The sequence below is a fragment of the Acetobacter musti genome (assembly GCF_011516835.1).
GTDB lineage: Bacteria > Pseudomonadota > Alphaproteobacteria > Acetobacterales > Acetobacteraceae > Acetobacter > Acetobacter musti.
This window is the reverse complement of sequence record NZ_WOTB01000016.1, coordinates 1-57,671: the sequence shown is the minus strand read 5'-3', so window position 1 is coordinate 57,671 and position 57,671 is coordinate 1. Positions and strand designations below refer to the sequence as shown.

Annotated in this window: 47 protein-coding genes and 3 pseudogenes (1 of these 50 running past the window's edge); 30 read left to right on the top strand and 20 right to left on the bottom strand. The window is 61.8% G+C overall.

Annotated elements, in window-relative coordinates; all coding sequences use genetic code 11:
- The 12 genes and pseudogenes from nuoC to GOB93_RS12490 form a co-directional block, all read left to right on the top strand.
- Positions 1-1,017 carry the 3' portion of an NADH-quinone oxidoreductase subunit C/D gene (gene nuoC, locus GOB93_RS12545; protein WP_173583849.1) on the top strand. The gene continues 765 nt to the left of window position 1, outside the view, so the window shows 1,017 of its 1,782 coding nt (coding positions 766-1,782); the start codon falls outside the window, past its left edge; the stop codon is at positions 1,015-1,017.
- The gene (gene nuoE, locus GOB93_RS12540; RefSeq protein ID WP_173583848.1) at positions 1,004-1,498 is read left to right on the top strand and encodes an NADH-quinone oxidoreductase subunit NuoE; all 495 of its coding nucleotides are present in this window, start codon (positions 1,004-1,006) and stop codon (positions 1,496-1,498) included. The genes nuoC and nuoE overlap by 14 nt, the downstream gene beginning before the upstream one ends.
- On the top strand, positions 1,495-2,790 hold the full coding sequence (gene nuoF, locus GOB93_RS12535) for an NADH-quinone oxidoreductase subunit NuoF (protein WP_173583847.1): 1,296 nt from the start codon (positions 1,495-1,497) through the stop codon (positions 2,788-2,790). The genes nuoE and nuoF overlap by 4 nt, the downstream gene beginning before the upstream one ends.
- Before the next feature lie 21 nt (positions 2,791-2,811).
- The gene (gene nuoG, locus GOB93_RS12530; protein ID WP_173583846.1) at positions 2,812-5,628 is read left to right on the top strand and encodes an NADH-quinone oxidoreductase subunit NuoG; all 2,817 of its coding nucleotides are present in this window, start codon (positions 2,812-2,814) and stop codon (positions 5,626-5,628) included.
- On the top strand, positions 5,625-6,581 hold the full coding sequence (gene nuoH / locus GOB93_RS12525; RefSeq protein ID WP_173583845.1) for an NADH-quinone oxidoreductase subunit NuoH: 957 nt from the start codon (positions 5,625-5,627) through the stop codon (positions 6,579-6,581). The genes nuoG and nuoH overlap by 4 nt, the downstream gene beginning before the upstream one ends.
- Positions 6,582-6,606: 25 nt before the next feature.
- Positions 6,607-7,119: an NADH-quinone oxidoreductase subunit NuoI gene (gene nuoI, locus GOB93_RS12520; protein WP_173583844.1), complete on the top strand. Its 513-nt coding sequence runs from the start codon at positions 6,607-6,609 to the stop codon at positions 7,117-7,119.
- Between the two features lie 6 nt (positions 7,120-7,125).
- Positions 7,126-7,626, top strand: a complete 501-nt coding sequence (gene nuoJ / locus GOB93_RS12515; protein ID WP_173583843.1) for an NADH-quinone oxidoreductase subunit J — start codon at positions 7,126-7,128, stop codon at positions 7,624-7,626.
- Between the two features lies 1 nt (position 7,627).
- Positions 7,628-7,936 (top strand): annotated as a pseudogene (gene nuoK, locus GOB93_RS12510) (NADH-quinone oxidoreductase subunit NuoK); the annotation flags it as partial.
- Positions 7,937-8,003: 67 nt separating this feature from the next.
- Positions 8,004-10,019: an NADH-quinone oxidoreductase subunit L gene (gene nuoL / locus GOB93_RS12505; RefSeq protein WP_173583841.1), complete on the top strand. Its 2,016-nt coding sequence runs from the start codon at positions 8,004-8,006 to the stop codon at positions 10,017-10,019.
- Positions 10,016-11,524, top strand: coding sequence for a complex I subunit 4 family protein (locus GOB93_RS12500; protein ID WP_173583840.1), 1,509 nt, complete (start codon positions 10,016-10,018; stop codon positions 11,522-11,524). Before nuoL ends, GOB93_RS12500 begins: the two co-directional genes overlap by 4 nt.
- Positions 11,521-12,978, top strand: a complete 1,458-nt coding sequence (locus GOB93_RS12495) for an NADH-quinone oxidoreductase subunit N (RefSeq protein WP_173583839.1) — start codon at positions 11,521-11,523, stop codon at positions 12,976-12,978. Before GOB93_RS12500 ends, GOB93_RS12495 begins: the two co-directional genes overlap by 4 nt.
- A gap of 135 nt (positions 12,979-13,113) precedes the next feature.
- Positions 13,114-13,650, top strand: coding sequence for a CBS domain-containing protein (locus GOB93_RS12490; RefSeq protein ID WP_173583838.1), 537 nt, complete (start codon positions 13,114-13,116; stop codon positions 13,648-13,650).
- Between the two features lie 139 nt (positions 13,651-13,789).
- Here the strand turns inward: GOB93_RS12490 and GOB93_RS12485 are convergent, their stop codons facing one another.
- Positions 13,790-15,121, bottom strand: a complete 1,332-nt coding sequence (locus GOB93_RS12485) for a serine hydrolase domain-containing protein (RefSeq protein WP_173583837.1) — start codon at positions 15,119-15,121, stop codon at positions 13,790-13,792.
- 9 nt (positions 15,122-15,130) lie between these two features.
- Positions 15,131-17,608 carry a TonB-dependent receptor gene (locus GOB93_RS12480; protein ID WP_173583836.1) on the bottom strand — a complete coding sequence of 826 codons (2,478 nt, stop codon included), beginning with the start codon at positions 17,606-17,608 and terminating at the stop codon, positions 15,131-15,133.
- Positions 17,609-18,250: 642 nt separating this feature from the next.
- On the opposite strand from GOB93_RS12480, the gene GOB93_RS12475 reads away from it, so the two are divergent.
- The 3 genes from GOB93_RS12475 (at position 18,251) to GOB93_RS12465 (ending at position 22,016) form a co-directional block, all read left to right on the top strand.
- Entirely contained in the window at positions 18,251-19,015 is a 765-nt protein-coding gene (locus GOB93_RS12475) for a GntR family transcriptional regulator (RefSeq protein WP_242010751.1), read from the top strand.
- Positions 19,012-20,136, top strand: a complete 1,125-nt coding sequence (locus GOB93_RS12470; protein WP_173583835.1) for an anhydro-N-acetylmuramic acid kinase — start codon at positions 19,012-19,014, stop codon at positions 20,134-20,136. Before GOB93_RS12475 ends, GOB93_RS12470 begins: the two co-directional genes overlap by 4 nt.
- Positions 20,137-20,474: 338 nt before the next feature.
- Positions 20,475-22,016 carry an adenosine deaminase family protein gene (locus GOB93_RS12465; protein ID WP_173583834.1) on the top strand — a complete coding sequence of 514 codons (1,542 nt, stop codon included), beginning with the start codon at positions 20,475-20,477 and terminating at the stop codon, positions 22,014-22,016.
- Positions 22,017-22,154: 138 nt separating this feature from the next.
- Here GOB93_RS12465 and GOB93_RS12460 read toward each other — a convergent pair whose 3' ends face one another.
- The gene (locus GOB93_RS12460; protein WP_173583833.1) at positions 22,155-23,462 is read right to left on the bottom strand and encodes a replication-associated recombination protein A; all 1,308 of its coding nucleotides are present in this window, start codon (positions 23,460-23,462) and stop codon (positions 22,155-22,157) included.
- Between the two features lie 147 nt (positions 23,463-23,609).
- On the opposite strand from GOB93_RS12460, the gene GOB93_RS12455 reads away from it, so the two are divergent.
- Complete coding sequence (locus GOB93_RS12455; protein WP_173583832.1) at positions 23,610-24,524, top strand: peptidylprolyl isomerase; 915 nt, start codon at positions 23,610-23,612, stop codon at positions 24,522-24,524.
- Between the two features lie 116 nt (positions 24,525-24,640).
- Here the strand turns inward: GOB93_RS12455 and GOB93_RS22025 are convergent, their stop codons facing one another.
- Positions 24,641-24,775, bottom strand: a complete 135-nt coding sequence (locus tag GOB93_RS22025) for a hypothetical protein (RefSeq protein WP_277877264.1) — start codon at positions 24,773-24,775, stop codon at positions 24,641-24,643.
- Positions 24,776-24,974: 199 nt separating this feature from the next.
- On the opposite strand from GOB93_RS22025, the gene GOB93_RS12450 reads away from it, so the two are divergent.
- From GOB93_RS12450 to GOB93_RS12440, 3 genes are all read left to right on the top strand, one after another.
- Entirely contained in the window at positions 24,975-26,159 is a 1,185-nt protein-coding gene (locus tag GOB93_RS12450) for a purine-nucleoside phosphorylase (protein WP_173583831.1), read from the top strand.
- Positions 26,160-26,281: 122 nt separating this feature from the next.
- Positions 26,282-27,727: a glycosyltransferase family 2 protein gene (locus GOB93_RS12445; protein WP_173583830.1), complete on the top strand. Its 1,446-nt coding sequence runs from the start codon at positions 26,282-26,284 to the stop codon at positions 27,725-27,727.
- Positions 27,728-28,210: 483 nt separating this feature from the next.
- Positions 28,211-28,846 carry an FMN-binding negative transcriptional regulator gene (locus GOB93_RS12440; protein WP_173583829.1) on the top strand — a complete coding sequence of 212 codons (636 nt, stop codon included), beginning with the start codon at positions 28,211-28,213 and terminating at the stop codon, positions 28,844-28,846.
- A gap of 358 nt (positions 28,847-29,204) precedes the next feature.
- Here the strand turns inward: GOB93_RS12440 and pstS are convergent, their stop codons facing one another.
- The 6 genes from pstS to GOB93_RS12415 form a co-directional block, all read right to left on the bottom strand.
- Entirely contained in the window at positions 29,205-30,233 is a 1,029-nt protein-coding gene (gene pstS, locus GOB93_RS12435) for a phosphate ABC transporter substrate-binding protein PstS (protein WP_173583828.1), read from the bottom strand.
- Between the two features lie 211 nt (positions 30,234-30,444).
- Positions 30,445-30,573 (bottom strand): hypothetical protein, encoded by a 129-nt coding sequence (locus GOB93_RS22020; protein ID WP_277877263.1) that lies wholly within the window; start codon positions 30,571-30,573, stop codon positions 30,445-30,447.
- A gap of 9 nt (positions 30,574-30,582) precedes the next feature.
- Positions 30,583-30,801, bottom strand: coding sequence for a hypothetical protein (locus GOB93_RS12430; protein ID WP_173583827.1), 219 nt, complete (start codon positions 30,799-30,801; stop codon positions 30,583-30,585).
- Between the two features lie 307 nt (positions 30,802-31,108).
- A complete protein-coding gene (gene aqpZ / locus GOB93_RS12425) occupies positions 31,109-31,849 on the bottom strand; it encodes an aquaporin Z (protein ID WP_173583826.1) in 741 nt (246 codons plus the stop codon).
- Positions 31,850-32,018: 169 nt separating this feature from the next.
- Complete coding sequence (locus tag GOB93_RS12420) at positions 32,019-33,056, bottom strand: sulfate ABC transporter substrate-binding protein (RefSeq protein ID WP_173583825.1); 1,038 nt, start codon at positions 33,054-33,056, stop codon at positions 32,019-32,021.
- Between the two features lie 29 nt (positions 33,057-33,085).
- Positions 33,086-34,759 (bottom strand): porin, encoded by a 1,674-nt coding sequence (locus GOB93_RS12415; protein ID WP_173583824.1) that lies wholly within the window; start codon positions 34,757-34,759, stop codon positions 33,086-33,088.
- 309 nt (positions 34,760-35,068) lie between these two features.
- On the opposite strand from GOB93_RS12415, the gene GOB93_RS12410 reads away from it, so the two are divergent.
- Both GOB93_RS12410 and GOB93_RS12405 read left to right on the top strand, forming a co-directional pair.
- Positions 35,069-35,716: a hypothetical protein gene (locus GOB93_RS12410; RefSeq protein ID WP_173583823.1), complete on the top strand. Its 648-nt coding sequence runs from the start codon at positions 35,069-35,071 to the stop codon at positions 35,714-35,716.
- 164 nt (positions 35,717-35,880) lie between these two features.
- The gene (locus GOB93_RS12405) at positions 35,881-36,864 is read left to right on the top strand and encodes a cytochrome-c peroxidase (protein ID WP_173583822.1); all 984 of its coding nucleotides are present in this window, start codon (positions 35,881-35,883) and stop codon (positions 36,862-36,864) included.
- Positions 36,865-37,055: 191 nt separating this feature from the next.
- Here the strand turns inward: GOB93_RS12405 and GOB93_RS12400 are convergent, their stop codons facing one another.
- Positions 37,056-37,955, bottom strand: coding sequence for a DMT family transporter (locus GOB93_RS12400; RefSeq protein WP_173583821.1), 900 nt, complete (start codon positions 37,953-37,955; stop codon positions 37,056-37,058).
- Between the two features lie 144 nt (positions 37,956-38,099).
- Positions 38,100-38,462 carry a winged helix-turn-helix transcriptional regulator gene (locus GOB93_RS12395; protein WP_173583820.1) on the bottom strand — a complete coding sequence of 121 codons (363 nt, stop codon included), beginning with the start codon at positions 38,460-38,462 and terminating at the stop codon, positions 38,100-38,102.
- A gap of 113 nt (positions 38,463-38,575) precedes the next feature.
- On the opposite strand from GOB93_RS12395, the gene GOB93_RS12390 reads away from it, so the two are divergent.
- Positions 38,576-39,712: an alkene reductase gene (locus GOB93_RS12390; protein WP_173583819.1), complete on the top strand. Its 1,137-nt coding sequence runs from the start codon at positions 38,576-38,578 to the stop codon at positions 39,710-39,712.
- Positions 39,709-41,079, top strand: coding sequence for an NAD-dependent succinate-semialdehyde dehydrogenase (locus GOB93_RS12385; protein ID WP_173583818.1), 1,371 nt, complete (start codon positions 39,709-39,711; stop codon positions 41,077-41,079). The genes GOB93_RS12390 and GOB93_RS12385 overlap by 4 nt, the downstream gene beginning before the upstream one ends.
- Positions 41,080-41,296: 217 nt before the next feature.
- On the opposite strand, the gene GOB93_RS12380 is transcribed toward GOB93_RS12385, so the two are convergent.
- The 7 genes from GOB93_RS12380 to GOB93_RS12350 form a co-directional block, all read right to left on the bottom strand.
- A complete protein-coding gene (locus GOB93_RS12380) occupies positions 41,297-42,502 on the bottom strand; it encodes a sensor histidine kinase (RefSeq protein ID WP_173583817.1) in 1,206 nt (401 codons plus the stop codon).
- Between the two features lie 69 nt (positions 42,503-42,571).
- A complete protein-coding gene (locus tag GOB93_RS12375) occupies positions 42,572-43,285 on the bottom strand; it encodes a response regulator (RefSeq protein ID WP_408742402.1) in 714 nt (237 codons plus the stop codon).
- Positions 43,282-44,004, bottom strand: coding sequence for a phosphate signaling complex protein PhoU (gene phoU, locus GOB93_RS12370; protein ID WP_173583815.1), 723 nt, complete (start codon positions 44,002-44,004; stop codon positions 43,282-43,284). The genes GOB93_RS12375 and phoU overlap by 4 nt, the downstream gene beginning before the upstream one ends.
- Positions 44,005-44,020: 16 nt before the next feature.
- Positions 44,021-44,857 (bottom strand): phosphate ABC transporter ATP-binding protein PstB, encoded by an 837-nt coding sequence (gene pstB, locus GOB93_RS12365; protein WP_194300055.1) that lies wholly within the window; start codon positions 44,855-44,857, stop codon positions 44,021-44,023.
- 4 nt (positions 44,858-44,861) lie between these two features.
- Entirely contained in the window at positions 44,862-45,683 is an 822-nt protein-coding gene (pstA, locus tag GOB93_RS12360) for a phosphate ABC transporter permease PstA (protein WP_242010756.1), read from the bottom strand.
- 89 nt (positions 45,684-45,772) lie between these two features.
- On the bottom strand, positions 45,773-46,756 hold the full coding sequence (gene pstC, locus GOB93_RS12355) for a phosphate ABC transporter permease subunit PstC (RefSeq protein WP_173583890.1): 984 nt from the start codon (positions 46,754-46,756) through the stop codon (positions 45,773-45,775).
- 505 nt (positions 46,757-47,261) lie between these two features.
- Positions 47,262-47,408 (bottom strand): hypothetical protein, encoded by a 147-nt coding sequence (locus tag GOB93_RS12350; protein WP_173583813.1) that lies wholly within the window; start codon positions 47,406-47,408, stop codon positions 47,262-47,264.
- Between the two features lie 161 nt (positions 47,409-47,569).
- Here GOB93_RS12350 and GOB93_RS22390 point away from each other — a divergent pair.
- Positions 47,570-47,698 (top strand): annotated as a pseudogene (locus GOB93_RS22390) (2Fe-2S iron-sulfur cluster-binding protein); the annotation flags it as partial.
- On the opposite strand, the gene GOB93_RS22385 reads toward GOB93_RS22390, so the two are convergent.
- Positions 47,683-47,739: a hypothetical protein gene (locus tag GOB93_RS22385; protein ID WP_338422371.1), complete on the bottom strand. Its 57-nt coding sequence runs from the start codon at positions 47,737-47,739 to the stop codon at positions 47,683-47,685. The pseudogene GOB93_RS22390 and the gene GOB93_RS22385 sit on opposite strands and share 16 nt — an antisense overlap.
- 282 nt (positions 47,740-48,021) lie before the next feature.
- Between GOB93_RS22385 and GOB93_RS12335 the strand changes: the two are divergent.
- The 6 genes and pseudogenes from GOB93_RS12335 to GOB93_RS12310 all read left to right on the top strand — a co-directional run.
- Positions 48,022-48,836, top strand: a pseudogene (locus GOB93_RS12335) (IS5 family transposase).
- A gap of 666 nt (positions 48,837-49,502) precedes the next feature.
- A complete protein-coding gene (locus GOB93_RS12330; RefSeq protein ID WP_338422369.1) occupies positions 49,503-50,237 on the top strand; it encodes a response regulator transcription factor in 735 nt (244 codons plus the stop codon).
- Positions 50,234-51,601 carry an ATP-binding protein gene (locus GOB93_RS12325; RefSeq protein WP_173583810.1) on the top strand — a complete coding sequence of 456 codons (1,368 nt, stop codon included), beginning with the start codon at positions 50,234-50,236 and terminating at the stop codon, positions 51,599-51,601. The genes GOB93_RS12330 and GOB93_RS12325 overlap by 4 nt, the downstream gene beginning before the upstream one ends.
- A gap of 118 nt (positions 51,602-51,719) precedes the next feature.
- Complete coding sequence (locus GOB93_RS12320; RefSeq protein ID WP_338422368.1) at positions 51,720-52,841, top strand: efflux RND transporter periplasmic adaptor subunit; 1,122 nt, start codon at positions 51,720-51,722, stop codon at positions 52,839-52,841.
- Positions 52,838-55,990, top strand: coding sequence for an efflux RND transporter permease subunit (locus tag GOB93_RS12315; protein ID WP_173583808.1), 3,153 nt, complete (start codon positions 52,838-52,840; stop codon positions 55,988-55,990). The genes GOB93_RS12320 and GOB93_RS12315 overlap by 4 nt, the downstream gene beginning before the upstream one ends.
- Positions 55,990-57,671 (top strand): efflux RND transporter permease subunit (locus GOB93_RS12310; protein WP_242010748.1); only part of this gene is annotated, 1,682 nt, incomplete at its 3' end. The genes GOB93_RS12315 and GOB93_RS12310, both read left to right, overlap by 1 nt.

Below are 57,671 nucleotides of genomic sequence, written 5' to 3'. Positions count from 1 at the left end.
CGCCAGTCCTGGCATACCTATATCCCGTATACCGACCGTGTGGACTATCTCGGCGGGGTCATGAACAATTTCCCCTATGTGATGGCGGTCGAAACCCTGGCCGGCATCACCGTCCCGCCCCGCGCGCAGATGATCCGGGTTATGCTGGCCGAACTGTTCCGCATCGCCAGCCATCTCGTCTTCTACGGCACGATGGCCCAGGATGTCGGACAACTCTCTCCTGTGTTCTACATGTTTACCGACCGGGAGCGTGTCTTCGGGATCATCGAGGCCATCTGCGGCTTTCGCATGCACCCGGCCTGGTTCCGTATCGGCGGGGTGGCGATGGACCTGCCCGCCGGCTGGGACGGGCTGATCCGGGCCTTTCTCGACGATCTGCCGAAGCGTCTCGATGAATACGACGCGATGGTGATGCGTAATCCCTTCTTCCGCGCCCGCACGAAAGGCATCGGCGCCTACACCGCCGCGGAAGCCGTGGAATGGGGCGTCACCGGACCGGGGCTGCGCGCCTGCGGACCCGCCTGGGATTACCGCAGGCACGCGCCCTATGCCTGCTACGATCAGCTCGAATTCGATATCCCCACCGGCACGAACGGCGACTGTTACGACCGGATCGCCGTGCATGTCGAGGAGATCCGCCAGAGCCTGCGGATCATCCGCCAGTGTGTCGACAACATGCCGGCCGGCCCGGTGAAAGCGGATCATCCGCTCACAGCGCCGCCGCCGAAAGCCCGGACGATGCAGGATATCGAGACCCTGATTCATCATTTTCTCAGTGTCAGCTGGGGACCGGTCATTCCGCCCGGAGAAGCCCGCGCCTGTGTCGAGGCCACGAAAGGACTCAACAGCTACACCCTGATCAGCGACGGCGGCACCACCTCCTGGCGGACCCGCATCCGCACACCCTCCTTCGCCCATCTGCAGATGATCCCGCTCCTCAGCCGCGGCGTGATGATCGCCGACCTGATCGCGATCATCGGCAGCATCGATTTCGTGATGGCCGATGTCGACCGCTGACCACCCGCTCCCCGTCCCGATGCAGACGGAAATCCTCGCTCTCGCAAAAGCGGAACTGCGGCCGCGCGGCGCCGCGATCGCCGCCCTGCGCCTGGTCCAGGCCCGTTTCCGATGGATCAGCACACCGCATCTGCGGGAGGTGGCGCGGCTCCTCGACATGTCGCCCGACGATCTCGACGGCATCGCGACATATTACAATCTGCTGTTCCGCAAACCGGTCGGGCATCATGTCATCCTGCTCTGCGACAGCGTCTCCTGCTGGATCATGGGACGGGAGCGTCTCTGCGCGCATCTCCGCGAAACACTGGGCATCCGGCCGGGAGAAACCACGCCGGACGGCGCCATCACCCTTCTGCCGACCGTCTGCATCGGGCACTGCGACCACGCGCCGGCCATGCTCGTCGATGAAAGCCTGCACGGCGATGTCGATGTGAAACATCTCGACCGGATCACGGACAGTCTGAGGGAGTCGCACCGATGAACCTGGCCGTCCGTCCGCTGACCGCGATGATCGACCCCGAGGCCGGCCCTCCGGACTGCGCGACCTACGAACAGCGCGGAGGCTGGCAGGCCACGCGCCGGACGCTGAACGGCCTCGCCCCGGGCGAGGTGATCGACATCGTCACGCGCTCCAGGCTGCGCGGCCGGGGCGGCGCCGGGTTCGGGACCGGCCAGAAATGGAGCTTCGTTCCGAAAGAACCGGCTTCGGAGCGCCGGAAATATCTCATCGCCAACGCCGACGAGATGGAACCGGGCACCTTCAAGGACCGGTGGCTGCTGGAAGGAAACCCGCTGCAGCTCATCGAAGGCATGCTGCTGGCGGCATACGCCATCCAGGCCGGGCATGGCGTCGTCTTTCTGCGCGGCGAATATCATCTTGCCTGTCAGCGTCTGGAACGGGCCATTTCCGAAGCGCGGAGCCGCGGCTGGCTCGGCGAGAATATCCTTGGCTCCGGCTTCAGTTTCGACATCCACGTACATTCCGGCGCCGGGCGCTATATCTGCGGCGAGGAAACCGCCCTTCTGACCGCGCTGGAAGGACGGCGCGCGACACCGCGCAGCAAGCCGCCCTTTCCGCAGACAGGCGGCCTGTGGGGCGCGCCCAGTGTCGTGAACAATGTCGAGACACTCTGCAATCTTCCGCATATTCTCGTCAACGGGCCGGAATGGTTCGTCGGTCTCGGCACGGGCGGCGACGGCGGAACCAAGCTGTACGGGGTCAGCGGCCGCGTGCGTCGTCCGGGCGCATGGGAACTGCCGATCGGCACCCCGCTGCGCCAGATCATCGAAGACCATGCGGGCGGCATGCGGCCCGGCTACGAACTGCGCGCGCTGCTGCCGGGCGGCGCATCGACCGCGTTTCTCGATGTCACATCGCTCGATATCGCGATGGATTACGGCTCCGTGGAGAAAGCCGGAAGCCGTCTCGGAACCGGGACGGCCATCATTCTCGACGACCGCACCTGTCCCGTCGGCATGATCCTCAATCTCGAGCATTTTTTCGCTCAGGAATCCTGCGGCTGGTGCACGCCGTGCCGCGAGGGCCTGCCCTGGGTGGAACGTCTGCTGGCCGCGATCGAGGAGGGCACGGGCGAACATGACGATCTCGACCAGCTCGCCCGCCATGGCCGGATGCTCGGCATGCCGGGGCGAACCTTCTGCGCGCACGCGCCGGGGGCCATGGCGCCCCTCGCCAGCGGCCTGAAGCTCTTCGCCGAGGATTTCGCGGCCCATATAACCCGGCGCGGCTGCCCGCTGCGCCACGCCGCCTGACGCCGGAAAGGGAGCGGGATCATGATCACCATCCGGATCGACGGACGAGACTGCCCCAGCCGGCCCGACATCAATCTGCTGCACGCCTGCCTGGAAGCCGGGGCGAACCTGCCCTATTTCTGCTGGCATCCCGAGCTTGGTTCTGTGGGCGCCTGCCGCCAGTGCGCGGTCACACAGTTCAGCGGGCCGGAGGACAAAACCGGCCGGATCGTGATGGCCTGCATGACCCCGGTGAGCGACGGCGCCATCGTTTCGATCGACGATGCCGGCGCAAAGGAATTTCGGGAAGGCGTCATCGAATGGATGATGGTCAGCCACCCTCATGACTGCCCGGTCTGCGAGGAAGGCGGCGAGTGCCATCTTCAGGACATGACCGTCATGACCGGTCACAACACCCGCCGCTACCGGTTCACGAAACGCACCCATCGCAGCCAGAATCTAGGCCCTTTCGTAAAGCACGAGATGAATCGCTGCATCGCCTGCTATCGCTGCGTGCGGTTCTATCGCGATTACGCGGGAGGCGACGATCTCGCCGTGTTCGGCTCCCATGACAATGTCTGGTTCGGCCGCGCGGAGGACGGGACGCTGGAGAACCCCTTCAGCGGCAATCTGGCCGAAATCTGCCCGACCGGCGTGTTCACCGACAAGCCGTTCTCAGGCGTCTACAGCCGCAAATGGGACCTGCGCGGCGCGCCGTCCGTCTGCGTGCACTGCGCTGTGGGCTGCAACACCATTGTTAACGCACGTGAAGAAACCGTCAGGCGGATTCTCAATCGATACAATGAGGACGTCAACCGCTACGTGCTGTGCGACCGTGGCCGGTTCGGCCATGGCTTCGTCAGCGCATCGTCCCGTATCCGCGCGCCGCTGCGGATCATCGACGGGCAGCGGATCGCCGTTCCCACCCAGGACGCGATGACGCAGTTCGCGCGCATGGCCGCGAATGGCGCGGTGGTGGGCATCGCCTCGTCGCGCGCCTCTCTCGAAACCTGTTTCAGCCTGCGCATGCTGGTCGGCGCCGACTGTTTTTCGACCGGCCAGACGGAGCAGGAGCAGAGCTGCGCGGAACTGGCCCACACCCTTCTCGGGCAGCATCCGGGCCGTCTCCCGACCCTGCATGAGATGGAAAGCGCGGACGCGGTCCTGATTCTCGGCGAGGATGTCTGCGCCACTGCGCCCCGGCTCGGGCTGTCGCTGCGCCAGTCCGTCCGGCAGCCCGCTTTCCACGCCGCCGACGCCACGAAAGTGCCGCGATGGATGGACGCCGCCGTCCGCACCCTGGGAACGGAATGCGCCTCCGGCCTGTTCGTCCTCACCCCCGCCCCCACCGACCTGGACAGCATCGCCGGAGAAACGCGGCGCGCGGCCCCCGACGACATCGCCCGCCTCGGCTTCGCCATCGCTCACCGGATCGACGCGGGAGCCCCCGATGTCCCGGATCTGACGGAAGAAGACGCCCTGCTGGCCGACCGGATCGCCACCGCGCTGATGGCAGCGAAAGAGCCGCTGATCGTCTCGGGCATGCAGTATGGCTCGCCCGCGCTGATGCGGGCCGCTTCCGGGATCGCTGCTGCTCTGGCCGGAAGAACGCCCATGGCCGGCCTGTCCCTGGTCCTGCCCGACTGCAACAGCATGGGCCTGGCCATGCTCGGCGGCCTGACGCTTGAATCCGTGATGATGAAGGCCAGATCAGGCGGGATCGGCACGCTCGTCGTGGTGGAAAACGATCTTACCCGCCGGCTCGACCCCGCATCCCTGGCGGAGCTGATGGAAGCAGTGCGCTCCGTCGTCATCATCGACCACAGCATGACGCCGCTCTGTCAGGACGCCACCCTCGTCCTTCCCGCCGCCGCTTTTTCCGAATACAGCGGCACGCTTGTCAGCCAGGAAGGCAGGGCGCAGCGCTTCTTCCAGGCCGTCTACGCCGCAGCCCCCGTTCAGGCGAGCTGGCGCTGGATTCAGGCCCTCGCCCGCAGCCGGAACGGGCAGGAGACGGGAGAGAAACCGGATACCGGAACACGCCCCGCCGCAACAGGACTGACCGGCTGGCGCACCCTGGATGATGTGCTCGCAGCGCTGGCGTGGGAATTCCCGGCCCTGGCCGGCGCGGTGAAGACGGCTCCCGATGCGGCGTATCGTCTTGAGAACCAGAAACTGCGCAGCCAGACATACCGCGCCAGCGGGCGGACCGTCATCCGGTCCCATATCAGCGTGCGCGATCAGCCGCCGCCCGCCAGCCCGGACACGCCCTTCAGCAGTTCGATGGAAGGCGCCTACACCACGGACATGCCCTCGCCTCTCGTGCCGGGCTTCCAGGTGCCGTCATGGAACTCCGTCCAGGCCCTCAACCGGTTTCAGCAGGAAATCGGAGGCAGTATGCGCGGCGGACCGTCGGGCGTCCGGCTGTTCGCCGACCGGACTCATGAAAACGGCAATCCCACACAGTATTCTTACAGCGCCGACATTCCGGAACCGTTCACGCCACGGAACGACGCCGTTCTCGTGCTTCCCGAAACGCGGCTGTTCGGCAGCGAGGAACTGAGCATGCTGTCCCCGCCTGTCGCCGCCCGCGCCGCGCCCGCCAGTCTGCGCGTCTCCGCCCGTAATTCAGCCAGTGCCGATGCAGGTGCTGCCTCTGCCAGCGCCGGTGCGGACGCCACCCCGCGCGCATCCGTCACGCTGCACCTGACGGACGGTCCGCACGTGCTGCCCGCGGAACCGCTGCCCGGCCTGCCGGACGGGATCGTTCTCTGTCCGTCCCATATGGTGGCGCCCGGTTTCGTCTTTCCCCGCCTCGCGCATCTGACCTTCGCCGCTCCCGAAGGAGACCGGTCATGACACCGCTTCCCCTGCTGTCCATCCTTCTCACGCCGCTGATCATCCTCGCCCTCGCCACCCTGCTGACCTGGGTGGAACGACGCCTCCTCGGATTATGGCAGGACCGCTACGGCCCCAACCGCGTCGGGCCGGGAGGCCTGTTTCAGGCCGTGGCCGACGGCATCAAGCTGCTTTTCAAGCAGGACTGGATTCCGCCATTCGCCGACAGAGGCGTATTCGTGCTCGCTCCGGTCATCGGCATGATGACGGTCCTGATGTCATTCGCCGTCATCCCCGTCACCGCCCTGAGCGGCATCGCCGGAAACCTGAATGTCGGGCTGCTGTTCGTCCTCGCCATGATGGGGCTCGGCGTCTATGCGGTCGTCCTCGCGGGCTGGGCCTCGAACAGTAAATACGCCCTGCTCGGCGGCATGCGGGCCGCCGCGCAGATGATCAGCTATGAAGTCTTCATGGGAATTTCCCTGCTCGGCGTCGTCATGACCGCCGGCTCGTTCAGTCTGTACGACATCGTCACGGCGCAGACCCGCATGTGGTTCGTCATCCCCCAGTGCGTGGGTCTCATCGTGTTCCTTCTGGCGGGCATTGCCGAAACACACAGGCTCCCGTTTGATCTTCCCGAAGGCGAGAACGAGCTCGGCGCCGGGTTCCATACAGAATATTCCGGCATGAAGTTCGGGATGTTCTTCATTGCCGAATATGCCGGGATCGTCCTCATCTCCGCTCTCGTGACCACGCTCTGGCTCGGAGGCTGGCAGGGGCCGGTCCTTCCCGGAATCGTCTGGTTCGCGCTCAAGACCGGCGCGGTCGTCGTGCTGTTCATCCTGCTGCGGGCCGCCCTCCCGCGTCTGCGTTACGATCAGCTTATGGCGCTGGGCTGGAAAGTTCTGCTGCCCCTCTCCCTTCTCAATGTCACGGCCACCGGAACCGTCCTGATGCTGCGCTCAGCCGGATAAGGCTCCGAACGGAAAGGCATGTCCCATGCTCGATACCCTGCGCACCCTGATGCTGACTTTCCTGCACGCCTTCCAACGCCGCGTGACCGTGCAGTATCCGGAGGAACAGCCTTACCTGCCGCCGCGCTATCGTGGCCGGATCATCCTCTCACGCGACCCTGACGGCGAGGAACGATGCGTCTCCTGCAATCTCTGCGCCGTTGCCTGCCCGGTGGACTGCATCAGCCTGCAGAAGGCCGAACAGGACGGACGCTGGTATCCGGAATATTTCCGGATCAATTTTTCCCGCTGCATTTTCTGCGGATTTTGCGAGGAAGCCTGCCCGACCTATGCGATCCAGCTCACGCCCGACTTCGAGATGAGCGAATATGCGCGGCCGAATCTCGTCTATGAAAAGGACGATCTGCTGATCAGCGGGACCGGGAAATACCCCGATTACAGCTTCTGGCGCGTCGCGGGCGTCCCCATTCCCGGCAAGGAGCGGGGTGAGTCCGCGCATGAACGGCCCCCCGTCGATCTCCACAGCCTGCTGCCGTGACGCGCCATGCAGTTTCTCGCTCTCCTCTCCGCAGCCATCACGCTCATCGGGGCCATCATGGTCATCACGCGCCGGGTGGCCGTGCATGCCGTGCTCTGGCTGGTCGTCACCCTGCTGGCGCTCGCGGTGGTGTTCGCCCTGCTCGGCGCGCCGTTCGCCGCCGCGCTGGAAGTCATCATCTATGCCGGCGCCGTCATGGTGCTTTTTGTCTTCGTCATCATGATGCTCAATCTGGGACGACCGGACAGCGACCGGGAAAAGGAGTGGCTCAGACCCCGCGCATGGCTCGGCCCCGCTTTGCTCGCAACCCTTCTGTGCGGCGAACTTCTGTACACCCTCCCCTTCCGTCCTGACGACACCGCCGCGCCGGACCTGCTGACAGCGCGGGACGTGGGCCTGAGTCTGTTCGGCCCCTACGTGCTGATGGTCGAGCTGGCCTCGTTCCTGCTTCTCTCCGGTCTCGTCACGTCCTTTCACATCGGACGCCACCGGCTGAGGGAGCGCTGACATGTCCGTTCTTTCTCTCAGTGACGCATTACTGCTGGCCGCGCTGCTTTTCGCGACCGGTCTCGCCGGTGTGCTGGTGCGCCGCGATCTCCTGTTCATGCTGATGTCGCTCGACATCATGCTGAATGCAGCGGCGCTCGTTTTCGTGGCCGCCGGCGCGCGATGGCACGACGCATCCGGGCAGGTGATGTTCCTGATGATCCTCGCTCTCGCGGCCTCCGAAACGGCGGCCGGGCTTGCGATCATCCTGTGCCTGCACGCCAGAGGACGGCCATCGCTCGACGCCGATACCGGCAACCTGCTGCCCGGTAATCTGCGGTCTGGCAATCCGCTGTCTGGTAATCCGCAGCCCGGCAATCTGCAGCGAGGATAGGATCATGCCCGGATTTCTCCTGCCCCTGCTTATTCTCAGCCCGCTCGCGGCGTCGGTCATCCTGTTCCTCTTCGCGAAACGGATCTCCGCGCGGGGCGCCGGTCTGCTGGCGGCGGGGTCCGTCGGGTTCTCCGCCGTGATCAGCATGGTTCTTGCGTTTCTGCTTCTGTCCCGGACAAACGCTGATCCCTTTCAGATCACATTATGGGAATGGATGCGGACAGCGGACATCTCGGCCCACATGTCCTTCCTGCTCGATCCGGTCTCTCTCGTGATGATTCTTGTCGTCACAGTCGTCGGGTTTCTGATCCATCTTTATGCGGCCCGGTATATGGCCGACGATCCCGGCATAGCCCGGTTCTTTGGCTGCATGACTCTCTTCGTGGCCGCGATGCTCGTGCTGGTCCTCGCCTCGGATCTGTTCTGTCTGTTCATCGGCTGGGAAGGCGTGGGGCTCTGCTCCTATCTTCTCATCGGGTTCTGGTATGAAAATCCCGCCAATACCGCCGCCGCGCGCAAGGCGTTCTACATCACCCGGATCGGCGACACCGCCATGCTGTGCGGCCTGCTCCTGCTCATGACCTCCGCCGGCGGCTCCCTTCAGATCAGCCATATCCTGTCCGCCGTCACGACAGGCCAGCTTTCATCCTCCGTGGTTTCCGGAGCCGCGCTGTTCCTGCTCATCGGGGCTCTCGCCAAATCGGCGCAGATCCCGTTCCAGACCTGGCTGCCCGACGCCATGGCCGGCCCCACCCCGACCTCCGCCCTCATCCACGCCGCCACCATGGTGACAGCCGGCGTCTACCTCATCGCGCGTCTGCATATGCTGTTCACGGCGGCGCCGCTCGTCATGACTCTGATGGCCGTGACCGGCACGCTGACCCTTCTGATGGCGGCCTGCACCGCGCTCGTGCAGACCGACCTCAAACGGATTCTGGCCTGGTCCACTATCAGCCAGCTCGGCTACATGTTTCTGGCCCTTGGAACCGGGATATGGCAGGCGGCGCTCTTTCATCTGGTGACACACGCCTTCTTCAAGGCGCTGCTCTTTCTCACGGCTGGCGCCATCATCGCGCGCGTGCATCATGAGCAGAACATCTTCCGTATGGGCGGCCTGTTCCGCGCCATGCCGGGTGTCGCGGCCGCGTTTCTGGCCGGAGCGTCCGCGCTGGCCGGCCTGCCTCTGATCACAGCCGGTTTTTACAGCAAGGAAATGATTCTCTCCTCCGTCTGGCCCGCCTCGTTCGCCCTGGCACCGGGTCTCGCCCTGTCCGGACATCTGTTATGGGGCGCGGCCCTCGCAGGCGCTTTTCTGACTGCGCTCTATATCTTCCGTTGCGTGTTCATCATCTTCCCCGGACAGCCGCAAACCGCGATCTCCGGCCGGACACCGCGCCTCATGGCGATTCCGCTCGCCTGCCTCGCTTTTCTCTCCCTGGCCGGAGGCTTCGTGGAAATGCCGGACGCACTCGTCCCGGTCCACCTCTTCACCCATATGCTCGCCCCCGCCGCCGCTGGCTCCTCTGCCGCTATCTCTCCTGACGCCGTCTCCCATATAGCCATCTCCGGGGCTGAAGCGCCGCGCTGGCTTCTGCTCGCGGGCGGCATCGCACCCGTTGCCGGCCTCGCCGTCGCATGGGTTCTCTGGGGACGCACCAGACCCGTCATGCGGGAAGTCCCCGGACAGGCGGCCATCGTGAGTCTGGCCAGAGCCGGATCGGGAACCGACAGACTGTATGACGTCTTTTTTGTACAGCCCTTCCGTTTTCTCGCCTGGCTCACCCGGCACGATATCATCGACGGGCTGATAACCGGCGCCGGCAGAATGACCCGTCGCCTGAGCCTGTTTTTCCTTCAGGTAAGAGCCGGCTCGCTCGGCCTGGCGTCCGCGGGAACCATCACCATGACCAGAGAAGGCGATCTTCTGCTGACCCGTCTGCAGAATGGCCGGGTCCGCTGGTACGCGGCCTGGATCGTGGCCGGGCTGTGCGCCGCTCTCGCCTCGGCGCTGCTGGCATGAGCCCGCTTCCCGCCCTGGTGCTCCTGCCCTTTCTGGGCGGTATCGCCGCCTGGCTCGCCGACCGCCCCCGCGCCGCGACGGTCCTGCGAAACCGCGAGGCTCCGTGGCGGATCAGCCTCATGGTCCTCGTGATCGAAACGCTCCTGCTTCTGGCAGCCACCTTACGACCTTCCATCCATAACGGACCCTGGACCGATCATTTCTCCGTCCCATGGATTCCCGCCATGGGGATCGCGTTCCGGCTCGACATGGACGGACTTTCCCTGTCCCTGATCTGGCTCACCCTCATCCTGTCACTGCCCGCCGTCCTGCTGGCGACACGTCAGGTCAAAACGAATGCCGGAGCTTTCCATTTTCTGTTCCTGTCGACCATTACCGGAATCATCGGCACATTTCTCGCCACCGACCTGTTCCTGTTCTTCTTTTTCTGGGAACTGATGCTGGTTCCCATGTTCGTCCTGATTTCCGCATGGGGCCATGAGGACCGCCAGCGCGCCGCCATTAAATTCTTTCTCTTCACCCAGGGCAGCGGCCTGCTCATGCTGCTCTCCATCCTCGGTCTGGTCATCGCCCATTATCGCGCGACGAACGTTCTCACATTCGATTATTTCATCCTTGCCGCCACACCTCTGTCGCCTTCTTTATCTCTGCTGCTCATGTCCGGATTTTTCATCGCTTTCGCGGTCAAGCTTCCCGTCGTCCCGGTGCATGTCTGGCTGCCGGACGCCCATACCCAGGCCCCGACCGCCTGCAGCGTCCTTCTCGCCGGCGTGCTGCTCAAGACCGGCGGATATGGCATGATCCGTTTCAATGTCATGCTGTTTCCCGAAGCCGCCTCCCGCTTCGCGCCCGTGGCGATGGCGCTGGGCGTGGCCGGCATTCTCTACGGCGCGTGGCTGTCCTGCGCGCAGAACGACATCAAGCGCCTGATCGCCTACAGCAGCATCAGCCATCTCGGCTTCGTGCTGCTCGGAATCTTCACCGGATCACAGACCGGCATGCAGGGCGCGATCATTCAGATGCTGGCCCATGGCCTGAGCACAGGCGCGCTTTTCCTGATCGCCGGATCGATCCAGGACCGTCTGCACACGCGGGACATGCGGCAGATCGGCGGTCTCTGGGCCGCCATGCCCCGCCTGTCCGGCGCCGGCCTGTTTTTCGCCGTGGCGTCTCTCGGCATGCCCGGCCTCGGAAATTTCGCCGGCGAATTTCTGGTCCTGTTCGCCACCTGGCATGTCAGCCCGCCAATGGCGGTGCTGGCGGCCACCGGCCTGGTTCTCGCCGCGATCTATTCGCTGCGGATGGTGAACGGGATCTTTCTTGCGGCCCCTCTGGCGAGCCCGAAACCCGTGACGGATTTTCCGGCCGGACAGATGGCGGTTCTTGGCTGCGTCATGGCTTTTCTGCTCGTGCTCGGTCTGTATCCGCAGCCCTTCGTGACGTTTTCGGCGCCGTCTCCGCCTGCCGTCACGGCCGCGACCGGTGAAGGGGTCAGCCCCCCATGATTGTCCATGATCTTTTCCTGCCCTCACCGCTGCTCGCCCTCTCGGCTGGAACGATGGTTCTTCTCGCCTCCATCGCCTGGCGACGCTCGGCGGCGCGCAGTCTCTCCATCGGCCTGATCACATTTCTGGCGGCCCTGGCGCTGACGGGCCGCCATGTGGGTTCAGCACCCCCCGGCACGGTCACGCTCTTCATTCAGGACCGGTGGGCGGACTATAACGGCATTCTGATCGTTCTTTCCTCCATCAGTATTCTTCTTATGTCCTGGCGCGATCTGGCACGCGATCCGGCTCATCCGGCGGATGAAAGCGCGCTCCTGCTGCTGACGGGAACGCTGGGCGCCGTGGCCATGGTCTTCAGCGCAAACTATATCCCCTTCTTTCTCGGCCTTGAAATCCTCGGAATATCCCTGCTGGGTCTTGTCGCTTCCCGTCGTCTCCGCTTTCCGGAAGGCTGTGAAGCAGCAATGAAATATTTGATTCTGTCCGGACTGTCCTCGGCCATTCTTCTCTTCGGCGCCGGTCTCGCCTACGCCGTGACCGGCTCCCTGCATTTTACCCTGCCGGTCGCAGCCGGTTCCCCCGGCATTCAGACAGCCGCCACGATCATGATTCTGATCGGAATTTTCTTCAAACTCTCAGCCGTGCCCTTTCATCTGTGGCTTCCCGATGTCATGGAAGGCGCCCCCGTGCCGGTCGCGGCATTCATCGCCATGGTTTCAAAAATCGCGATATTTTCATCTCTTGTCCGGTTTTTCGGCACCGGACATCTGCCGTTTTACATGCAGAGCCTCATGCCGGCCGTCATTATTCTGACCATTCTCGGCGGAAATCTCCAGGCCTTACAGCAGACCAGCTTCACGCGGCTTCTCGCATGTTCCTCAATCGCGCATGTCGGGTATCTTCTCATCGCCGTCCTCTCACCAGGCCAGTTGCAGTCCGGCGTCATCACGATCTATCTCGCGGCCTATACGGCCAGCACCCTCGGCGTATTCGCCATCATCAGCGCCTTCGGATCACCGGGACATCCGGATGGCACCGAAATCGCCGACTGGAAAGGCCTGTTTTCAACCCGTCCTTTTCTCGCCGTCACACTGTCTCTGATGCTTCTTTCGCTTGCGGGCATTCCTCCCGGAATCGGGTTTTTCGCCAAGTTCGGGATCATCGCGACAGGCGTCGAACGGCAGCATGACCTGCTCCTGGCCGTTCTGGTGACCGGAAGCATCATCGGACTGTATTATTACCTGAACATCATCCGCGTCATGACCGGCGCAGCGACACCCCTGATGGTTCCGCCGCGAACCCGTCAGCCGGAACTTACTGTCCTCGTCACCGTTCTTACCATCATCGTGATTATCGGGGGACTGTTCCCCGCGCGTCTGCTTCGCCCGCTTCTGCCAGCACCCGCTATGACCCCGCCATATCAGGACGTGATGAAAGCATCCCGGTCCGGGTAGCAACCGGGCCACGCCTCCCCGATACAGCCACAGAATATGACATGCGTATTTTATACCACTGAAACAGCATAACGGGCTCTCACCGCCTGGAATACAGGGCCGGAACACAGCCGGAACATGAAAGGAATTACCCTCATGTCCTCAAATGTCTTTCATATCCTGGCCCGCAAGGGCCGCGTGGTCATCACGGTCAGGGAGGACGATCCGGTTCTCTCCGTCGCGGAAACGCTGATACGCCACAATATCGGCGGCACGCCCGTCGTCGGTCCGGATGGCGGCCTCGTCGGCCTGGTCTCTGAAAGGATGATCGTCAGAGCGCTCGCAGAACGCGGGCAGGGGATTTCTTCCCTGTCCGCAAAAGACATCATGCTGAGAGATGTTCCCACAGCGAGTCCGGATGACAGCATTTACGATGTTGCCTGCCGGATGACCGTGTCGCGCAACCGGCATATGCCTGTCATTGAAGACGGCAAACTGAGCGGTCTGGTCAGCATCGGCGATCTCGTCAAACTGAGAGCCGAGAACGCCGAATATGAGGCGCGGGAACTTCAGGATTACGTCACGGGAAGCGATCACGGCGCCGTCCAGCCTCCGGGGGCCTCCCCTTTCGCCGGATGCGAGCCTCCCGGAGCATCTCATCCGGACAAGGTCACGCCTGAAACAGCGTCCTGATAAAACGATTTTCTGAATCCGGACGGACAGACATGACCGGTCCGACAACCGGAAACGGGCAGGCAGATGCTGAAAACCCTCAGATCAGGACAGGCGCTTCCGGAGACCCATGACCCGGCCTGCCATCAGGAAGCCATCCTCAGGGCTTTTCTCCCGACTGCGTCGTTGCCGCGACCGCGTCGCGTATCACCTGATTCCACAGATCGGAGAGCACAGGGTAGCTCTCCGACGGCGTATCGGGCCGGTGCAGCCGGTTGGTCAGCAGCACAACGGACAGATTCAGCTCCGGAGCAAACGCAAACTGCGTTCCGGTAAAACCGGGATGACCGAAAACCGGTGTCGTGACGCCGTCGATCTGCATCTTCCGGAATCCCAGCGCCTGTTTCGCATCAGACGGCGTCTGCTCAAAACGGGCCACAATCTCCGGTGACGCCAGCCGCCAGTTTCCGTAACATCCGCCATTCAGCAGCGTCTGGGCATAACGCCCGACATCGAGCGCCGTCGAGAATACCCCCGCATGTCCCGCAACGCCGCCCCAGCCGAACCAGCTGTTGGCGTCATTGGCCTGACCGACCAGAAACCCCGTACGATAGGAAACATGCACATCAGGAGAGGGCGGATACAGAACGGGATAGGGCTTCCCCGTCTCCACCATGCGCCGCTGATAAGCGTCGCCCTGAGAAGTCGCGGCGATGCGCGGAGCAAGGGTGGCCGATGGCAGATACCCCGTATCGGTCATGTCCTGCGGGACATACAGCTCCTGCCTGACATAGGTATCCAGCGGCAGGCCGGAAACATGAGAGACGACAGCGCCGAGAATCATGAAACCGAGATCGGAATAGGCCCATCGTTCGCCGATGCCATAACGGCGCGGAAGCCGGGCGAGCCAGGGCAGAACGCTGCCGCCGGCGTCACGATACAGCCAGCCCGGCTGCCACTCCCACAGCCCGGCGCGATGCGTAAGAAGCTGTTCGACCGTGACAGTCGCCTTATCCGTGCCGGCGAAGACCGGCAGAAGATCGCCCAGCCTGTCTTCGGGATGCAGACGCCCCTGACTGACCAGATGCATGACAGCGGCCGTCGTCGCCTCGACCTTGGTGACCGAGGCCATGTCGAAGAGCTCATCGTCATGCATCGGACGCGGCGAGGCCATGGGCACCGCCCGGCCGTCCGGACTGACCGTCAGATCCTGGGCCGCGCCAAAGGCCGCGAGATGCACGACATGACCGTTTTTCGCAATGAGCAGAACCGCTCCCGGATAGGATGCGTGAGGCCCGAGCCCGGCTTTCACATCCCGGTCAGCCGCGGCGAACCTGCCATTGTCCCGGCGGGCCGTAACCGCGCTGTCCAGTCGCGGGCAAAGCCCGGATGAGGGACCACCCGGCCTGGCGGCCCGGGATGTCCCATGGACAAGGATGCCGATCACTGCACAGGAAAGAAGAAACGCGGACCGGACGGAACTTTGTCTCATACCTGTCTTTCAGAAACCTGCCGTCACCGAGACGACACCGGCGAACCCTCCGCCGACATAATAGAGCGGCGTCTGTGCCGCGATCGTGCTGCCATAGATCCCTTTTGTCGCCTTCGCGTTGCCGACGAGACTGGACGCGCCGGACAGATAGCCGCTGTTGCCGAGATTGATCAGGTTCAGCTGAATCTGAGGATGTTTCACAAAATGGTAGCTCGGGAAACGATAGCCGAGTGTCACATTGGCGGTCATATAGGACGGGATCTTCTGATCATTCATGAATGTTGCGTATTGCGAGCCAACATAGTTCAGGTTGAAGCTCCCGAACATCCCTCCGTCATCATAGGAAAGACCGATCGCTCCGGAAAACTCCGGCGTATTGACCGCCGTCTTTCCACGGGTCGGCAGAAGATCGCCGCCGGACGCAAGGTTGTTGTCGATCGTGGCATGAAGATACTGGCCGGAAAGATACGGGCTGAAATGATGCCACGGACGCAGCCCGAGCTCCAGCGTGGCGCCCCGCGACGTCTGCCCGCCGGCGTTGATCGACGCCGTGGTAGGCACGCCATTGAGATAAACCGTCGAACTGAGCTGACGGTTTGTGAGATTATAGTTGAACAGCGCCGCGGAGATATTGACCAGACCATAATGCCGGTAGCCGATTTCCTCGCCGATGGAATATTCGGGTGCCAGATTTGTCGCACGGCTGTGGGCGATTGCTCCGGTCGTCGTGCTGAAATAATCCGCCATCGTCAGGATCGAGGACGGGGCGCGAAACGCCGTGGTCCCGTTAATATAGATCTGATCGTGCGGCGTGATCCTGTAACTGGCCGCAAACTGCGGCAGCGGTTCGGCATAATTGGCCGTCGTCTTGTAATGAGCGCCCGGAATCAACTGTGTCGACATGCGTGAGACCATCGCTTCTTTGAACCCGGCCTCGATCGTCAGACGGTCATCGAACGCCCTGAATTCATCGTGAATATAGAGGGCGTTTGTCTGCTGAACGAAATTGATATTGTATCGTGACAGCGGAATACCGGCCTGCGTGTAGATCGGATAGTCTCCGGTCATCGAGGCGATACGGCCTTCCCCGTCCGCCTCGGCATAAAAAGAGTGTTCCTGCTGCGTATAGTAGGAATACCAGTAACCGACAGAAAGTGTATTGTGCTTCGTTTTCCAGTGCAGCGCCGAATTCAGACCGCCATGGCGCTCGTGAAACGTGTCGATCGCCGCAGCGATGACCGAACTCGCCGACGACCCCACCTGTAACGGACCGGTATTCTGAGTGCCGACATAGCTGGTGCCGGTCGGCAGGCTGGTGCCGCCATCGCCGTAGCCCCAGAAATAGTTGTAATAGGGTGTCACGTCGGCGCTCAGAGAGTCGGTCAGCCGGAAATGCGTCGGCGCGCCAAGGATCAGAGAGTTTCTCTGATTTTCCTGAAAACGGTAATAGGACGAACCGCCTTTGCGAAAATCTGCGGCGTAGTTCGCCTTCGTGCCGAGCGCCTTCCACTGCGCCATGGAAGGTGTTTCCAGGTAATATCCGGTCGGACTGTTATAGGACAGAACGAACGCCGTGTGGCTGCCCTCTCCCCATTCCTTCACAGCTTTGGCGTCGACATGGTAGCGGGTGCTCCGTCCCGGCCCGCGCCAGTTATCCGCACCTTCGTACGAAAAAGACACGAAACTTCTGACCCCGCTATGCCCGATCTCACCACTGTCGACACGGCCGAACTCGCGGTTGAGACCATAGGAGCCATAAGCGAGGTTGATCAGGCCGCCGGCATGCTGAGACGGGTCGCGCAGCGTTTCCGAAAGCTGGCCACCCACCGCGTTATAGAGCGGCGCGGAGATGTCGGCGGACCCCTGCGAAAGGCTGATGCTCTGGATATTTTCGTTATCGGCCGTCGTTCCGGTAAAAATGAAGAAGTTCAGCGGGTCCGCCGCCGGAATCCCTTCATAGGTGTAGCCAAGCTCGAACTGCGTGAGCCCGCGAACGGAAAGGCTGACCTGCTGATCGCTGGTGCCCAGGGGATCACCGCTGCCGGTGACAACACCGGGCAGGCTCGCGACCATGGTCGTCGGGTTGCTGGTCGGACTTTGTCTGGCGATGAAATCCCGCGTCAGACCGCTGCGGGATTTTGCGGCCGTCTGCTCCGGCATGAGCCCGCCACCGGGCGTCGATCCCGTCACGCCGGTCGCCGTCTGCAGCGCGGCATGCACATTCACTTCCTCCGGAGAGGACTGCCGCGCGGCCATCATCGTCGGGCGCGGCGCGGAGTGTAGTGTGGCCGCCTCAGCCTGGGAGCGCAGGGGAGCACGTCCGGCGCCGTTCGCGCCTTTACCCGACACACCCTTTCCGGCGGCCAAGGGATGTCGCGGCGATATCGCTCCCTTCCGGTGAGAGGGCGCCTGCGCCGCTTCCGCCGTGCCCGCCTGGAGCGCCAGGAACGAGACAGACGCCAGGATCCGGCAAACACGATGGCGCATCACAGGTTCACTCCTGTCCAGAGAAGAAACGGAAACAGACTCCTGACGCCGCCGGCGCCGCTTCCGCAGATTATGTAAGTCCAATGTAATACCAGATATACACCGCACACAAGTCATTCTGGTATCGAATCATCGTTATCCGGGCAGCAACCGTATGTTCCGTCCAGCGATAACAACCGGCAACAGATAATATGTCCGAACCTCTCTCGGCCGGGAAAACTCCGATAAGGTATTGAACCGGTATGTTAAAAACATTATCACCGGCGCAGAGACGGGAGAACGTCATGACAATGCGGATGCCAGCGACCGGCAAAGCTTCCCCTTCCGGTTTCCGCCTCTCCCTCCACGCATCGTGACCTTCTCAGACGAACATTCCTTTGGCGAACATGCCACTTTTCGTCAGTCACCACGGGAACGCCGTCCCCGGCCGGCATCCCTGTTTCCGACACCGGCTTATACCAGCGATCTGATGTTCCCCTGTGTCGCCGGACTCCGCCTGATGCGGCCGGACCCCTTGCCGGCACGCCCCTGCCGCCGCCCTCGATCCGCCACGAAATTTCTTCCGGAGAACAGCGTGCGGGCACATGATCGTTGCGGCGACGGCCCGCACGCGGCATTTCAGGAAAGGACATCCGGAACAGAATGGACACCATGACACCGGAACAGCTTTTCGCCGCCCTGACCCCAAGCCCCGATGACCGGAAGCCGCTTTATCTCCAGGTCGGCGACCGGCTGCGCGATCTCATCGCCAGCGGAGCGCTGCGCCGTGGCGACGCCATGCCGCCGGAACGTGAACTGGCCGAAATGACCGGCGTCTCCCGTGTGACGATCCGCAAGGCGCTCGGACAACTCGTCGAAACCGGCATCCTGACCCAGAAACCGGGCGCCGGAACCTTTGTCGCCGGACGGATCGAGCAGCCGCTCTCCGCTCTGCTGGGCTTTTCAGAAGACATGCGCGCCCGCGGTTACGAACCCGGCTCGATATGGCTCGACAAATGCACGGCCGGCGCCAGCCCGGACGAAGCCATGGCTCTCGGCATCGCTCCAGGCGCCGGCGTCATCCGCCTGAAACGCATCCGCACAGCCAATGGCGAGCCCATGGCGATCGAAACAGCGGTGATCTCGCAGCATTATCTGCCGGACCCCGCCATGATCGGGGACTCGTTTTATGAAGCCCTGAAGGCCTGTCATCTGCTTCCGATGCGAGCCCTCCAGCGGATCCGCGCCCGTATCGCCAGCCCCCGCGAGACCGAATTGCTGCAGATCGACAGTCCGGACGCGGTTCTGGAAATCGAACGACGATCCTTTCTGGCGGATGGCCGGGTTCTCGAAGTCACCTTTTCATCCTATCGGGCGGATCTTTACGACTTTGTTGTCGAACTGCGGACTACGGGAGAAAAAGAATGAGCGGCATGCTCACCGCGATCGGTCTGATGAGCGGCACATCGCTCGACGGGGTGGACGCCGCCGTCATCCGGACGGACGGCGAGAGAATAGAAAGCTGCGGCCCGGCCCTCAGCCTGCCCTATTCGCCGGAACTGCGCGCGCGGGCGCGGGGGCTGCTCGATCGCGCCGCGTCTCTCCCGCCCGATGATCCGGAACTTCTCGCCACGGAGCAGGACATCACATTCCGGCATATCGAAGCGGTCCGGGAGCTTCACAGCCTGCTCCCGGATGTCGACCTCGTCGGGTTTCACGGACAGACGATCCTCCACGCCCCTGCCGAACGCCGGACCTGGCAGATCGGCGATGCGGACAGGCTCTCGCGCGAAACAGGGCTGGCCGTCGTTCACGATTTCCGCAGCGCGGACGTCGCCGCCGGCGGCGAGGGCGCCCCGCTTGTGCCATGGTTTCACGCCGCATTGCTGCGGGACGCACCGAAGCCGCTGGCCGTCCTCAATATCGGCGGTGTGGCGAATGTGACATTTATCGACACGGACGGCAGTATTCATGCCTGCGATACGGGGCCAGGCAACGCGCTGCTTGACGACTGGGCCTTTTCGCATACCGGGCAGGCCTGCGATGTGGACGGCAGGCTCGCACGCCAGGGGAAAGCCAGCCCCGCTCTGCTTGAAAAACTGCTGGCCGATCCGTATTTCGCCCGTCCCGCCCCCAAGTCGCTCGACCGGCAGAGTTTCGTATCCGCGCTGAAAACGGTGGCCGGCTGCACGCCGGAGGATGGCGCCGCCACGCTCTCGGCCTTTACCATCGAAGCGGTGCGCCGGGCGCGTCTGCCCGCGACACCGGTTTTGTGGTACGTCTGCGGCGGCGGCCGCCATAACCCGGTTCTGATGGAGGGGCTGAGACGCGCTCTTCAGGCCCCCGTCCGGCCGGTCGATGAGTCCGGCCTCGATGGCGACATGCTGGAAGCACAGTGTTTCGGGTTTCTGGCGGTGCGCGCTCTGCGCAATCTGCCTCTTTCCGCACCGACCATCACCGGAGCTCCGGCCATGCTGAGCGGCGGCCGCCTCACCTGCGCGGGCCTGTTCCCGATCCCGTACCGGCTCTTCGGTACGGAAAGAACGTGACCACAACATGGCTCTTCCGACGGCGGCCAGTTCTGAGCTTTATTTCCGCAACAGGATGACACCCCGGCCTCCGGTTTTATTCCGGGTATGAGAGACTGTTGCAAAATCCGCAAAGGATATTACGCGAAAAATCTTTGATAAAATTAATAAAAGTTTTTTGGTACCGCCTTTTTTTCAAAAAGGCGTTGTCTTCTGAAGCTTTTTGAAAAAAGCTTCACCAAAAACTTTTGTATAATATATCCGGATACTGCGCGAGATGGCTTATGACGCAGTCTCCGGGAGCTGAATTTAAATCATCCTTGCACCCGCCTCCGCCCACGCTCTATTCTGGCACCGTAATGACCATACCCCTGCGCCCCTCCCGCCTCGCCATCCTCCTGATCACCTTCGCCGTCATCGCGCACCCGGCCCACGCAGCGCCCCTCCTTTCCGCCGCGCGCGAAACCGCCATGACCGACCGTCTGAACCGGATCGTAAACGACGAAGCCAGTCTCAGGCTCTTTCTCCAGCCCATGCCCAAAGGCGGCGAACTCCACATCCACTCCTGGGGCACCGCCTTCGCCGAGACCGATCTCGCCTGGGCCCGCGACAAAGGCTTCTGCGCCGCCCCGCGCCCCGCCGCGCATTTCCTCCCGCCGCCCTGCCGGAACCCCCTCACCCGCCTCACCCCCGCCGACCGCACTGCCCTGATCGACGCCCTCACCGAAGCCTCCGCCACCGGTCCCGTCCTGCCCCGGCACGACCATTTCTTCGCCACCTTCGACACCGCCGCCCCGGTCGTCACCCACGCCCTGCCTGAGGAACTCGCCCTCCTCCGCGCCACAGAAGCCCGGCAGAACACAGGCTATGTCGAATTCATGTCGAGCCCCGACGCCGTCGACGCCATCGGCGAACGCGCCGCCACCCTTTCCTTCAGCCCGACACACCCGGAAAACCTCCGGACCGCCCTCACCCCACACCTACCAGCCGCTCTCACCGAAGCCAGTCACCAGATCGACCGCTGGACCGCCGAAGCCGACCACCTGCAAAACTGCCCCCGCACCGTCACATCCGGCGCGCGTCCCCTCACACCCTGCGCCGTCACTGTCCGCTTTCTCGCCACCGTCACCCGCACCGGCGCTCCCGCCCGCGTCTTCGGGGAAATGCTCGCCGCCTTCGCCCTCGCTCATGCCGACAGTCGCGTCGCCGGCGTCAATATCCTCGCTCCCGAAGACGACCCCACAGCCCTCGCCGATTACAGCCTGCACATGCAGATGTTCCGTTATCTCGCCACACAGTATCCCGATGTTCGCTATTCGCTGCATGCCGGTGAACTCACCCGCGCCGTCGTCCCGCCCGAAGCCCTCGCCTCCCACATCGCCGAAGCCGTCGCCGCCGGCGCGTCCCGCATCGGTCACGGCACCGACATCGCCTCGGAAGACCACGCCGCCGACACCCTCACCGCAATGGCCCGCCGCCCCGTCGCCGTCGAAATCAACCTCACCAGCAACGATGTCATCCTCGGCGTCCACGACGCCGCCCACCCCCTGCGCCTCTACCTCCGCGCCGGCGTCCCCGTCACCCTCTCCACCGACGATCCCGGCGTGCTACGCACCGACCTGACGCAGGAATACGTCCGCGCCGTCCGCGAACACCACCTCACCTGGTCCGAAATCCGGAACATCACCCGAAACTCTCTGGAATTTTCCTTCCTCCCCGGTCAGAGCCTCTGGCAGAACCACCAGCCCGGAACTCCCGTCCCGCCCTGCGCCCCGCTTGCCGACACCCCAACACCAGCCTGCGCCGCTTTCCTGAAAACCAGTGAAAAAGCCAGGCAGCAATGGCAATTCGAACAGGACACAGCCCGCTTCGAGACCGAAACCGTCGCCCGCCCGTTCTGAATCCGGTTTTCCAGGAATGTCTTATCCTTAATAAAAGTTTTTGGGTGCCGCCTTTTTTCAAAAAGGCGGCGTCTCTGAAGCTTTTTGAAAAAAGCTTCACCAAAAACTTCTTTTTAATTTATCAGAACAACCCGGCCTTCACCCCTTCCCGCCATCGCGCGGCTGCGCCTGTCCCGTCACACGCTGCCAGTATTCATCAGCCCGTTTCTCGAACGTCGCCGCATCCCGCGCATCGCTCTGATACAGCGTCCCCTTCGGAACCGGCGCATACTCCTGCTCCACCCAGCCACGCGGATCACCATGCGGAAAGCGATACCCGACATGCCCCAGCGCCTCCGCTCCCTTGTAATGCGCATCCCGCAGATACAGCGGCACAGGCGCGGGCGGACGGCTCTTCACATACTGCATCGCCGCCGAAATCCCCCGACACGCCGAGTTGGATTTCGGTGCCCGCGCCACATGCAGCGCCGCGTGAGCCAGCACGATCTGCGCCTCGGGATACCCGATCTTCTCCACAGCATGCAGCGCCGCCACCGCGGTCTGCAACGCCGTATTGTCCGCCAGCCCCACATCCTCGGAGGCATGAATCATGATCCGCCGCGCAATAAACCGCGGATCTTCCCCGCCATGAATCAGCCGCGCCAGCCAGTACAGCGTCGCGTCCGGATCAGACCCCCGCATCGATTTCAGAAAAGCCGAGACCACATCATAATGCGCATCCCCGGAACGGTCATGGTTGACCGGCGCCGCCGCATAAACCTCATCCAGCATCGCGTCAGTGACGACCACCCGCCCCGTCCCGTGCCCGACAGTCAGACTCTCCAGCGCCGTCAGCGCCCGCCGCGCATCGCCGCCCGACCGCCCCGCAATCACCCGGACCTGCCCGTCCGTCAGCACCGCGTCCACACCCTCATCGCGCAGATGCCCGATGCCGCGCCGCACCACCTGCTCCATCTCCTCCAGCGTCAGCGGCTCCAGCTTCAGGATCGTCGAGCGCGAGACCAGCGCCGGCGTCAGCACATGATACGGATTGCCCGTCGTCGCCCCGATGAAATCCGCCGTCCCCTCCTCGCAGATCGCCAGAAGATCGTCCGTCTGCGTCGATGAAAACCGCTGCACCTCATCGACAAAAATCAGCAGCGGCGTCATCCGCGCCTCATCCGCCAGCCTGCGAATGTCCGACACCCCGCTCCGCGTCGCATGCAGCGGACGAAAGCTTTTGCCAAGCATGTTCCCCACCGCCCGCGCGATCGAGGTCTTGCCCACCCCCGGTGGCCCGTAAAGAATAACGCTGCCCAGCGCCCCACCTGCGATCCGCCGCCGCAGAACCGACCCCGACGCAACCACCGCCGACTGCCCGATCACATCATCCAACGTCGCCGGACGCAGCTGCGCAGCCAGCGGCGCCCGCCCCGCAGGCGTCCCGCTGTCGAAAAGATCACTCATCCGTCGCCCCGAAAGAATTCCATATCACACCCCGACCCGCTGTTTTTCTAAAGACATCGGCCAGAAAGGAAACACCACGAACGCATACCCGCCGGGACCGCACACTTCGCGCGCAAACCCGCTTGCCACACTCGTTTCGGAGCAGTCATGATCGTCCCCATGCGCCATATCCTCCCCGTTCTCGCCCTGCTGCTCCCCGCCACCACCCTCGCAGCACCCGCTCCCGCACCGGCCCTCAACCCCGCCGAGATCGTGGCCCACGCCCCGGACAGCGCCTGGAGCGACGTTCCCGAAAACCGTCTCCTGGTCATGACCCTGGCCAGCGGTCCGCAGATCGTCATCGAACTCGCCCCGCAGTTCGCCCCGGTCCACACCGCCAACGTCATGCGCCTGGCCCACGCCCGCTGGTGGGATAACGGCGCCATCGTCCGCGTCCAGGACAATTACGTCGTGCAGTGGTCTGCCCCGGACCAGAAAGCAAAGCCACCCGCCGGTTTCGTCGCACGCCCGCCCGCCGAATACGACCGCCCCGCTCAGGGCGTCGCCATCCGCCCGCTCGGCTTCCCGGCCCCCTACGCCCCGTCCTCCGGTTTCGCCGATGGCTGGCCCGTCGGAACAGATGGCGGCCGCGTCTGGGCCGCCCATTGCTACGGCATGATCGGCGTCGCACGCGACATGCCACCCGATACCGGAAACGGGCAGGAACTCTACGCCGTCAGCAGCGAAGCCCCGCGCCAGCTCGACCGCAACCTCGCCATGACCGGCCGCGTCCTGACCGGCATGGAAACGCTCGGCGCACTGCCACGCGGCACAGCCAGCCTGGGATTTTACGCCGATAAATCACAGAATATCGTCATCCGCAGCATCACCCCGGCCACAGACCTGCCCGCCACGCAGCAGCCGCACCTCCAGGTCATGCGCACCGGCAGCCCGACCTTCACGGACTACCTGAACGCCCGCGCCAGCCGCACGGATCAGTTCTTCGTCCGCCCCGCCCACGGCGTCGCCCTCTGCAACGTCCCCGTCCCGGTCCGCCAGAAACCCGCCATCACATCCCCCTGACACACCCCGCTCTCCCGGCATCCGCAACACGTCAGCCCTCGCCGACCGGCTCACTGACTCCAAGCCGACGAGAAACCCGGATTTTTCACAACCCAGAAAAAAACCGGGTCGCAGGCTCACCAGAGCCGGGGGAGCAGCCGCCAGCTATAAGCACGGCACTCCAGCCATGCCGGCCCGAAAGCGCCGGACAGCGCGCGCTCCTCAATGGTGATCCGTCGCAGAAACACCACAGGCAGCGGAACGGTCATCATAAACAGCGAAAGCCCGTTATCGGGCAGAAGTCCGACCCCCAAGCAGCGCCCACGGGCGAACCTTCCGGCCGACAGTAACTCCGGCCAGCGGCAGCTCCGCCCGAACGACAGACCCGGAAGCAGGACAGGACAGGACACTCGACAGGCACAGGACAGCCGGTCATATCCATGATGCAACTAAATCCGGGTCACAACAACAATGCCGCAGCCCTTCCCCGACAATACGCCCCGCTCCGCTCCCGCCCTCCGGACCGGAACCATCCGCCGCCCTGCCGCCCTCATCCGTCTCGCCCGCGCCGCCGCCCTCCTGGGCAGCCTCACGGTCACCGCCGCGCGGGCGCAAACCCCCGCCCCCTGGCCTGTCAAGGTCGTCATCCTCACCACATTCGAAAACGGCAACGACACCGGCGACAAGCCCGGCGAGCTGCAGCTCTGGGCCGAACGCGAACACCTCACCGAAAAAATCGACTTCCCCGGCGGCGTCCACCCCATCCTCGCCACCCCCGATCACTCCGAAATCGTCGTCCTCACCGGCATGACTCTCGTCAACGCCGGCGCATCGGTCATGGCTCTCGGCACCGATCCGCGCTTCGATCTCCGCCAGAGCTACTGGCTCGTCGCCGGCATCGCAGGCGTCGACCCGGCAGTCGCCTCCGTCGGCTCCGCCGCCTGGGCCCGCTACGTCGTCAATGATGTCGCCCAGTCCATCGACATGCGCGAAGCCCCGTCAGACTGGCCCTACGGACTCTATGTCAACGGCACTACCCGCCCGGACACGCTGGACGGCACCGGCTCCAGCTCCAGCCCCGGCATCAGTCCCGCAACCGATCACGGCCCCATGGCCGATTACCCCATCGTCTTCCCGCTCAACGCCGGCCTCGCGCAATGGGCCTGGCAGACCACGCGCGACACCGCGCTCATGAACACTCCGGCAATGGCACAGTTCTCAAAAGGCTGGTCAGCCTACACCGGCGCCCGTCACGCCCCCGCCGTCATCATGGGCGACAGCTTCGCCTCCGATCTTTACTGGCACGGCACCCATCTCAATCACTACGCCCGCGACTGGGTCCGCCTGTTCACCGCCGGGCACGACGTCTTCGCCATGAGCAACATGGAGGATTCCGCCATCGCCGCCGCCATGACCCGCCTCGACCACATGCACCGCGCCGATTTCCGCCGCCTCATGGTTCTGCGCACCGCCTCCAACTACACCCTGCCGCCGAAAGGCCAGACCACCCTGCAATCCGTCACCGCCTCCTACCCCGACGACGGCATTCCCGCCTATGAGGCCGCCTGGCGCGTCGGCAGCAAGGTCGTCCACACCCTCATCGCCGGCTGGCCGCGCTACGCCACCACCATCCCTGCTGTCGCGACCGATCCTTAATAAACCGATGATATTGAAACCGGATCATGATTACCCGTCATTCAGACAGGGTTATATTGAACCGTCATTACGGCTATCTTTCTTCGGAAAGATCGTCAGAAACAGACTAACAGGAAAATAACGTGAAAGTAGCCCTCGCTCTGTTCGTTAAAAATGAAGTGCAGGATATCGGTTCCTGGATCGGATGGCACTTCGCACAGGGCGTGGACAAGCTCTTTATCTTCGATGACCACTCCACAGACGGCACATATGAGGTCATCCAGGCCGCCTCCACCATCCGCGATATCGAACTCACCCGCACCGACCCGGTCGCCACCCCGGATTTCTACTGGCGCCAGGCGAACTCCTTCATGGAAGCCTGCCGCAGATCCGTCGGCGTTTTCGACTGGATTGGCTTCCTCGACGGCGACGAATATCTCTCGCTGGACGAAGCCCCCGCCATCGGCGACTTCCTCGCGAAATTCGACGGTTTCAACGCCGTCGGTCTGAACTGGCGCATCTACGGCAGCGGCCATCGCGTGCTGAAAACCAAAATCCCCGCTTACGACGCCTTCAGATTCCACGCGACGAAGGATCTCGACGACCAGCGCCTGATCAAGAGCTTCATCCGGCCAGAAACCTGTTCCTCGGAATACATCAACCCGCACCGCTTCAGCGTCGAAGGCATGAACTACGCCGATGCCTGCGGCCAGCCGATCACCTGGGTCGCCGAGGCCTGCAAAACCATCGACTGGACCCATGCCGCCATCAATCACTATTTCAGCCGTACGATGGAGCATTACGTCGAGCGTATCCGCAAGCGCGCCGGCGCCGACCTGGCCGATTCAACCGGATACTGGGATCATTTCAACCGCAACGACATCTACCGGGAAGAACGCCCCGAAACCATCGCGAAAGCGAACGCCATCGCGCAGCAGATCAAAGAAGCCTGCGTCCGGACTTACGCCGCCTCCCTCTCCGGCTTCCCGGCCATCCCCTTCGGTCGCGGTCCGGCCGGAAAGGTCTTCGGTCTCCGCACCCATACCGGCCACGGCATCGCCCTCAATCAGCACAACCGGTTCATGCACCAGCACCCGGAAGACGATGCATCGCCGAAAATCTCAGGGATCATCTACAACGATGATCCCGGACATATTTATCTCGTCGCGGAGAACGGCCATGCGGTCGATAACATTCCGTTCTATATAAAGAACGATGAGCGTTACCTCTGCGCCTATAAATTCATCATCGAAAAAGCCGGAGACAGCGACGGCATCCATCTGAAATCCCCCGTCACCGGCAAGTATCTCTGCTTCATTCCGCTGGACCACGGCGCCGCCATCGAATGTAACCGCGATGCCGCCTCCGACTGGGAAACCCTCTTCCTCAGCGAGAAAACCAGCAGCGGCGTCACGCTGTCGAACTGCCCGCTTCACATGGAGACAAAACAGAAATTCCTGGATTTCGTCAGGCTGCATGGCAGCACCCTGTCTTACAATGACCTCCTTCTCGCCCTGTGCAGCCTGCCCCGCGCCGCCCGGACGGACGTTATGGAAGACAAGGAAAACACCATCATCTCCTGGCTCTGATCCCCTCGCACCCGGCGCCGGTCATCAGCAAACCGGAACCGGGTTTCGCCAGAACCTGAAAAAATCGTCCTGTGTTTTGGTGATATATTATAAGAGAGCCCCGAAATCAGGATTTTCGGCGCGGGGATCTGTTCTGTCCGGAAGGTTTTAGGGGCTTTGCCCCGAACCCCACAAAGGGACGCAGTCCCTTTGATCCCGGTCTGTCAGAAACTACTTTAACAAACTGATGACGTTGTATTCTTTAAATCCCCGTCATCTGTTCAGCCAGACCAGCAAGCCCTCCACGATAAACCTTCAATATAAAAACAATAAAAGTTTTTGGGTGCCGCCTTTTTTCAAAAAGGCGGCGCTCCCCGCATCCTCCCGAAAAAGCTTCACCAGAAAAAAGCCCCCCTACAATATTGAAGCCACCCGACATTCAGCCATACTAACAAGACTCATCACCCGGCCCGGCGAACCGGATCGGCCTTGCGGGAACAGCCCATGTACACACCACCGGATTTCCGCGACGACGACAAAGACAGCATCCGGGCCACAATCCGCTCAGTCGGCCTGGCCAGCTTCGTCACCGCCACACCGGACGGCCCTGTCACAACCCCGCTTCCCCTCTTCCTCGAGGAAACCGAAGGTGAACACGGCGTTCTCTACGGCCACCTTGCAAGAGCCAACCCCCAGTGGCGTCAGCCATCTCTCGGAGACGCCCTGGCAATCTTCTCAGGACCGGACGCCTACATCACCCCCGCCTGGTATCCGGCCAAAAAAGAAACCGGAAAGGTCGTCCCGACCTGGAACTACATCGCCGTCCACGCTTACGGCCCCGTCGAATTTTTCACCGATACCGACCGCCTGCTCGCTGTCGTGCAACGCCTGACAGACCGGCACGAACGCGACCGCGCCACGCCCTGGGCCGTCTCCGACGCACCGCCGGATTTCATAAACGCTCTCCTCCGCGGCATCGTCGGCCTCCGCATGCCCGTCACCCGGATCGAAGGAAAACGTAAGATGAGCCAGAACAAAAGCGACGCCGACCGGGCAGCCATCGCCGCCGGCCTCTCCGCCAGCAACCGGCCTTCGGACCGTCAGGTCGCATCCCTCGTCCCAGTGCGGAAACAGAGCTGACGAAACCATCTTTCATCAGCAGGACAACAACTTTTTCACGACTTTAACCCGGACCCACAGACTTTGTCCGGCCATAACAAAGGCGTTTATGTACCTTGCAAACAGGAGACAAAGCATGGCTCTGCCCTTCACTTTTTAATTTAACAAACCGGGATCAAAGGGACTGCGTCCCTTTGTGGAGGCTCGGGGCAAAGCCCCGAAAAGCCATCCCGCCCGCATTCGCAAAACACATAAACGCCAGAACAAAAAGGGGTGAAGAGGTCTGAACCCTCTTCACCCCCTTTCAGATTAACAAACCCGGATCAAAAGGACCGCATCCCCTTTACCGGACCGGGGACAGTACCCCGAAAAGAACGGCTCAGTTCTTACCCGGATATCCGGCCTCAACCTTCTGCTTCACGCTCTCAGGCAGCGCCACATAATCCAGCCCCTTCGCCGTCGCATCACCCGTGCGGAACGAATAATCAAAGAACGAGTAAACAGCCTTTCCGCGAGCCGCATCCTTCGGCGCCGTCGGAACCAGAACGAACGTCGCCGACATGATCGGCCACACGCCCTTGCCCTCGCCATCCAGCAGATCCACCGCGAAATGCGAGGCATGATCCCAGTCCGCCGAAGCCGCCGCCGCCGAGAAGCTCGTCAGATCAGCCGTCACGAACTCGCCCGCCTTGTCCTGCAGCAGCGCCGTCGGAATGCCGTTGCGCCGCGCATAGGCATACTCGACATAGCCGATGCCGCCCTCGGTCGCCCGCACCGAAGCGCCGACACCGTCATTACCACGCGCGCCCGCACCACCCGGCCACTGAACCGACGTCGCCGCGCCTACGGCGTCTTTCCATGCCGGCGACACTTTGGTCAGATAGGAGGTGAACACGAAGGACGTGCCCGAACCGTCAGCACGATGCACCGCCGCGATCGCCGTGTCCGGAAGCTTCAGGCCCGGATTCAGCGCCACGATCTTCGGATCGTTCCAGGCCGTGATGTTGCCGAGATAAATCTCCGCCAGAACCGGTCCCGTCAGCTTCAGCTGATTGGAAGCAATCCCCGGAATGTTCACGATCGGAACAATGCCGCCCATCACCGTCGGAAACTGATACAGAGACGCCGAAGCCAGCTTCTCCGGCGCCATCGGCGCATCGGACGCCCCGAAATCGACCGTGCCCGCCGTCACCAGGTTCTGACCGGCGCTCGATCCGACGCTCTGATAATTCAGCGCAATGCCCGTCGACGCCTTCGCCTTGTCGCCCCATGCCTGATAGATCGGCGCCGCAAAGCTCGATCCGGCCCCCGTGATCTCGGCCGCGGAAGCCTGAGCCGCGGACGCAAACAGACCGGCAGGCGCCGCTGTCAGCATGAGCACTGCAAGAAAGCGATGACAGGACAGCATGTCTTACTCCTCAAAACGACCGGCACAACACCGGCCACAGGCGCTCATTCAGCACCATTCCACGCCCCTCCTACTCCACTTCCCCGGAGCAGAAAAATGATGTCTCTATGACAACGCCATGCGGCCCGGAACGTCCCCCTTCGACAGCGACTTCCCGATTTTCGCGATCAGCCCCCGGTCAGCGTCATGAACGCCGCCCCTCCCTCCCGCGTCAAAGACACCAGCGCGACAGCACCGACCGCCCGCACATTCCGCCGGCCGCGACACCCTGCCCCGCTCCATCAGAACAGGGGCTCATGACCAGCGTCACCATTCCCACAGCCTGATCTGCGCGCGCCATACCTCGTAATCATGCCCGGAGCGATGTCCGCGGCAACGATAAAGCCCTTATCCCCACGAACCACCCGTCACGGATCAGCCCGCCCGCCGGCCAGGACGCTCTCGCCATCACCCGCGCCTGCCTGGAACGAAACATCATCCTCGCCCCCGGAAACGTCTTCAGCATCTCGCAGTCAGCCTCCCGCTTCCTGCGCTTCAACGTCGCCCAGTCCACCGATCCCCGCGTCATCACCGTTCTTCAGGAAATGCTGAAATCGTGAGATTGTTCGCCGTAAAGATCACGGATCTGGCCCAGAGCAGGGCCTTGCCCTCCACGATAAGTCTTTAATAAAAAACAGCAAAAGTTTCTGGGTGCCGGCTTTTTTTCAAAAAGGCGGCGTCTTCTGAAGCTTTTTGAAAAAAGCTTCACCAAAAACTTCTTTATATAAGAGAGCTCCGGGCAGACTTTTTAAACAGTCTTTCAATAAACTGTAATAAAAAGAACCACGTCCCCTTATGGGGCTCGGGGCAAAGCCTCGAAAACCAGAACCGCTCCCTCAGAAGCTCTCGCGTTCGATCTGTTCTGTCGGAAGAGCCTGCGCCGCCCTGGATGCGGATATCTCCATCCCGCCCGACCGCATCAGGCCATAGACACCCGCCGCCATCGCCGCCCCGATCATGGGCGCAACGACGAACAGCCAGAGCTGGGACACCGCTTCAGACCCCGCGAAAAGTGCAGGACCAATACTGCGCGCCGGATTGACCGAGGTATTGTCGACAGGGATCGAAACCAGATGAATCAGCGTCAGCACCAGCCCGATGGCGAGCCCGGCAAATCCCACCGGCGCCTTCACATCCGTCGAGCCAAGCACGGTAAGAACAAGAAACGCGGTCATCACCACTTCACACAGAAAAGCCGCCGGCATGCTGTAATGATCCGGAGAACGGATGCCATAGCCGTCACTGCCAAACCCCGCGCCAAGACTGAACTCCGGCGCTCCGCTCGCAATGACATACAGCACCGCCGCCGCCGCAACCGCCCCGAGAACCTGAGCGGCCCAGTAACCGGCGATACGGGAACCCGGAAACTTTCCGGCCAGAAAAAGTCCCAGTGTGACAGACGGATTTACATGACACCCGGAAACCGGACCGATGGTGTAGACCATGGCCAGAAGAGAAAGGCCGAAGGCAAGAGCCACACCGGCAAAACCGATATGCCCCCCGGCCAGAACGGCACTTCCGACACCTCCCATGACCAGCACGAAAGTTCCGACGAACTCAGCAAAGCAGGCTTTCATGGGAACCCCGCACGCAACAGGATATCTGGGAGCAGGATGCTGGCACGAACACGGCTGATTTGCACATTAATTTTTGCGTCTGTCTAAAAATTCGTCCCAGACCGGCGCTCCCGATCACCCGCCCGGACCGGAGCCGCCATAACCGGCACAGGCCCGCATCATCCGACTCTCACTTATAAAGCTGATCGAAAACAACCCCGTCCGAGAAATGGGTTTTCTGAACAGAAGTCCATCCTCCCAGGCTGGCCACGTCGAACGTCTCCACTTTCGGAAACACATCCCCGTGCCGCGCCAGCACTGCCTCATCCACCGGCCGGAAATAATGCTTCGCGCCGATCTCCTGCCCCTGCGGTGAGAACAGAAACTCGACATAGGCCTGCGCCACCGCCTCCGTGCCGTGCGCCTTCACCGTCCTGTCGACAACCGCCACCGGCGGCTCCGCCAGCACCGTCACCGACGGCACCACCAGATCGAACTGATCCGGCCCGATATCGCGCGCCGCCATCAGCGCCTCATCCTCCCACGCAATCAGAACATCCCCCAGATGCCGCTGCACGAAAGAATTGGTCGCCCCGCGCGCACCGGTGTCCAGAACCGGCACATGCTTAAACAGCGCTTTCAGATAAGCCTTCGCCGCATCCTCGGAATTTCCGTTCTTCCGCAGCGCCCAGCCCCAGGCCGCCAGATAATTCCACCGCGCCCCGCCCGAAGTCTTCGGATTGGGCGTGATCACCTGAACATCGTCGCGGATCAGATCCGGCCAGTCATGAATCCCCTTCGGATTCCCCTTGCGGACCAGAAACACGATCGTGCTCGTATAGGGCGTGGAATTATGCGGCAGCCGCTTCTGCCAGTCCGCCGCCAGAAGCCCGTGCTGCGCCAGAATGTCGATGTCATACGCCAGCCCCAGCGTCACCACATCCGCCGGCGCCCCCTCCAGAACCGAACGCGCCTGCGCCCCCGACCCGCCATGCGAGGACTTCACCAGAACCCGGTCATCCGGATGCGCCTTCGTCCAGTTTCCGGAGAACACCTTATTGATTTCGGTATAAAGCTCCCGCGTCGGGTCATAGGACACATTGAGCAGCGAATAGGTCGCCGCCCTTGCCGCCCGGCTCAGCACACCGCCAGCCAGAACCGCCGCCCCGGCCATGACCGAGCCTCTGAGAACAGAACGACGGGAAAACAGAGAATCGCGATAAGACATCGTTTTCATTTCCACAAAAGACACTCAGATCAGAACGTCGCCTGAACACGACCGACAATCGAATTGCCGCTCCGTCCCAGAAGATTCACATTCCCCGACACACCCTTCGATTCCGAAACGATGTAGCGTGCGTAATCGATCATGAACTTCACATGCTGCGTCGGATACCAGTTGAACCCGCCCTCCCAGACCGACTGCTGGTTTCCGTTGATCCCCGTCCCGCCCTGGTTCGCAACACCGTAGAGATCCGTCACGCTCCAGCGCCCGCTGACCTCCATCGCCCCCCAGTGATTCTTCGAAGGATCGAAATCGTACTCCACACCCGGCGTCGTAAACGCCGCGGTCTTTTCATTGAAAACACGCGGATGTCCGAACAAAGTGTAGTTCGCTGCCACATACCAGCCGTCAAACCCGAGCGACGGCAGATTCGCGATCCCCGCCTGATGCGATCGCTCCACCCCGACATGATAATAACCTGCCTTCACAAGGAAGTTCCGCCAGCGCACCGCAAAATCCGGCCCTGCCGCCCAGATCTGCGCCACGTTCTTCAGCGCCCCCGACGTCAGCAGAGACGTCTCGCCCAGCGGCACCTCCATATTGTCGCTGAACGTATAGGTCCGCCCGCTCGACCCCTGATTGACCTTGAAAGCCGACGTCGCCCCGGCCCCCATATAAACATCCACGTCCTTACTCACATAAGGCCGCCCGGACACGCGCACCACGCCACCCGTCTGACTGTCCGTGATCGTCGTGTCCTTCGTGCGGTCGCCGAATTTCTGCCCCGTGAAATAGGCCGACGCCGCCCAGCGTTTTTCATAATGCTCGCCACCAACGCTGAACCGCGCCACACCACCGGCAATGTTGCGCACCAGATCCACAATCGTCGGACGCTCCAGGAACTCGAACGCATTCGCACGCTCGGCACTCTCCTCATCGCCACGCGGCTGAAAATACCCCACCGTCAGAATCGTATGCCGCAGACCGGTGTAGTTCAGATTGGCCTCGAACAGCCCCACCGTCCCGTCAACCGAACTCGACCCGAAATCCGGCGTCACGTTCACCACCCAGTCCTTGTAGCGCCAGGTCAGATAAATCCGCGCCCGCCGCAGATTCTGCGTGAACTTGTTGAAATTCCCCGCCCCCTCGCCACCGCGCGGACCCGCCCCGAGAAATCCGCCAATATCCTCCTGCGCCGTCAGCCCGATGGAAAAGGAATAGGCCTGATCCTCGGACGCAATGGTCGGACGCCCGTTCGGGAACCCGATCTTCATGCCCCCGACCTGTACCGTCTCATCCTTCGCACTTGCCGCCCGGAAATCCGACCACGACTCAGGCGGCCCCTCCGACGAAGCCACCCGGCTCTGCTCAGGCGGCCGCGGTCCCGACAGGCGATGCACATCCGCCTGCTGCGCAAAGACCGGCGCCGGCTCGGACCCGTCCGCCGGACGCAAAACACGATGAGGCCGCGTATTTTCCAGCGCGACCCGCGAGCGTCCGCCCGTTCTGGTCTCCGTATGCTCATAATGCGCGACCCGCGCCCGTAGCTCGTGAATTTCTCCCAGCATCTCATGGCGCATTTCAGCAAGCTCCTTCCGAAGCGCCGCAACTTCCGCATCCGAAGTCGCGGCATACAGTTCACACGGAAACACCAGCGCAACGGCGGCGGAAGCAGTCAGAAACACCTGACGGACAGGAAGAGACATCACACGTCATCCATTTAACGATCACGCGCAGTATGTTACACATGATCAATAAACCATCCATAATGCGTATTATTAATACGCACAATATGTGCGGAGTTATATTTTTAACACTATAACTTATAGTTAAATAGAGGCAGACACCCGCTCCTGCCGGCAACCAGTACCGGCCGCCCGGCCCCTCGCGCCGGCGTCCCCGCAAAAGCACAAACAGACACACAGCGTCCCGGATGGAAGAAGAGACCGCATCGACGTTCCGGAACCGTACCCTTATATTCCGGAAAACCGTCACTCCGGCCCGCAGCGAGAGTCATGAAACAGAATCCCCGTCCCGCAGGCACCCGTCCTGCCGGCATCCGTCCCGCCCTCTTCCTCGCCATCGCCGCACTCGCGACGCCATACGCGGCACACGCCGCGCCAATGTCCGACATGCAGATGCCCGATATGCAGTCGTCTGGCATGAAAATGCCCGCATCCGGCTTCTCCGGGCACGGTGCCCATGACTGCCCCACCCCCGGCAGCGGCCTCACCCCGGAACTCAGCTCCTGGCGCACGCCGGTCCCCGTCACCGCCGCAACCAGCGAAGCCACCCTGCCGACGGCCATCATCACCCCCGGCAAAGCCGCCCGCGTCCACCTCGCCGGCACCCCGGACGTCCATTTCCCGCTCCGTCCGGCCGAACCCGGCGGCAGCGTCAGCTCCGCCGGAATGGTCCGCTTCACCGTGCCCGCCACCGGCACCTGGCGCGTCATGCTCGGCAACCGCGCCTGGATCGATGTCACCGCCAGCGGCACGGCCCTCGCCTCAACCGGTCACCATCACGGTCCCGCCTGCTCGGGTATCGGCAAAATGGTGGAATTCCCGCTCACAGCCGGCACACCCTACACCCTGCAGCTCAGCGGCAGCGGCACACCCGACCTCGAAGTCATGATCGCCCCCATGATCGCCCCGGCGAACTGACGCCCCGCAAACTTCCGTCCGGCAGCCTTGCCGCAGATCGCAGAGCCAGATCACGGGGCAGATCACAGGGCACGAAATCGCCGGCAACCCTCTGAACCAGGACTGGAAACACCCCGTTCCGGTCCGGGTATTTCTGAAAACCCCAGCCCTCCGGCAGCCGTCCCATGCACCTCCGCCGAACGCTCGCCACGATCGCTCTGCTCGCAACCGCTGCCGCTCCCGCAGGGCCGCCAGTTCCGGCCCCCGCAAACGCCACACTGGCAAACGCCACCCTGTCAGACACCACACCGGCAGTCGCCACGCCAGCAAAGCCTGCCCTGCCACCCTCCGTCCTGAAAGCCCGCGCCGAACTCGGCCATCGCCTGTTCTATGACGCCGACCTCTCCGCCGACGGCAGCATGTCCTGCGCCACCTGCCACGAACAGCGGCACGCCTTCTCGGACGGCAACCCCACCCATCCCGGCGTCACCGACGAACCCGCCATCCGCAACGTTCCCACCCTCGGCAATGTCGGCGATCTCCATACCCTCACCTGGATCGATCAGCACATCACAACCCTGGAACAGCAGTTCTACATCCCCGTCATGGGCCATCATCCCGTCGAAATGGGCATGTCCGGCACAGCGGAACTCGAACGCCGCATTGCAAAGAGCCCCTGCTACCGGACACTTTTCCGAAGAGCCTTCCCCAAAACCGCCGGCCGCATCGACACCCCTTCGATCGCCGCCGCCATCGCGAGCTTCGAACGCACCCTCATCACCCGCGACAGCCCATGGGACGCCCCCGGCCACAGCCTCGCCACCGCCACACCCGCGCAGCAGCGCGGCGACACCCTGTTCTTCGGCAAAGCCCGCTGCGGCACCTGCCACACGCCGCCCCTCTTCACCGATCAGAAATTCTACACCATCGATCCCCGGCATCCGGCCCGCATCCGCACACCGTCACTCCGCAACATCGCCGTCACCGGACCCTGGCTGCACGACGGCACCGCCCCCACACCGGAAGCCGCCATCGAAGCCCACCACACGCTCCCTCCGCTCACACCGTCCGAAACCAGCGATATCGCCGCGTTTCTCTCCCTCCTCACCGACACCCGTTTTCTGACCAGCCCCGCCTTCAGCCTGCCGCCCGAAAGCTGCGACCCGTAAAAAGGGCGTTTATGTATTTTGCAAACGGCAGACAGAGCAGGGCTCTGCCCGCCACCGGGATTATCGCAGCAAACCGGGATCAAAGGGACCGCGTCCCTTTGTGGGTTCGGGGCAAAGCCCCGAAAAACCACCACACCCACCCCCGCAAGCAGACAAACGTCTGACAAAGCCCGGCCCGGTCCTGCTCCGCGTTACCCCTGCTCGACTTCCACGACACGCGGCACCGCCCGCCGTCGCGCAAACGCCAGCACATTGCCGCACAGAATCAGAACCAGCCCCGCCAGCATCAGCCCCGACCAGTGCGCGCCTTCAAAAATCGCCGACACAGCCAGCGCAATCACCGGAGACAGAATCGTCGTATACGCCGCCCGGTCCGCCCCGATCCGCCGCACCAGCATCAGATAGAACAGAAATCCCGCCACCGAGCCGAACACCGACAGATAAAGCAGCCCGCTCAGCCAGCGCAGCGTCAGCGGCGGCATAAAGCTGTGCCCCTGGGTGAGCACATTCACCCCCATCACAAACATGCCGAAAGCCATGCTGCAGAGCACGGCATTCGGCAGATCCATGTCAAACCGCCCGATCCGCCGCGAAATCATGTTACCCAGCGAAAACAGCACCGTCCCCAGAAGCGCCAGCCCGACCCCCGCCAGCATGGCGGCCGCCGCCCCGCCTCCAAGACCGCCGCCAAGCAGCATCGCCACACCACAGACCCCCAGCAGCCCGCCGCCCAGCACCCGCACATCCGGACGCTGCCGGAAAAACAGCCACAGACCAAGCGCGTTCAGAACGGTCGACATGCTGAACACCACCGAAACGATCCCGCTCGGCAGAAACATCTCGGAACTGTAAAACGCCAGAAAATTGCACGAAAACAGGCACGCCCCCATCCCCGCCGGCCACGGCGCCACCTCCCGCGACGGACGCCGCAGCCGTCCCGTCAGCGCCAGCCAGCCGCCCAGCATCAGAACCGAGACGACAAACCGCCAGAAAATCGCGACATCGACCGGCGCGGCGCCCATCTGGAGATGAATCGCAAACCACGACAGCCCCCAGATGAGGACCACAGCCAGAAACAGCAATGCATTCATAAAGCGATATAACCACCCGGAGCACGACTGTTCCAGACATGACGACTGAGCACACGCCCCTGTCATCCGCGAATATGACCGGCCCGGCCAGGAAAACAGCCCGGAACGCAGACACCCTGTCGCGTCAGGAAAACAAGACCGGCATCACGTCCCGGTTTCCCGGCCCTGCAGGGCATGAGCATATCTGTCGCCCCATTTCTTGAGCGCCTGAATAACGGGCTTCAGCGTCTTCCCCAGATCCGTCAGCTCATACTCCACACGCGGGGGAACCTCCGGAAAAACCGTACGGGAAATAAGACCGTCCGCTTCCAGCTCCCGCAGCTGATTGGTCAGCATCCGCTGCGTGACATTCGGCATCCGCCGCCGGAATTCGCCAAAACGCAGCACGCCGTCCTCGAACAGATGATACAGGATCAGCGCCTTCCATTTCCCTCCGAACAGTTCAAGCGTCGCCTCAACCGTACAGCCCGGGCTGCATGTCAGCGTGGTATGGCGAATGCGCGGCATGGTATCATTCCTGACACTAGTGGCGGTTTATGTGCGTTCTTGCACATCAGGCCGGACAGGCCAATGTTCACCTACAGACGTTATTCCGTTTCTGTTTGTGAACAAGGCTGATCATGACATCATCTTCTCTCTTCGGGCCAGTCCGGCTCGGTGATCTGTCCCTTGAAAACCGCATCTTTCTGCCGCCCCTGACACGCTGCCGCAGCAGCCAGCCCGGTGACATCCCCAACGCGCTGATGGCGGACTATTACGCCCAGCGCACGGAGGCCGGCTTCCTCATCACCGAAGGCACGCAGATCGAACCGCGCGGACAGGGTTACGCCTGGACCTCCGGCATTTACAGCCCGGAGCAGATCGCCGGCTGGAAACTGATCACGGACGCCGTGCATCAGAAAAAACGGCCCATCTTCGCCCAGCTCTGGCATGTCGGCCGCGTCTCCCATCACCTTCTGCAACCCGGCCACCAGCCACCCGTCGCCCCCTCCACCGTAGCCGCGACCGGCGTGAATGTTTTCATCCCGACCGGACCGGGCACAGGAAAACTCGTTCCGCCGGACACACCCCGCGCTCTGACGATCCCGGAAATTCACGATCTGGTGGCGCTCTATGCGCAGGCAGCCCGCAACGCCCTGGCGGCAGGCTTCGACGGCGTCGAAATCCACGCCGCCAACGGCTATCTGATCAATCAGTTCCTGTCCGAACGGGCCAATTTCCGCACAGACGCCTATGGCGGCAGCCTGTCCAACCGCCTGCGGTTCCTGCGCGAGGTGGTGGAAGCCGTCTCCGCCGTCGTCTCACCGGACAGGATGGGCGTTCGCTTCTCTCCGCTGTTCAGCACAACGACGGAGGAACGCGTCTATCTCGGCCTGCTGGAGAGCAATCCGGCGGAAACCTACACGGCAGCCGTCCGCGTGCTGGCGGAAGCCGGTATCGCCTATGTTTCACTGGCCGAGGCCGACTGGGATAATGCGCCCGACATGCCGGACTCATTCCGGGCCGCCGTGCGCGACATTTTCCCGAACCGCATTCTCTGCGCAGGCCGATACAACCTTACCAGAGCGCAGCACGTGCTCGGGAACGGATGGGCGGACATGATCGGCTTCGGCCGGACATTCATCGCCAACCCGGACCTGCCCGCGCGGCTGGAACATGGCTGGCCGCTCACGCCCCTCGATGCCGCCACCCTCTACGGCGGCGGCGCGCACGGCTACACCGATTACCCTTTCCACAACAGGGACATTCAGAAATGATCGTTTATCAGACTCTCAATCCGACAACGGAAACCGTTGAACGCACATTCGATCTTCATACGCCGGAACAGATGAAGGTCATCGTCGACCGCGCCGATCAGGTCTGGAAAACCGACTGGAAGAAACGCAGCATCGCGGAGCGGAAAGTCGTTATGTCGAAAGCCGCCGACCTGCTGCGAAAGGATCGTCAGGCCCATGCCCGTCTGATCGCCACGGAAATGGGCAAGGCGCTGCCGGACGCGCTGGAAGAAATCGACATCACCGCAGATATCCTCGCCTTCTATGCGAACGGGGCCGAAGAATTCCTCGCTCCGACACCGCTCAGAGTGAAGGACGGCAAAGCAAAGATCATCAATCAGCCGCTCGGCGTCATCTACTGTATCGAACCCTGGAACTTCCCCTATTACCAGCTCGCGCGCGTCGCCGGCCCGAACCTCATGGCAGGCAATGTCGTCATCGCCAAACACGCGCCCAACGTGCCGCAATGCGCCCTGGCGTTTGAAAAGCTGTTCCACGATGCCGGCGCGCCCGCTGGCGCATACACGAACATCTTCCTCAGCAACGAACAGTCTTCCGATCTGATAAAGGATTTCCGCATCCGCGGCGTCGCCCTGACCGGCAGCGAACGCGCCGGACAGACCGTCGCCGCCGAAGCCGGCGCCGCGCTGAAGAAGGACACGATGGAACTCGGCGGCAGCGACGCCTTCATCGTTCTCGACGACGCCGACCTGGAACTGGCCGTAAAATGGGCGACATGGGGCCGTTTCTCCAATAACGGACAGGTCTGCACCGCCGCCAAGCGCATGATCGTGCATGAAAAGATCTTCGATGCCTTCCTCAAAGGACTGAAAAACGCGATCACGCAGTTCCGCATCGGCGACCCGCTCGCGGAAGGCACCACACACGGCCCGATGAGCAGCCGGAAAGCCATGGAACTGGCGCTTGAACAGACAAAGGAAGCCGTAAAGGGCGGCGCCACCCTCGTCGCCGGCGGAAAACGGATCGACCGCGAGGGGTTCTTCATGGAACCGACCATCCTGACCGGCGTGTCAAAAGACAATCCTGTCTTCTATCAGGAAATTTTCGGCCCCGTCGCTGTCGTGCACAAAGTTGCGTCGGAACACGAAGCTATCGAACTGGCAAATGATTCCCCTTACGGTCTCGGCGGTTCCGTCTTCTCACGCAATATCGCGCGGGCGGAAAAAGTCGCCGAACAGATCGAAACCGGCATGATGTTCATCAACACCGCGACCGCCGCCGCCCCGGAACTTCCCTTCGGCGGCATCAAAAACTCGGGTTTCGGCCGGGAACTGTCTTTCCTCGGCATTGAGGAATTCATCAACCGCAAACTCATCCGGATCGGCTGACCCGGCCGGCAAACCGGGACCAGAGGCACTTAGCGATAAGCCTTTAATAATAAAGCAACAAAAGTTTCCAGTCGCCGCCTTTTTTTTCAAAAAGGCGGCATCTTCTGAAGCTTTTTGAAAAAAGCTTCACCAAAAACTTCTTTATAATTAAGCGGAGGTTTCACGATCAGACTTCTTCAAAATCCTCTGACAAACCAGCCTGTAAAACTCCCCGCTCTCACCCCAGCAGCAGCGAAGGCCGCTCCCGCGCCTGCCGCCGCTCCCCGCGCACCGGCAGCCAAACCGTAATCCGCGTCCCTTCCCCCACCACGCTGTCAATAAACAGCCGCCCGTCATGCCGGTCGACAATGTGCCGGACAATCGCCAGCCCCAGCCCGTAACCCGGCGCCGTCGCCCCCTGACCGCCCTCGACCCGGTAAAACCGTTCCGTCAGACGCGGCAGATGCTGCGCCTCGATCCCCGGCCCGTTATCCGTCACCGTAAACGACACGCCGTCCTTCCCGCCAACAACCCCCTCCGACGTCACCAGAGACACCACAGGAACCCGTTTTCCCGTGACCGCATATTTCGTGGCGTTCTCAACAAGATTCAGAAGAACCTGAACGATCTGGTCCTCATCCCCCTGAAACGCGACCGGATGCGCCTCCGTCTCCAGCACAATCCCCCGCGCCGAACAGAGCGGCGCCGACTCATCGCGCACCCGCGCCACCACCTGCGCCGCATCCACCTCGTCCCGCGGCCTGCGATGCTCCGTCATCTCCACACGCGACAGCGCCAGCAACTGCTCAATCAGCCGCTGCATCCGCCCCGCCTGGGTCGCCATGATTTCCAGAAACTGCTTCTGCGCCGCCGGATCATCCGCAGCCGGCCCGCGCAGCGTCTCGATAAACCCGATCAGCGCCGCCAGCGGCGTCCGCAACTCATGACTCGCATAGGCCACGAAATCCGCCCGGACCCGCTCGACCGCCTCCTTCTCCGACCTGTCCGATAAAATCGCCAGAACCGGAACACCGGCCTGCGACAGCGCCTCGGGAACCAGCCGGAACACCAGCCGCACAACCCGCCTGACCGGAACATCGAGCACGATATCCGCCGTCGCCAGAACCGTCTCCGCATCAAGGCGCTGCAACGCCGCGAATACATCGGGATGCCGGATGATCGTCCCCAGCGCATCCCCGAAAACCGCCAGCGCCTCCGCGTTCGCGAACCGCAGACTGCCATTCCGCGCCAGCAGTACCGCGCAGTCGGGAAGAAAGCCGAGCATCTCCTCCAGCCCGACATCCCGCGTTATGCTCTCGTCCCGGCGCGAAGCCGGCAGAAACGCCGGCCGCTGCGGCAGCCGGCGTCCCCCGGCCAGCCAGCCAGGCATCAGGCCGAGACAAAAAGCCCCCAGCAGGCACAGCGCCAGTTCGGCTCCCGTCATGTTTCCCCCGCCCGCCGGCGCTCACTCACCCGTCAGACAGGCCCGCCAGACAGGAAAACACCGCTCATATCATTCCGGACTGTTATCGAGCGCATAGCCCGCCGAACGGACCGTGCGGATCAGATCCCGCTCCTCCGGCCCGTTGATCTCCTTGCGCAGCCTGCGGATATGAACATCCACCGTCCGCACCTCCACATGAATGTTCTCGCCCCAGATCGCCTTCAGAATGTCCTCGCGCGAAAACACCCGCCCCGGCCGACGCATGAAAAACTCCAGAAGCCGGAACTCCGTCGGCCCGAGCTGCAGCGCGCGACCGCCGCGCTCCCCCCGGTGCCGCACCAGATCGAGCGTGATGTCATCGAATTCCAGCACATCGCTCGGCCCGGCCACACGCCGCAGCATCGCCCGGATACGCGCCTCCAGCGTCGCCATGCTGCACGGCTTGGTCAGATAATCATCCGCCCCGTTCTCCAGCCCCCGGATCGCATCCGCTTCCTCAGACCGCGCCGTCAGCATGATCACCGGAACATCCCGGCTCCCCGGAAGCTCCCGCAGCCGCCGGCATACGTCGATCCCCGAAAGAGTCCCCGGCAGCATCCAGTCCAGCAGCACCAGAGCCGGACGGAACGATCCGGCCAGCGCCAGCGCCGACGCCCCGTCTCCCGCCGTCTCCACGGCATAACCCGCCTTTTCGAGATTATACCGCACCATGATCTGCAGCGAGGGATCATCCTCGACCAGCAGAATCCGCGCGCCCGCGCCGCCCGCCGTCTCAGACATCAGCGTGCGTCCGGAATCGCCGGCGGCGTCTGCTGCGGCCCCAGTCCGCCGCGCGGCCGCACCGCCGGCAGCATCTCGCCCGTCACCGCATAGTAAATCCGCTCGGCGATATTGGTCGTATGATCGCCGATCCGCTCCAGATTCTTCGCGACGAACAGAAGATGAATGCACGACCCGATATTGCGCGGATCTTCCATCATATAGGTCATCAGCTCGCGGAACATCGCCGTGTAAAGCTCGTCCACCGCCGTGTCGGACTGCCACACCGCAACCGCCAGATCCCGGTCCCGCGTCGCCAGCGCATCAATCGCCCGGCGCAGATTGTCCTGCACCAGCCGCCCCATGCTCCGCAGCCCGATCAGCGAAATCCCGCCATCCATGTCCAGCTTCAGCGCCCGCCGCGCGATCGAGGCCGCATAGTCCCCGATCCGTTCCAGATCACCCGTGATCTTCAATGCCGCCACAATCTCGCGCAGATCGATCGCCATCGGCGAGCGCAGCGCCAGAATCCGGATCGCCAGCGCCTCCGCCTCACGCTCCAGCTCGTCCACCTCCGGGTCCAGATCCGGCGCCTCGATCGCCGCCTCCTCGTCCCCGTCCACCACAGCCTTCACAGCCTGCGCGGTCTGACGCTCCACAAGCCCGCCCATCCGCGCCATCATGCCGCGAAGACGCTCCAGCTCCTGCTCGTAACTCTTGACGGTATGCGTTGCCTCGGTCATCGCCCCAAACCCCCGCTCAGCCGAACCGGCCGGTAATGTAGTCCTGCGTCCGCGTCTCGCGCGGCGCCGTGAAAATCCGGTCCGTGCTGTCCATCTCGACCAGCTCGCCAAGATAGAAAAACGCCACCTGATCCGCGCAGCGCGCCGCCTGCTGCATATTGTGTGTCACAATGGCGATGGTGAATTCCTTCTTGAGCTCGTCCAGAAGCTCCTCGATCCGCGCCGTGGAGACCGGATCGAGCGCGCTCGTCGGCTCATCGAGCAGAACCACCTCAGGCCGCGTCGCAATCGTCCGGGCAATGCACAGACGCTGCTGCTGACCGCCCGACAGCGCCGTCGCCGACGCCTTCAGACGGTCCTTCACCTCGCCCCACAGCGCCACGCGCCGCAGCACATCCTCAACCCGCCCGTCCATCTCGGACCGGGACGGCGTCTCATGCAGCTTCACACCAAACGCGATGTTGTCATAAATCGACATCGGAAACGGCGTCGGCTTCTGAAACACCATGCCAACCCGCGCCCGCAGACGGTTCACATCCATCCCCGGCGCAATGATGTTCCGCCCGTCGAAAATCACCTCACCCGTCGCCCGCTGCCCCGGATACAGATCATACATCCGGTTCAGAACCCGCAGCAGCGTCGACTTGCCACAGCCCGAAGGCCCGATCATCCCCGTCACCTTCCGGGTCGAAAACTCCATCGAAATCCCGCGCAGCGCCTTGTGATCGCCATAGAAGAAATCGAGATTCCGCACCGAAATCGCCGGCTTCTCCGCAACCCCGTTCCCTGATGCACCGTTTCCGGCCACACCATTTCCTGACACGGCCCGCTCCGTCACAACCGTCCCGCTCATCCGCCTAAGCTCCCTTCCGGCCAAAGCCGACCCGAACAAGAATGTTGATCGCCAGCACGCCCAGAGTCACCAGCAGCGCCCCCGTCCAGGCAAGCTGCACCCAGTCATCATAAGCCGACCCGGCATACTGGTAGATCGTCACCGGCAGACTCGCCATCGGCTGCGCCAGACTCACCGACCAGTCCATATTGCCCAGCGACGTGAACAGCAGCGGCGCCGTCTCACCCGCCACCCGCGCCACCGCCAGCAGAATCCCGGTCATCACACCCGTCCGCGCCGCCCGCAGACAGATGAACACAATCACCCGCCATTTCGACGCCCCGAGCCCGATCCCCGCCTCCCGCAGCGCCACCGGCACCAGACCCAGCATGTCCTCCGTCGTCCGCACCACAATCGGCAGCGCCAGAATCGCCAGCGCCACAGACCCGGCAAAACCGGAGAAATGTCCCGTCGGAACCACAATGAGCTGATAGATGAACAGACCGATCAGAATGGACGGCGCGGAAAGCAGCATGTCGGAGACAAACCGCGTCGTGGACGCCATCCAGCCGCGACCGTAATCGGACAGATAAATCCCGCACATCATCCCCAGCGGCGCCCCGATCAGGATCGCCACCGCCGTCTGGATCAGGCTGCCGACAATCGCGTTCGCCAGACCGCCATTCATTCCCGGCGACGCCGTCGAATGAATGAACGTCACCAGAGACAGCCCTGCCACACCACGCACCAGAAGCGTCAGCAGAATCGAACACAGCGCCAGCAGCGCCACACAGGTCGCCGTCAGGCTCAGCCCGGTCGCCAGACGATCCATGAACCGGCGCCGCATCGCCAGCGCCCCGTGCGGCTTCCAGCGATCCGGCGCCGCCTGAACCGCCCCGTTCTGTCGCACACTCTGCCGCCCGTTCTGATGGCCGCTCATTGCCTGCCCTCCCGGCGTTCCGCAAAGCCCAGCAAAATCCGCGACGCCGCCAGCGCCAGGAAGGACAGCGCCATCAGAATCGTACCCAGCGCCATCAATGAGGACAGCTTCACACTCCCCGCCGGGCTCTCCGGAAACTCCAGCGCGATCAGCGAGGCGATCGTGTTGCCCGGCGCGAACAGCGACCAGCCGATTTTGTTGGCGTTGCCGATCACGAACGTCACCGCCATCGTCTCGCCCATCGCCCGTCCCATGCCGAGCACCACACTGCCCACCACAGCCTTGCTGGACCAGGGCAGAATCACATTCCGCATCACCTCCCAGCGCGTCGCGCCGAGTCCGAAGGCGCTCTCCTTCAGAACCGCCGGAATGGAGGTGAACACATCGCACATCACCGCCGTGATGAACGGCGTCACCATCACCGTCAGAATAATCCCGCCCGTCAGAAGCCCCGTCCCGAACGGCGCCCCCTGAACCAGCGCGCCCAGCCCCGGAACATGCCCGAACCAGTGCCGCGCGAAAGGCTGCACATACCGCGCCATCAGCGGCACGATGACAAAAAATCCCCACATGCCGAAAATGATCGACGGCACCGCCGCCAGAAGCTGAACCGCCATGCCCACCACGGCCGAAAGCCGCGCCGGCGCCATCTGCGTCAGCCAGAACGCCGCCCCGAACGCCAGCGGCACCGCCATCAGCAGCCCCAGCGTGCTCGTCACGATCGTGCCGAACACCGGAGCCAGCGCCCCGTAATGCTGCGTCACCGGATTCCAGACGGACGACACCAGAAAAGCGGGACCGAAGGTCGAAAACGCCTTCATCCCGCCGGCGACCATGACCAGAATGATCCCGCCAAGCAGAGCCAGAACCGCAATCCCGCTGGCCGTCACCAGCCCGCGAAACAGCCTGTCTCCGTCGAATCCGCGCGCCGGTCCCGGACCGGTAAAGTCCTCTCCGGCCAGGCCATTCCCGGCAACCATGACTTCAGCAGCCATAACTCCGGCCGCTCCGTCCGGCACGACATGCCCGCCACTTCCGCCGGATCCCGCTCCCGGAGCCTCCCCCGAAGCGTGCGATGTTCCATCCATAAAGGCGCTCCGCTCCTCACGCCCGCGACCAATACTGAACGCCCCCCGCAGCGGCAACCGCAGAACAGCCCCGCCGGCATGACATTTTTATTGCACCCGCCGCAAGTCGTGATCGCAGAGCCGGACCGGCAGAAAAACAGCAAGCTGCCCCTCGAAAAGACCCGGAACCCCACTGTTATTAACAATACAGAAAAAATATTATTTATATTGATCAGCAATACAGCACCACCATTACCCGAACCAGACTGAGAAACACCGAAACATTCCCTGTCTGTATCCTCTGCATCCCGAACAGATCGGACAAACACCCCAAAAGACAGACCACTTCCCTCCCGCAACCCGTCATTATGCCGACAGACTCTGTATTTCCCTGAATACAGCAAAGGAAATTGAAACTTCACGCCCCCGTGAGCCTCTCCCCCACCGCAACCCGGTCCGGCTCCACACGTAACAGACGAAGACCCCACCCCCGCCACGCAGCCTGAGCCACCGGACAAGACCCGGCGCCCGGCCACGCCCCACCCGGAAAGGTCAGCCCGGCCATGACCAGTCTCTCCCCCGGCCCCGCCCGCTTCCGCCGCCGTACCGTCCTCCAGGGAAGCGTCGCCTCCACCGCCATGACTTCCCCGCGCACACGCCACGGCCCGCCCGGAAGCCCGTCAGGCCCCCACGCCACCGCCGCCCCCCGGCGTTCCGGCCACGCCGCTGACCCTGATCGTCAACGCCACCCGCACCAGCCTCACTGTCGACAACAGCACCACCCTGCTCGACCTGCTGCGCGAACGCCTCGAACTCACCGGCGCCAAAAAAGGCTGCGATCACGGCCAGTGCGGCACAGGCCCCGCATCGCCATGCAACACGAAATCCAGATCCACGCATCCCAGAGAGCGATCGAAGTGGCGGAAGGTATAGGTCCCGTCCGACCATGGGAATGATCGTCTGCACAGGGAACGAATACCTTCATCCACTGCGCGGATTCATCGAATTCAAGTGTCCACAACGTCTTACATGCGACGCGGAAACGTCGCATGTAAGACGTTGTGCCGGCAACACTCTCGATTATGACTGGAAACTTCTTCCGTTCTTTTCGTTCCTAGGCTCAGGGCTCATTGATTTTTGGGCAGGATTTTGATTCAGGCTCTGAGAGGGGACTGGAAATGAGCGACCTGTACTGGCTGACGGACGAACAGATGGATCGTCTGCAGCTCTTTTTCCCAAAGAGCCACGGCAGACCCCGCGTTGATGACTGCCGTGTGCTGAGCGGCATCATCTTTGTCAATCGGAACGGCCTGCGCTGGCGTGATGCGCCGCGGGAATACGGTCCACACAAGACACTGTACAACCGCTGGAAGCGCTGGGGCGCCATGGGGATCTTCACCCGGATGATGGACGGGCTGGCTGCCGGGAAGGCAGAGCCCCGGACCATCATGATTGATGCGACCTGTCTGAAGGCGCACCGCACGGCTTCGAGCCTGCGGCTAAAAAAGGGATCCGGGCCGCCTGACCGGCCGCACCAAAGGCGGGATGAACACGAAGCTGCATGCCGTCACCGATCAGAACGGACGACCGCTGAGCTGCTTCATGACAGCAGGACCGATCAGTGATTATAGCCGGTGCCGCTGCCCTGCCGGACAGTCTTCCTCCTGCACAATGGATGCCGGGAGAGCGGGGTTATGATGCTGACCGGTTCAGGGATGCCCTGGAGGAAAAAGGAATCAGACCCTGCATTCCAGGACGGAGATCCCGCGGGAAACCTGTCAGATACGACAGGCGGAAATACAAACGGCGCAACCGTATCGAGATCATGTTCGGAAAGCTCAGGGACTGGCGGCGGGTCGCAACCCGCTACGACAGATGCCCGGCCGTCTTCTTCTCAGCCATCTGTCTCGCTGAAACCGTCATGGTCTGGCCAGGAGTCCTGAGCCTAGCGCGATCACGCCTACGTGGCATGACTCTCGCCGGATCTGGTTAATGGCGCCGGACCAGAGGGTGGCATGCCTGGCGCACCTCCCACGGCTCATTAAGAATAAACCCATATGGAAGTTGCGCTGGTAGGACTGAGACTTTTTCCTCGTGTCTGTCGCTTCAGGCATCTTTGCTGGCATCCATAATTTTCTGGAATGTAACTGGTCTTTTTGAGAGAATCACGCCGACAGGGATAGAGCGTGCAGATGTGGATTTCTGGCCTCTGTGCGTTCGAGCGGCATCGGCAGGTTCAAAGTTTCCTTCGCGCGATCTATATCGACATTCTTCCGACTATGTAGCTGCTGGTCATGTCTACCCGTCTCTTACGATAGTTTTCTTACCAGACAGTTCCGAGGTGGAATGCCGGCGAGATGGGCAGGCATAAAGGTTGTTGTGACAGTGCTGTTGGGTGCTCGCGAGTTGCGGTATGAAACTGACCGATCAATATAGTAACTTTTGGACGCAAACGAGAAATATATAAATACCGCATTTTCTTCATTTATACACTAAGATATGGTTTTTTTGGGGTGTTTAAATATTCTGGATATTATTTTTCAGTTTTGAAAAATAATATCTCGGTGGGCGTTTAGCCCTTTCTTCTCCGCCGAGGTAGGCACATACTCCCCACTGTAATCACGATATCCTCCACATCCTGTAAAGATACCTGCGTGCAGTGTCCGATATTTCCGATCATGTTTCGCCTTCACCGCATCTTCTGGTCGTAGAAGACGATCCTGAAATACGGAACCTTCTTTTGCGTTTCTTTTCATATGGTGGATACTTCGTCAGTTCTGCCATTAATCTGGCGGAGGTAAAGTCTTGTTTAGAGAGTAGTGATATTCATATGATCCTGCTTGATCTTATGCTTCCACAGGAGAGTGGACAGGAGGTCTGTCAGTATATTCGTCAGACCACGGATGCTCCGATTATTATGGTGACGGCTCTGGCGGATATTCAGGACAAGGTCGCGGGTCTCAATCTGGGAGCTGATGATTATATCAGCAAACCCTTCGATCTTGCCGAGCTTGAAGCCCGGGTCCGTGCGGTCCTGAGGCGTGGGAAGCAGCTCCGGCAGCCTTCTTCATTGCCAGACGAATATGTATTCGGCCCCTGGAAATTCGTGCCGGCCAAAAGGGCGCTTTACAGAGCGCCTGGCATCCGGCTGACCCTGAGTGGCGCCGAGACGGATCTGATGCTTGTCTTCTGGCAGCATCAGCAAACTCTTCTCTCCAGAACAGAGATTATCGGACTGATTCATGGAAGCCCGACTGCGCTGGAAGAAAGAACCATCGATCTGCTTGTCAGCCGGTTACGGCGGAAGCTTGCGGAAGGGGGGCGTCAGCTTGAACTGATCCGGACCGTTCGCGGAGATGGATACATCTTCGATCCTCTGGCGTGCAATCAATGAGTTTCCGGTCTCGTTTCGTGCTGCTCCGGCGTCTGTTTCCTCAGACACTTTTTGGTCAGATGGTGGCTATCCTCGCGACCAGTCTCCTTCTGACGCTCTGTGTGGTCATTCTTCTGCTTCGGGCGCTGCGGCCGGCTATTCCTCCGCTTCCCGTCGGTCCCTGGCCCGATACTCTCGCTATCGAGACGGCCATCCGGTCGCTCCGGTCCATTCCCCTTTCCGTCCGTCAGCAGGCAGCGGAAGGAATGTCTTCCGCCGGAATTCATTTCCAGCTGAACAAGGCTTTTCCCTGCACGCCGCTGCCTGCGGACCACGAAACGGAGCTCGTCCATCGTATTCTGCGGCACGATTTTCCGGGTGATGCCGCGTCCATGAATGTTGTGAAATGCGAAACGGGAGACAGAGTATTCACGAACATTATTCTGCCGGCAGATAATATTCATATTGCGGTTATTTCAAATTTCAATCTTCATGACGTCATTCACATGACTCTTCCCATCACCGTTCCTTTCCTGTCTCTGCTGGTCATGACCGGTGCTCTGTCGGTGTGGAGCGTGTGGCGCGTCAACCGTCCACTGTCGATCCTTGCCCGCAAGGCGGATACGCTTGGCTATGACACGACATCTCCTCTTCTCGAAGAGCAGGGGCCACGCGAAGTTCGACGGGTTATCCGGGCTTTTAACAGGATGCAGAGCCGTATCCGGATGGCCGCAGAAGAGCGGACGCGGATGCTCATGTCGATCGGTCACGACCTGCGGACGCCTCTCACGCGCCTTTCCATGCGTGTGGAACTGGGGGGCGATGATGCTTCTCCGCGCGCCATGCGTAACGATCTTACGCTTATGAAGCAGATGCTCAATGGCGCGCTGACATTTCTCGATGGTCAGAGAGAGGCGGAGCCTTTCGAGGTCGTAGAGCTTGGTTCGCTTCTGGAAAGCCTCTGCGAAGAATTTTCATCGACGGGAAAACAGGTCGCCTATGAAGGCGTGCATGAAACAGCCTGTTTCTGTCAGCCTGTTTCTATTTCGCGTGCAGTGAACAATCTCATAGAGAATGGGCTGAAATATGGAAAGAACGTGCACGTCGATGCGTGGCCCGAAAATGATCAGATCATTATCGAAGTGGCGGATTCCGGTCCGGGAATTCCTGACCATATGCGTCTTGAGATGCTCCAGCCTTTTGCACGCATGGATCGGGCCAGAAGTGCAGATGGCAGTCTCGGTCTTGGTCTTTCCATTGTGCAGGATGTTGTGGCCCGTCATCAGGGAAGCATCACCCTTCGGGATGCGGCGCCGAGGGGGCTGATTGTCCGGCTGACGCTCCCTGCGCATGCGCCTCATTCCCGGGAATCAGGTCTCCGGTAGGGCCGTCACTCCGGTATCGCGTTTCCTCTTTTCCGGTTGCAACAAGCAGAAACAATGACTCATGTTTTTACCTGAATTTCCCGTCTGTTTTCCGTTTTCTATCTGCAATGACCGGTTCGTGCGTTCTGTTCGTCATTCCTGTCTTGTCGCCGGGATGTTTCTGACCGGAACGATCTTCACGTCTTTTCCCTGTACCGTCGGTTCCGCCCGGGCGGAACCGGCGACGGCTGAAAGTGCCACACCTGTGGGCGTGGCGGGCGTCCGGAAAGGGAATATGCCTTTTGTGCTGAGCGAGCTTGGGACGGTCATTCCCATCGCCACCGTCACGGTTCAGACGCGTCTCGACGGTTATCTGACGCAGGTGCTTTTTACGGAAGGACAGGAGGTGAAGAAGGACGACCTTCTGGCCGTCATAGATCCGCGTCCTTATGAAGCGTTCCTCAAACAGTATGAGGGACAACTGGCTGCCGACATCGCCCAGCTCGATGAAGCGCGGATGGATGATGCGCGCTACCAGAAACTTCTCAGGCGCGACGCCGTCGATGCCCAGACAGCGCAGGACCAGCATTACAAGGTCCAGCAGCTTATCGGTACCGTCAAATCCGATCAGGGGCTGGTCGATACTTATAAACTTGACATTGAATACTGTCATATCCGTGCCCCCGTCAGCGGGCGCGTTGGCATACGCGCCGTGGACAGGGGCAATTACGTGACTGCGGCGCAGAGTGGCGGCCTTGCCATCCTGACGCAGATGAAGCCGATCTCGGTTATTTTCACGGTTCCGCAGGACCGGCTCGGACAGGTCAGGGAGCTGCCCGTGGAAGCCTGGGACAGCGCAGATGCGGAAAAGCTCGCAACGGGCAAAGTCAGCAGTCTGGACAGCGAGGTGGACACGTCCACGGGCACGGTGCGTCTGAGGGCCATTTTCGACAATCCCGATGAAGATCTGTTTCCGAACCAGTTCGTCAACGCGCATCTGCTGGTCGAGACGGAGCAGAATGTTCTGCTGACCGCTGCCAGTGCGATCCAGACGGGGCCGGACGGTTCATTCGTCTATGTCGTGCAGGCGGACAGCACGGTGAAGGCCGTTCCTGTGAAGACCGGAATCAGTCAGGGCAACACTGTCGTCATCATGTCCGGAGTCAGGGAAGGGGATCGTGTCGTCATTTCGGGTGTCGATCGTCTTCATGACGGCGCCAGAATCTCCATTCCCGCTGACAATACATCTGCCGCTCCATGAATTTCTCACGTCTGTTCATTCAGCGACCCGTCGCCACCACACTTTTGATGCTCGCTCTCCTGCTGGCGGGCATGATCGGCTACCGTTTTCTGCCGGTTTCGGCGCTCCCCGAAGTCGATTATCCGACGATCGTTGTGCGCACTTTCTATCCGGGCGCCAGCGCGGATGTGATGATGACGTCTGTGACGGCGCCGCTGGAAGACCAGATGGGCGAGATGGCCGGTCTCGAGCAGATGACCTCGCAATCCTCCGGCGGTGCTTCCGTCATTACGTTGCGGTTCGGCCTGACGACTTCTCTCGATGTCGCGGAGCAGGAGGTGCAGGAAGCCATCAACGCCGCGAATTCCCTGCTGCCATCGGCGCTTCCTGCTCCGCCGATCTATTCCAAGGTCAATCCGGCGGACACACCTGTGCTGATTCTTGGCATCACTTCGGACACGATGCCGCTGACGGAAGTCGAGGATTATGTCGCGACCCGTCTGCAGCAGAAGATCAGCGAAATTTCCGGTGTGGGTGAAGTCTCCCTTTCGGGGGGAAACAAGAAAGCCTATCGTGTCCGCGTCAATGTTCAGAAGGCGACAACGTACGGGCTTGACCTCGACACGCTGCGGACGACGATCGGCAACGTGAATGTGAATACGCCTAGCGGCACATTCAACGGCAGCGAACAGGCGCGCACCATCCGCGTCAACAGCCAGATTTCCAGCACGGACCAGCTCATGCGGCAGGTCATCGGCTGGTCGAGCGCCAATAATGGCCCTGTGCGGTTGCAGGATATCGCAACCGTTGTGGAAGGGCCGGAAGATACCCAGCTTGCCGGATGGGCGAATGACAGGCCTGCGATCATCGTCAACATTCGCCGGCAGCCCTCGGCCAACATTCTCAGCACGGTTGACGCCATCAAGGCGGCGCTTCCCCGGCTCGAACAGGACATGCCGGCCGGTATCCACATCACCTCCCTGACCGACCGGACGATCACGATCCGGGCTTCGGTGGCCGATGTCGAATTTGAACTGGCGCTGGCTCTGGCGCTTGTTGTCGCTGTCATCTTCGTCTTTCTGCATGACCCGGCGGCGACGCTTGTTCCTGCCCTGTCAGTGCCGCTGTCCATCGTCGGGACGCTGGCGGTGATGCAGCTGATGGGGTTTTCACTCGATAATCTTTCCCTGATGTCACTGACGATCGCGACGGGTTTTGTCGTCGACGATGCCATCGTGATGATTGAAAACATCGCACGGTATGTGGAAATGGGGCGTGATCGTATGACGGCCGCGCTCGAAGGGGCGGGGGAGATTGGTTTCACCATCATTTCCCTGACGGTTTCTCTCATTGCGGTTCTGATCCCGCTGCTTTTCATGAGCGATGTGATTGGCCGCCTGTTCTATGAATTCGCGGTGACGCTGGCGGTGACGATCATGATCTCCGCCATGGTGTCTCTTACTCTGGTGCCGATGCTTTGCGCCCGCGTGCTGCGTGATGAGGCGCATCAGTCCGCCAAGCCGCGCTGGGCCCTGAAAGCCGACCGGATGATCCTGTCGCTGATCGCTTTTTATGACCGCAGTCTGGTCCGTGTGCTGCGGCATCAGACCCTTACTCTTTTCGTCTTTCTCGGTACGGTTGCGCTGACCGGTCTTCTGGTCGTTGTTATTCCGAAGGGACTGTTTCCGGAGCAGGACACGGGTGTCCTTCAGGGCGTTTCGGTTATGGACGCCTCCATTTCCTTTGATGCGATGGAAGTGCTTCAGAAGAAGCTGGCTGCCGCGATCCTCAAAGATCCTGATGTTGCCAGTCTCTCATCCTATATTGGCGTGGATGGAGACAACACCACGCTGAATCGCGGGCGGTTCCAGATCAATCTGCTCGGTGAGAACAGGCGGAGTCTGTCCGCAACGAAGGTCGCGCAGCGTATTCTGGAGGAAACCCGTACCATTCCCGGCACGAAACTCTATCTTCAGCCGGTTCAGGATCTGACGCTCAATACCAGTGTCTCGGCCACGCAGTATCAGTTTCTGATCGAGAATTCCGATGCCGGCAGACTGGCGACATGGTCGTCGCGTCTTGTGGCGGAGATGCGGAAATCGCCCGCGCTTGTGGATGTCGCCTCGGATCTTCAGGCGCAGGGTGCGGCGGAAGACGTTACTCTGGACAGGGCGACAGGTGCACGCTTCGCCATCATGCCGCAGACCGTGGATAATATTCTTTATGATTCCTTCGGGCAGCGTCAGATTTCAACGATCTATACGCAGTCCAATCAGTATCGGGTCATTCTGGAGGCTGTTCCTCAGCTTCAGCAGTCTCCGGATTCACTGGATAAACTCTACATGGCGGGCAGCGCGACTACGGGGAGCAGTACGTCCGGCCCGACACGCACGCCGACTTCCGGCCTGGTTCCGCTGTCATCCGTCACGAAGATTACGCCGTCCTCCGCGCCTTTGCTGATCACACATGTTGCGCAGTTCCCGGCCGCGACCATCTCGTTCAACGTTGCCCCGGGATATTCGCTGGGAGCGGCGGTCTCTGCGATCGACACGGCGCGTAAGGCGCTTGCTGTGCCGGCCACCGCCCGGACATCCTTTACGGGCACGGCAGCAGTTTTCGAAAGCAGTATGGGCAACGAGGCATGGCTGATTCTCGCCGCGCTTGTGGCCGTCTATATCGTGCTTGGCGTGCTCTACGAGAGTTTCATCCATCCCCTCACCATTCTGTCCACCCTGCCTTCAGCCGCTGTCGGCGCACTGCTCATCCTGTGGGTGACGGGCAGCGGTCTGGACATTATGGGTGTGATCGGGATCGTTCTTCTTATCGGTATCGTCAAGAAGAATGCGATCATGATGATCGACTTTGCGCTTGAGGCTGAACGCGAGGAGGGTCTTTCTCCGGTCGCCTCCATCACAAAGGCTGCTCATCTCCGGTTCCGGCCTATTCTCATGACCACGCTGGCGGCCATGTTCGGTGCGATCCCCATGGTCATAGGATCTGGCGTGGGGTCGGAACTGAGGCGTCCACTGGGTTATGCGATTGTGGGTGGACTCACGGTCAGCCAGCTTCTCACGCTTTTCACGACACCCGTCATCTATCTTTTCATGGAGCGTTTCCGGCTGCGTATTGCTTCGTGGCGTCGCCATCCTTCCGGTGAAGGGACAGTCTGATGTTCCTTGTCGCTCTGTGTATTCGTCGCCCGATCGGTACGACGCTCATTGTTCTTGGTCTCATAATGGCGGGAATGCTGGGCTACCGGCTGTTGCCGATTGCCGATCTTCCTAATGTGGATCTTCCAGTTGTTCAGGTTCAGGCGCAGCAGCCCGGTGGTACGCCTGAAGAGATTGCCAGCACGATCGCCGAACCTCTGGAGCGGCATCTTGGTACGATTTCCGGGCTGACGGAAATGACGTCCCAGTCTGTCACGGGGCAGGTCAACATCTCGCTCCAGTTCGATACATCGCGCGATGTCAACAGTGCCGCTCGCGATGTTCAGGCAGCGATCCATGCGGCCCGCGCCGATCTTCCGGCCACGCTCAGGCAGGACCCGACCTATCACGAGGCCAACACTGCGGGCATGCCGATCCTCATTCTGGCCCTGACGTCGAAGACGCGCACGCCGGCCAAAATCTATGATGCCGCGACGAACGTTCTGGAACAGCATCTCTCCCAGATCGCCGGGGTGGGGCAGGTTGAACTGGGCGGAGGCGCTCTTCCGGCGGTCCGGGTGGAGATGAATCCGCTCAGGATTTTCAAATACGGCATCGGCTTCGAGGATATACGGGCGGCGCTTGCCGCGGCCAACGCCAACACGCCCAAGGGTTTTCTGACCCGCGACAGTCAGCGGATCATCCTGCGCACGAACGATCAGGTGCAGAGCGCCAGGGATCTCAGGGGACTGATCGTCGCCTACCGCAACATGCGGCCGGTCAGACTCGAAGATATCGCCACTGTCAGTGACGGGGTTGAGGATGTTGAAAACGGGGGATTCTATAACGGCGAGCGGGCCGTTCTCGTCATCATCTTTCCCCGGACGGGCGCGAACATCGTTCAGACGATCGACCAGGTCAAGGCGCAGTTTCCCTTCCTGACCGCAGCGCTGCCGGCGGACGTCGAACTCCATGTCGGGATGGATCGCTCCTTCACGATCCGGGCTGCTCTGGCTGACACGAAGAACACGCTTTTCCTTTCCGTCCTGCTTGTCGTTGCCGTCGTTCTGGTCTTTCTGCGTTCTCCGCGTACCACGCTTGTGCCTGCGGTCGTGATTCCGGCGTCTCTGATCACGACATTCGGCGTGATGGAGCTTCTTCATTATTCCCTCGACAATCTTTCCCTGATGGCGCTGACGATTTCGACGGGTTTCGTGGTTGATGATGCGATTGTCGTGATCGAGAACATCAGCCGCCACATGGAAAAAGGGGAGACGCTGGCTGTCGCCGTGCTTGCCGGAGCACAGGAAGTCGCCTTTACCGTGCTGTCGGTTTCCATTTCCCTGATTGCGGTCTTCTTTCCCATTCTGATGCTGGGAGGACTGATCGGGAATGTTCTGCATGAATTCGCCGTCACCATTTCGGTGACGGTTCTTGTCTCAATGGGACTGTCCCTGACCCTGACGCCCATGATGTGTTCGCGGGTGCTCCGGACATCGGATGTCCTGCATGCCGGTTCATCGAAACGGGGTCTGTGGGCGCGGATTTCAGGTTGGCTTGAACATGTCTTCGGGCGGCTGCAGCAGGCTTATGAGATGGGGTGGTTGCCGTCCTCCCCGCACGGCATCGCAATGTGCCAGAATGGTCGTTGGAAGAAACGACTGCGCGAAAGGACGGCAGATGAAGGATACAGTGATAGGCG

What these genes read in the sequence shown, in the direction of transcription:
- nuoE (WP_173583848.1), top strand. Translation starts at nt 1,004, where the DNA reads ATGTCGACCGCTGACCACCCGCTCCCCGTCCCGATGCAGACGGAAATC.
- nuoF (WP_173583847.1), top strand. Translation starts at nt 1,495, where the DNA reads ATGAACCTGGCCGTCCGTCCGCTGACCGCGATGATCGACCCCGAGGCC.
- nuoG (WP_173583846.1), top strand. Translation starts at nt 2,812, where the DNA reads ATGATCACCATCCGGATCGACGGACGAGACTGCCCCAGCCGGCCCGAC.
- nuoH (WP_173583845.1), top strand. Translation starts at nt 5,625, where the DNA reads ATGACACCGCTTCCCCTGCTGTCCATCCTTCTCACGCCGCTGATCATC.
- nuoI (WP_173583844.1), top strand. Translation starts at nt 6,607, where the DNA reads ATGCTCGATACCCTGCGCACCCTGATGCTGACTTTCCTGCACGCCTTC.
- nuoJ (WP_173583843.1), top strand. Translation starts at nt 7,126, where the DNA reads ATGCAGTTTCTCGCTCTCCTCTCCGCAGCCATCACGCTCATCGGGGCC.
- nuoL (WP_173583841.1), top strand. Translation starts at nt 8,004, where the DNA reads ATGCCCGGATTTCTCCTGCCCCTGCTTATTCTCAGCCCGCTCGCGGCG.
- GOB93_RS12500 (WP_173583840.1), top strand. Translation starts at nt 10,016, where the DNA reads ATGAGCCCGCTTCCCGCCCTGGTGCTCCTGCCCTTTCTGGGCGGTATC.
- GOB93_RS12495 (WP_173583839.1), top strand. Translation starts at nt 11,521, where the DNA reads ATGATTGTCCATGATCTTTTCCTGCCCTCACCGCTGCTCGCCCTCTCG.
- GOB93_RS12490 (WP_173583838.1), top strand. Translation starts at nt 13,114, where the DNA reads ATGTCCTCAAATGTCTTTCATATCCTGGCCCGCAAGGGCCGCGTGGTC.
- GOB93_RS12485 (WP_173583837.1), bottom strand. Translation starts at nt 15,121, where the DNA reads ATGAGACAAAGTTCCGTCCGGTCCGCGTTTCTTCTTTCCTGTGCAGTG.
- GOB93_RS12480 (WP_173583836.1), bottom strand. Translation starts at nt 17,608, where the DNA reads ATGCGCCATCGTGTTTGCCGGATCCTGGCGTCTGTCTCGTTCCTGGCG.
- GOB93_RS12475 (WP_242010751.1), top strand. Translation starts at nt 18,251, where the DNA reads ATGGACACCATGACACCGGAACAGCTTTTCGCCGCCCTGACCCCAAGC.
- GOB93_RS12470 (WP_173583835.1), top strand. Translation starts at nt 19,012, where the DNA reads ATGAGCGGCATGCTCACCGCGATCGGTCTGATGAGCGGCACATCGCTC.
- GOB93_RS12465 (WP_173583834.1), top strand. Translation starts at nt 20,475, where the DNA reads ATGACCATACCCCTGCGCCCCTCCCGCCTCGCCATCCTCCTGATCACC.
- GOB93_RS12460 (WP_173583833.1), bottom strand. Translation starts at nt 23,462, where the DNA reads ATGAGTGATCTTTTCGACAGCGGGACGCCTGCGGGGCGGGCGCCGCTG.
- GOB93_RS12455 (WP_173583832.1), top strand. Translation starts at nt 23,610, where the DNA reads ATGATCGTCCCCATGCGCCATATCCTCCCCGTTCTCGCCCTGCTGCTC.
- GOB93_RS22025 (WP_277877264.1), bottom strand. Translation starts at nt 24,775, where the DNA reads ATGATGACCGTTCCGCTGCCTGTGGTGTTTCTGCGACGGATCACCATT.
- GOB93_RS12450 (WP_173583831.1), top strand. Translation starts at nt 24,975, where the DNA reads ATGCCGCAGCCCTTCCCCGACAATACGCCCCGCTCCGCTCCCGCCCTC.
- GOB93_RS12440 (WP_173583829.1), top strand. Translation starts at nt 28,211, where the DNA reads ATGTACACACCACCGGATTTCCGCGACGACGACAAAGACAGCATCCGG.
- pstS (WP_173583828.1), bottom strand. Translation starts at nt 30,233, where the DNA reads ATGCTGTCCTGTCATCGCTTTCTTGCAGTGCTCATGCTGACAGCGGCG.
- GOB93_RS22020 (WP_277877263.1), bottom strand. Translation starts at nt 30,573, where the DNA reads ATGGCGCGCGCAGATCAGGCTGTGGGAATGGTGACGCTGGTCATGAGC.
- GOB93_RS12430 (WP_173583827.1), bottom strand. Translation starts at nt 30,801, where the DNA reads ATGACGCGGGGATCGGTGGACTGGGCGACGTTGAAGCGCAGGAAGCGG.
- aqpZ (WP_173583826.1), bottom strand. Translation starts at nt 31,849, where the DNA reads ATGAAAGCCTGCTTTGCTGAGTTCGTCGGAACTTTCGTGCTGGTCATG.
- GOB93_RS12420 (WP_173583825.1), bottom strand. Translation starts at nt 33,056, where the DNA reads ATGTCTTATCGCGATTCTCTGTTTTCCCGTCGTTCTGTTCTCAGAGGC.
- GOB93_RS12415 (WP_173583824.1), bottom strand. Translation starts at nt 34,759, where the DNA reads ATGTCTCTTCCTGTCCGTCAGGTGTTTCTGACTGCTTCCGCCGCCGTT.
- GOB93_RS12410 (WP_173583823.1), top strand. Translation starts at nt 35,069, where the DNA reads ATGAAACAGAATCCCCGTCCCGCAGGCACCCGTCCTGCCGGCATCCGT.
- GOB93_RS12405 (WP_173583822.1), top strand. Translation starts at nt 35,881, where the DNA reads ATGCACCTCCGCCGAACGCTCGCCACGATCGCTCTGCTCGCAACCGCT.
- GOB93_RS12400 (WP_173583821.1), bottom strand. Translation starts at nt 37,955, where the DNA reads ATGAATGCATTGCTGTTTCTGGCTGTGGTCCTCATCTGGGGGCTGTCG.
- GOB93_RS12395 (WP_173583820.1), bottom strand. Translation starts at nt 38,462, where the DNA reads ATGCCGCGCATTCGCCATACCACGCTGACATGCAGCCCGGGCTGTACG.
- GOB93_RS12390 (WP_173583819.1), top strand. Translation starts at nt 38,576, where the DNA reads ATGACATCATCTTCTCTCTTCGGGCCAGTCCGGCTCGGTGATCTGTCC.
- GOB93_RS12385 (WP_173583818.1), top strand. Translation starts at nt 39,709, where the DNA reads ATGATCGTTTATCAGACTCTCAATCCGACAACGGAAACCGTTGAACGC.
- GOB93_RS12380 (WP_173583817.1), bottom strand. Translation starts at nt 42,502, where the DNA reads ATGACGGGAGCCGAACTGGCGCTGTGCCTGCTGGGGGCTTTTTGTCTC.
- phoU (WP_173583815.1), bottom strand. Translation starts at nt 44,004, where the DNA reads ATGACCGAGGCAACGCATACCGTCAAGAGTTACGAGCAGGAGCTGGAG.
- pstB (WP_194300055.1), bottom strand. Translation starts at nt 44,857, where the DNA reads ATGAGCGGGACGGTTGTGACGGAGCGGGCCGTGTCAGGAAATGGTGTG.
- pstA (WP_242010756.1), bottom strand. Translation starts at nt 45,683, where the DNA reads ATGCGGCGCCGGTTCATGGATCGTCTGGCGACCGGGCTGAGCCTGACG.
- pstC (WP_173583890.1), bottom strand. Translation starts at nt 46,756, where the DNA reads ATGGTTGCCGGGAATGGCCTGGCCGGAGAGGACTTTACCGGTCCGGGA.
- GOB93_RS12350 (WP_173583813.1), bottom strand. Translation starts at nt 47,408, where the DNA reads ATGGCCGGGCTGACCTTTCCGGGTGGGGCGTGGCCGGGCGCCGGGTCT.
- GOB93_RS12325 (WP_173583810.1), top strand. Translation starts at nt 50,234, where the DNA reads ATGAGTTTCCGGTCTCGTTTCGTGCTGCTCCGGCGTCTGTTTCCTCAG.
- GOB93_RS12315 (WP_173583808.1), top strand. Translation starts at nt 52,838, where the DNA reads ATGAATTTCTCACGTCTGTTCATTCAGCGACCCGTCGCCACCACACTT.